Here is a 57,671-nt window from a genome sequence, read left to right on the forward strand (position 1 = left end):
CATATACTCTATAATCATCCACATCTTTTACTTTTTTTATTTCATAACTGTCATTTTCATAAAATTCTTGCATCGTCAAAAAACAATTTCTTTTAGCTTTTTGAAAAAAATGATATAAGTTATAACTTGAACGAAAATCTAAATTAATTTTATTAAAATTATCATAAAGATTTGGATTGTAATTAACTGTTAAAATTTTTGAATCTATTCCAATGGATGAAAAAATTCTCAATCTTGATATAGCAGCATGTTCAATTCCTGTTAAATTTGCTCCTACATTTTTATTTAAAAAGTAATGCATATTCATCCACCTCTTATATTTTTAATTTTATAAAAAAACCTAGTTCATCATTATGAGAATCATATTGATCACTATTAAGTATTTTTGTTAATGCTGATTTTATAGAGATAAAATCTTCTTTACTTACAATATATGGTTGCCAAAACGTTTTTAAGTTATTGGTGAAAATTGGATAAAGCTTTAAGATTTGTTTATCCATATCCAATCGGACGATACAGCCATAGGGCAACGCTCCGTGTTTATCGTATTCGCCATTACTATTGAATACACCATTACCAATACTATAGATAATCGGCTTACCATCTATATATTCAATAGGTTGAATAGTATGTGGCCCATGTCCAATCACCATATCAGCTCCACAGGAAACAAGTATTTTTGCAATTCTTTTTTGTTCATCCTGAATAGGTTTAAAATCTACCCCCCAATGACTTATTACCATAATTTTATTGTAAGGATAACATTCTCTGTAGGCTTTGATCTGTTCGATAAGAATACCATTCACACAAGCTACCCCATCCCGATGTCCTAACGCATAGAAATCAAACTTGTTGTAAGCTGCATCCCTATGCCAGTAACCATTAAAGATCGCAAGTTTCTTACCTCTCCAATCAATTTCAAAATACTCATGTGCTTGTTGTTGATTAAGCCCAGCACCGATATAAGCGATCGACTTTTTATCAAATTGTTCTAAAGTAAATTCTAGGCACTCACTTCCATAGTCTTTTAAATGGTTATTCGCTAGTACAACATGATTAATATTTCTATTTAAAAATTCATTTAAAGTTTTGTCTGCATCGGCACCTAAAATAAAAGGTTTAATTTTATCTAAAGGTGACTGTTGATTTTCATCAGCAATAAAAACCGCTTCAAAATTTGCAATATTGATATCCTCCTTACCAAAAAAAGAGGCTATTTTCTCGAAAGAATGTGTATAACCATGTTTCTGTAACGCGTCGATCACTCCTCTTCGTTTTCTAATTTTAGTATAGGATTCACCAAAATATGTATCTCCTAAAATATTAATAAATTGGCTCTTGGCATCTATCTTTTTAGGCTTTGGTAATTCATCAAAAGCTTGATAGTACGGTAAAACATGCTCAATTTTTACCTTTTCTTCATCTGTATAATGAATACTTATTTTTTTATTCGATAGTTGACTAAAACCAATATAGGTTCGTCTACGCCGATCACCTACAAATAAAAAACCATCTAAACCAGCATCAGATGCTATCGTTATTACAGGTTTTAATATAGTTCCTTTAAAATAGGTAATATCAACAAAAAATTGCTTTCTAAAATAAGGTGGTAATTCGAATATTTTTTTACTCACTTTAAAAATGTCTAAAAAAGTTTTTCCTTGTGTTATATCTCTTACATTTCGGCCTGTTATATTCAAAATCTGATTCGGATCTATACCGATCAATTCAGCTTCTTTTTTTATCTCTTTTAATGCTTGAGCAGTCGTCTGGTATAAATGCTCTGCTAAAGCCAAAATACAATCCGGTTTTTGGGTCAAAATAACGTATTGTAGAATTTGACTAAAATAGTAATTCTCACCTAAATACAATCCTAATGCATTTCGTCCTTTTGCTTCTCGATCTACATTTGCAGTGACACTATAAATAGAGTTTAACTGCACTTCTTCTAAGGCATATTTTTTTAAAGCTAAATAAATTAGGATTAATGGACCAATTCCATATTCAGTCTTCGTTTGCCATATCTGTTCAGTGAATTTCTTGTGATTCAAATGTGCAGTAATACATTCACCTAAGCTTTTTTCTGTTGAATTATTCTCTGGTAAAGTGATTAAACTAGGAATAGTCGAAATCGTCGAATTTCGTCTGGAACCTTTGACCAGTACTACATCATTTTCCTGCAAGATATTTCTGATCTGCATGGCACATTGCTTCGCATCAGTAAAGTGGCCCAAATTTCGATCTTTAGGCAAAAGTTGGTTTAGATATAGCGCATCTTTTCCAAATGTAGCAATTAATTCGAATTGATTTTCAAGTATTGGTTTAAGCAAACTCTCATGAACTTCCTTAGATTTATCCTCTAAGTTAATAATATCTCCGACTACCAATATTTTTCTATTTTTCTTATATTTACCATAGCAATATTTTAACGCATTAACCATCGAAAGATGTTCTGCATTATAGGTATCATCTATTAAATAAGCTTTTTTATCAGGTATTGTCAAAATCTCTAATGTTGATTCTTTATTGCTGATAGAATTAAATAAATGTAGAACTTTAGTTATATCAAGACCTAGTGCATATATTGCTGCCAAAGTCGCAACCATATTACTTAAAGTACCATCATCAATATAATGATCTAATAAAACATGATAACTATGGTTTTCTAAGTAAACTAAAAATCCATTATCAGTTCGTTCATACTTCACATCAGCTTTTGAATGTTCTCCATAACTTAAAATTTTATGACTATAACGATGAACATAAGTTAAGAGTTGATCATAATTCTTTATATCGCGATTTAAAATGACGATACCATCAGTACTTAAACCATTTGCAATTCGGCTTTTAAAATCTGCAGTTTGATTTTCATCATATCCTTTTTGACCAACTCCTATTTCTGTAATAATTGCAATATCTGGGCGTATTAATTGACTAATCCCTCCATCTTTCATCCAGAGTGCAGACATTGCGGTTTCTAGAATTAAATAGTTTGGCTCAACCATCGCATTGGATAGTGTCAATTTTACCCCTGTGCGAGAATTATGGTTTCCATGGGTTGCATAGGTAGATCCATAGTTCTGCAAAAGTATATTAAGATAGTTTTTTGTGCTGGTTTTTCCAACTGTGCCCGTAATTGCTATCGTTTTACTCTTGATTTTTTTCCTCATATATTCAGCACAATGGTGAATGAACTGATAAGAATCTTCTACAATATATTGAGGCAAATGTGATGGTAATTCGGGTATAGGTCGTTGTACAACAACGCCTTTTATTTGTTCATGGAACTCACACAAAAGATCATGTGTATCCTCCCATTTTGCATATACACCCGTATTCCCTGTTCCTTTTAACCAGGTTTCCTTGTCCATTGCGACAAATAGCGTTTCATCTCTTTTGCAATTCAACTTATTTTCTGAAATATGCTGAACAAACCAATCTTCTTTAGGTTCGATATACCATTTTCCAGACATTATTTCTTCAATGTTTTTCTTATTTATAATCATTCTTTCACCATTTAGAAATAATTCACATAAGCCACATATCCAGATAAATTATGTTCTTGATCGTCTATTCGTGTTCTAAAGCGATCATGACGTACATAAAAAGCATTTAATATCTTATCTGGCCTCGCCATATACATTGCAACTTCTGGATAAAAAAAGCCACTTCTTTGAAACTCACTTCTAATTTCTATCAACTCTTTTAGTTTTTCAAATTCTGCTTTAGCATATAATTCATCATGACCTTGTTCTTTTAATCGATTCACCATTTTATATGCAGACATTAACATTTCTAAAAAAGTTGCATATGCTGTCTTTCTATTTTTAATAAAGTTCATATGTTTTAAGTAATTGTTTAAACCGAACTGAAAATATTTCTCTTCAGGACAAATTTTAGTGAGTTCATTCGTACAATAACTTAACCAATGGTCATGATATTTTTCATATTTTTTCTCAATAAAATGTTCGAACATACGTTTCACTGTTGCTAGTAACCGTTCGTCATAATTGATTTGATAAAGCCTCAATAATGCTAATGCTGCTTCACCATCATAGTACACGATACGGAATTTTTCTTTTACGTCTAAACTTGGATAATGCAAGACATGCGTTGTTTCACCCTTCGCATCAACCATTTCCATGATTCCATTTGCGATCGCTTCAGCATATTTTAAATAACGATCATCTTGGGTAAGTTCCTGGTATTTTGTAAGCATGAGAATTGCAGCTGCGTTGGACCCTAACTTAATTTCTGGATCTTTTTCTCCATCTATCATGAATGCAATATTGTCTTGTTTCTCTTTATAAAAAGTATCAATAGCATACTGAATTGCGGTATAAACTTTTGGCCAATAGGCTTGATTTTCTTTGACTTCAAAACTTTCAATTAATGCATATACTGATGTGCAATGTCGAACTGTGTTATAGCTTTTTAATTCACGATCGAAAGCTGGAAAATAACCATAGATAAATCGCCCATTTTCTTGGATTTGTTGTTCTAGAAACTCCGCATTTTTTTCAATCAGATGTTTTAAATGTTCTTTCTTATCTTGTATAAGTTCTCTAACACCATTTTGACAACCACCACTTTGTAATGCAATAAATTGATTATCTTCATATATTGCACCATAAGTTTCAAAAGTCCATATTGATTGAAGCTGATCTAAAGCTATTTTTTTTTGAATATTAGGATATTTTTTCTTAATTGCATTGTTTAAATTTTGTTCATCAAAAAAATTAGGTTGATCATATTTCAAACCTCTTATAATTGCTCGTCCATAAATCTCTTGTTCAAGAAATGCAATATTAAAGTTTTCATCTAAACTAATACCTTTGCGGTAATGATTATTGTGATCTTGATTGATGACTTGGTAAACCACACTTGGCCACGCTTGTTGTTCAATTTGGTAAGCAATATCAATTTTTATAAAGTTAAGCTGAGTTTTATTTTTTTCGAAAATTTTGTCGATAAAATTAAATAATCTTTTTTTAATTGAGTGTACATTTTGATCAGCATTATTCCAAATATTACATCTCTGATCTTTTGCACCATAGGATAAAAAAATGCAAAACACATTTTCGTTTATTTTTTTATCTTCAACTGTTTTATCTATCCAACTCTCTAATTTCTTTTTAAAGTCTAATAATTCGTTGTAAGTTTGAACGCCCATATCTTCCACTTTATTGATTATAAACATTTATCCTGTCACAAAATATAGCATATAACTTTTATTTGAATATATGCGTTTACTTATTTAAATAAAAAAAAGAGAGCTCGAAAGCTCTCTTTTTTCTTAATCTAGATTAGAACAAGAGTTGGTTGTTTTGTAGTAACTCTTCTAAAGACGTATCTACATTTTTCAAAGTAAGAAGTTCTGTAGAGCTATGTACTCCAGCACCACCATCACGGTCTATGCTAATAATTGTGTCTGTACCATTGAAACTTACGTTTACATAAGCACTGAGGGAAGCTTCGCTACCATCACCAGCATAACCAATCAACAGCTCACTGATATCGATCTTATCGGCTTCGCCATCTATAGAAGTATCTCCAACATGGAAGTTCTCCCAAGTATCTTGACCATTTCCACCAGTACCATTTGCAGCATTTAACAGATCAAAGATTAAGGTATCTGAACCACCATTTGCAGTATTGATTGTATCATTACCCGCTCCTGCATAGATCAGATCATCTCCAGCACTGTCAGTAATAATGTCATTACCTGTACTGCCTTGGATTGTGTAGCCAACATTGATATTCAATGTTGCTGTTGCTGTGTCACCATTTAGATGAGTCAAGGTATAGCTGAAGCTTTCACTTCCACCAGTTGTATTTGATGTTGGTGTATAAGTGTAATCACCATTTGCACTAATCACCAAGTTACCATATAGACCTTGAATCACAGTACCATATGAAACATCTATAACATTACCATTTGCATCTGTTACTTGCAGCTGAGTGAATGTAGAACCAGTTGAATCATTTCCGAAAATATTACCTTCCGCTTCAATTGTATTTGATACTACATATTGATCCAGATAGGTGACATTTACATCTGTATTGATACCAACTAGTGCAGCTAGTCCACCGAATAATGGTTGTTGCATTGTTGTTTGGATACGGTAGGTTCCAGCAGCTAGGTCTAAAGTTGATAGATCTAGTGATACCAAAGTACCAAGCAACGAGATTATTCCAGAGTAACTGTCGTTCGCTACTGTAGTCCAAACTCCACCGACATTCATCTGTAGATTTAAATTAAGGTTTACTGTTCCAGCGGTAGCTAAAGAGTTAACCGTAATCAATCCAGATGCATCCATATTAGAGCCTAATGTGAATGTGCCTGAAGTGTAAGTCTGAGTTGTTGCTAAAATACCTAACAATGAAGCCGAGGCATTGAAGTAATTGTTATCTACTTCATTGACCATCACGAGTGATGCAGTATCAACATCATCTGTCGCAACAAATGTGAATGCTGCAGGTTCTGATGGATCCGCTGGGTTCCATGTCATATCTACAACACTGCTATCTATATGGAAGTACAGAGTTGCACTTGCTGCATTAGCTCCACCAATAGGATCTGACAGGGTATACGTGAACTGATCCACTTGACCTAAGCCTGTTACATCATTGAATGGTGTATAGGTGTAACTACCATTTGGATTAATCACCAAGGTACCATAAGTACCATCTATGGTTGTTCCACCAGCAACTACTGCTACGCCATTGACACTGCTTACAGTGGTAAATGGTGTCGTAACATCGGCATTACCATCAATACCAGCATCAGTAATCACATTACCAGACGCTGCAACGACTTCATAACCACCAATTTGCGATTGATCATAAAGATCCATAGTTGCTGACAAGGTGCCTAGCAATCCTAATCCAAGCAATCCATCGAAGGCCATGAAGGCGCGATATTGACCCTCTTCAAGTCCATCAACCGTAATAGTTGATCCACCGAACAATGCCAAGCTCAACAGATCAGCTTGACCTGGGCCATTCGCTGCAACCCATTGTCCTGTTGCTTCATCAAATTTTTGAAGAACAAGTACATAGTCAGCCAACGCATCTGCACTAATTAGTGCACTGTAGTTAAACGTCATATCACCGGTATGACCTTCATCAACAGTGAAGTTAATACCTGCAGAGCCAAGCTGTAGATCTAATCCTCCTAAAGATGCAAGTAGCAAGTAAGTATGGCTACCCGCTGGAACATTATCTCCAACAAGCAATGCTTGTGGGTTGATCTCAGCAACATTTAGATCATCACTTGCAACAATATCTACTGTTGCAGGTTGTGATGGATCCGCTGGGTTCCATGTCATATCTACTGCATTACTATCGATATGGAAGTACAGAGTTGCACTTGCTGCATTAGCTCCACCAATAGGATCTGACAGGGTATACGTGAACTGATCCACTTGGCCTAAACCTGCATCGCCACTAAATGGTGTGTAGGTATAACTACCATCTGGATTAATCACCAAGGTACCGTAAGTACCATCTATGGTTGTTCCACCAGCAGCTACTGCTACGCCATTGACACTGCTTACAGTGGTAAATGGTGTCGTAACATCGGCATTACCATCAATACCAGCATCAGTAATCACATTACCAGACGCTGCAACGACTTCATAACCACCAATTTGCGATTGATCATAAAGATCCATAGTTGCTGACAAGGTGCCTAACAAACCAACACCAAGTAATCCATCAAAGGCCATGAAGGCGCGGTATTGACCTTCTTCAAGTCCATCAACCGTAATAGTTGATCCACCGAACAATGCCAAGCTCAACAGATCAGCTTGACCTGGCCCACTCGCTGCAACCCATTGTCCTGTTGCTTCATCGAATTTTTGAAGGACAAGTACATAGTCTGCTAATGCATCTGCACTAATTAATGCACTGTAGTTAAACGTCATATCACCTGTATGACCTTCATCAACAGTGAAGTTAATGCCTGCAGAGCCAAGCTGTAGATCTAATCCTCCTAAAGATGCAAGTAGCAAGTAAGTATGGCTACCCGCTGGAACATTATCTCCAACAAGCAATGCTTGTGGGTTGATCTCAGCAACATTTAGATCATCACTTGCAACAATATCTACTGTTGCAGGTTGTGATGGATCCGCTGGGTTCCATGTCATATCTACATCATCACTATCAATATGCAGATATAGCGTTGCATTTGCACTTTGACCAGTTACAGGATCAAATAAGGTATAAACAAATGGATCCACTTGACCTAAACCTGCATCACCACTAAATGGTGTGTAGGTATAACTGCCATCTGGATTAATCACCAAGGTACCGTAAGTACCATCTATGGTTGTTCCACCTTCTACAACCGCTACACCATTTACCATACTGACAACGGTGGTATCTGTAATAACATCAACTTCACCATCAATACCAGCATCAGTAATGACGTTACCTTCAGCGGCTATCACTTCATAACCACCAATTTGCGATTGATCGTAAAGATCAGCAGTTCCTGACAAGGTGCCAAGTAATCCTACACCAAGCAATCCATCAAAGGCCATGAAGGCACGGTATTGTCCCTCTTCAAGTCCATCAACAGTTACTGTCGTACCACCGAACAATGACAAGCTCAACAAATCAGCTTGACCTGGGCCAGTCACCGCAGTCCATTGTCCTGTTGCTTCATCGAATTTTTGAAGGACAAGTACATAGTCTGCTAATGCATCTGCACTAATTAATGCACTGTAATTGAACGTCATATCACCTGTATGACCTTCATCAATCGTGAAGCCAATGCCTGCAGAACCAAGCTGTAGATCCAGTCCTGCTAGAGAAGCGAGTAACAAGTAAGTATGACTACCGACTGAAACATCATCTCCAACTTGCAACGGTAAAGCATTAACGAATGCATCATCGACATTATCGAATGCAATCAAAGGTGGTGTTATATCCACCACTGCTGTCGCTGGGTCTGAGGTGTTGCCTGCTGGGTCAGTTGCAACCGCAGTCACTTCGTCGCCATCTACCAAGTTGCCTGGGTTTGGAACGCTCCAGTTACCATCTGCGTCAACAACCGCTTCTGCTTCGCTGCCGTCTGGGAAGGTTACTGTGACTGTAGTGCCTGGCTCTGCTGTACCCGTAATCGGATCAGTGCCATTCACTGGATCAATCACTGGTGCAGCTGGTGCAACGGTGTCGATCGTGATGGTTCCTGTGGTGCTGCCTTCGTTGCCGGCTGCATCTGTCGCAGTCACGGTCACTTCGTGATCACCGTCTGCAAGTGCTGCAACAACATCGTCTGCAAGTGTCCAGGTGCCATCGCCATTGTTCACTGCATCGTAGTCAACGCCATCAATGGTCACCACTACTGTCGCTTCTGGATCGTCAATCGTACCTGTCAATTCAGGTGTATTGTCGTTCGTCACCACTTCATCCAAGGTCACCACTGGTGCTGATGTATCCACCACTGCTGTCGCTGGGTCTGAGGTGTTGCCTGCTGGGTCAGTTGCAACCGCAGTCACTTCGTCGCCATCTACCAAGTTGCCTGGGTTTGGAACGCTCCAGTTACCATCTGCGTCAACAACCGCTTCTGCTTCGCTGCCGTCTGGGAAGGTTACTGTGACTGTAGTGCCTGGCTCTGCTGTACCCGTAATCGGATCAGTGCCATTCACTGGATCAATCACTGGTGCAGCTGGTGCAACGGTGTCGATCGTGATGGTTCCTGTGGTGCTGCCTTCGTTGCCGGCTGCATCTGTCGCAGTCACGGTCACTTCGTGATCACCGTCTGCAAGTGCTGCAACAACATCGTCTGCAAGTGTCCAGGTGCCATCGCCATTGTTCACTGCATCGTAGTCAACGCCATCAATGGTCACCACAATAGTTGCTGTTGGACTATCTACAGTACCTGTTAATTCTGGTGTGCTGTCATTTGTCACAATCGTATCAAGGGTGACTTCAATATCAGAATCTGAGTCAGAGTCTGAATCGCTGTCTGAATCTGAATCACTGTCTGAGTCAGAGTCCGAATCACTGTCTGAATCTGAATCTGAATCGCTGTCTGAATCTGAGTCGCTGTCTGAGTCAGAGTCTGAATCGCTGTCTGAGTCAGAGTCGCTATCTGAGTCAGAGTCGGAATCGCTGTCTGAATCTGAATCGCTATCTGAGTCAGAGTCTGAGTCGCTGTCTGAATCTGAATCACTGTCTGAATCTGAATCACTGTCTGAGTCAGAGTCTGAATCACTGTCTGAATCTGAATCGCTGTCTGAGTCAGAGTCGCTATCTGAGTCAGAGTCTGAATCGCTGTCTGAATCTGAGTCGGAATCTGAATCGCTATCTGAGTCAGAGTCTGAGTCGCTGTCTGAGTCAGAGTCCGAATCACTGTCTGAATCTGAATCTGAGTCGCTGTCTGAGTCAGAGTCGCTATCTGAGTCGCTATCTGAGTCAGAGTCTGAATCTGAGTCGCTGTCTGAATCTGAGTCGCTGTCTGAGTCAGAGTCTGAATCTGAGTCGCTGTCTGAATCTGAGTCGCTGTCTGAATCTGAGTCGCTATCTGAGTCAGAGTCTGAATCGCTGTCTGAGTCAGAGTCGCTATCTGAGTCAGAGTCGGAATCGCTGTCTGAGTCAGAGTCGCTATCTGAGTCAGAGTCGGAATCGCTGTCTGAATCTGAATCGCTATCTGAGTCAGAGTCTGAGTCGCTGTCTGAATCTGAGTCTGAGTCGCTATCTGAGTCGCTATCTGAGTCAGAGTCTGAATCACTGTCTGAATCTGAATCACTGTCAGAGTCTGAATCGCTGTCAGAGTCAGAGTCTGAATCACTGTCTGAGTCTGAATCACTGTCTGAGTCAGAGTCCGAATCACTGTCTGAATCTGAGTCAGAATCACTGTCTGAATCACTGTCTGAATCTGAGTCTGAGTCTGAATCGCTGTCTGAATCTGAGTCAGAATCACTGTCTGAGTCAGAGTCTGAATCACTGTCTGAATCTGAATCGCTGTCTGAATCTGAATCGCTGTCTGAATCTGAGTCGCTATCCGCGTCAGAATCACTCTCGTCATTGTTACGGTTTTTACTTCCACCGCCACTTGCTGCTGCAATAATTCCACCCGCTACAAGCGGAACTCCCCAAAGCCAAGGGCTTATACCCCCATCTTGATAAAGTAATGGTGTAATTGAATCGATAGGTTGAAAAACGGCATCCGAAACAGGTGCCTGAACTGCAGGAGGGATTGCAACAGGAGTCTCTTCTAAATAAACAGCGGCCTCCATGTCTGGTTCAACATCGGCGTCGGCATCCGCATCTGAATCAGCATCCGCATCTGAATCACTTTCAGCATCTTTGAATCGCGCCCAGATCAGCTTCCCATCTTGCCCTTGAAAAACCAAGCTATTGTCAAGGTTTTGATTATTATCATTCGCAAAGAAGTTCTGAATGACAATTTGTTCTCCATTTTTTAGAAAAACAACTGCATTAGTTCCATCTCTTTTGACTTGTGCCACATCCTCAATAGACACTTTTATCAGCACGACGGCTGGTTGAGAGGGAGATAATGCTGTGGTGCTATCCGTAGTATTTAAAAGCGTTTTATGGCTTTCCTTGGAAATTATTTGTATTTCAGACATGGTCTTGTTCCTCAATTATAATTCATTAGTTTTCAACTGCTTATCGATTCAAGTGTTAAGCTTTCGCGTAATTATTTCTGTTTTGATTAGGTACAGTTATCAGCTCTACTCTAAACCAATTCAAATTAATGTTAAATAGCCCACACAAAATTCTAGTAATGTATGATAGTGCAAAATAAATAAAAACTTCCAAGCTTTTATTTTTCAATATTTTTTTATTTAAGGGTTTATTTTTGGTTACATTTATGCATCAATCTCCATTAAAAGTGTTTTAAATTTTATTTAATAAAATAAGATTCAAGTGATTTCATCAGCATTCCATTTTTCAATATATGACTGAAATAAAATGCTAAATCATTTACCTAAAACAATCGTTAAAAATTATCAGGATTTTCCAAACGTCTCACCTCTTCTCTCTTATTTGGATGATGCATTGTTGCAACACCATCTTCAGTTTTTTGATCTAATAGTACCTCTGGATTATAAATTGTTATTGTTTCTTGACCTAAATTATCCTCTCCTACGATGTATTTAAACCCTCTTCGATTCATTTTATTACATAACTGCTGATAAAGACCTTTTAAGCCAGTTTTTGCTTCATTCGGGTTGTAATAAAAGGCATTCATTACTGTTGGCAAACCTAAGCCACATATTACTCCTGATAACAAGACACTGATAAATGTATATCCAATCAGAATACTACTGTATGCACTTAGTGCAGGTATATTTGCAACAGCTAAAATCAACGCAAGAGAAATCCCCCCTCGCACACCACCCCAAGATAAAATTGTTAAACTACCGTTATAACTTTTCTTCCTAAACGATGGAAAAGCTGAGAAAGCAAGAAAATTAGCAGCAAAACGGGACAGATGAAGAATAATGAAAGCAATAATGCCACCAATAATCAGATTGGCACTCAAGTCTAAAATAAACAACTCCAAACCAATCAGTGTAAATAAGAATGAGTTAATAATTCCTTCTACCGTATGCCAAAAATGATTCACCTCACGTATTTCACGTTGCTCACGGAATTCTTGCCATTTATTTCCAACAATCAAACCGCCAATAACACAAGCGATAGGCGCTGAAGCATGTGCAAATAAAGCAACCAGATAAGAGCCACTTGCCAGTAGAGCCGTCGTCAAAATTAACGACTCCATTTCATGCTTGCCGCGCAACAGACGTAAGATCCCAAAGCCAAATGCGAAACCGATGATGACAGCAACAAAGATTTCATACAGTAAGGTTTCTAATGTAGAGATCAATGAAAAATGCTCACCTTGGATTACATTAAGCAAAGTCATAAATAGTGCAATACACATTGCATCATTAAATAAAGATTCACCTTCGAGTTTAACCATTAAATGATGAGGTGCACGTATAGAACTAAGTACTGCTTTAATACCAATAGGATCTGTTGCCCCAAGTGCAGCACCAAGTAACAGTAACACTGTGATCGGGACAGGATATCCAACTATCCATTGAAATATATATAGCAGTCCAGCATAAAAACCCGCACAAAGCACTAACGCAATCGTTGCTAAAATACCAATTGGTTTCCAGTAATTCTTTAAATCTGATATTTTGAATTTTAATGCTGATGAAGTCAGAATAAAGCAGATCACACCATTAATCAGAAAATCATAAAAATCAATGTCACGAACTGCTGCTTCGATATTTTGAATATTAATCGTAATAAATTGATTGCCATGCAGCAAGCTTGCTCCCCACTGCAATATAAAGACAAAAATTGCAGATACAATAGGCACACCAATCGCTTGCGGAAAACCTAATATTCGTTTATTGAAAATCGTGGTTGCAATGGATAATGCAAAAATGACCGTTAATGCTTGTAAAAGAAAGTAATTACCCATACAACCTCTTTATTTTTTTGAGTATCTAAAAACATAGTGCATCAGTTAAAAAATAACGTTAAAAGATATTATTATTTTCTTTAAGTCTCTCCACTTTTTTTAATAGAAAAATCCACAATTAGATTCATCTTATGCAAACGTATTGCATTGATTTACGTCACCTGACTTCAATCCCACTTGAAACCAATGCATACGCTGTTCACTCGTACCATGTGTAAAACTATCAGGTACAACTTGCCCAGTTGCTCGACGCTGCAAATAATCATCACCGATTTTTTTAGCAGCATCCATTGCTTCTTCAATATCACCTTGTTCTAGGAATTGGGTGCGTTGATGGTTTTTATTTGCCCAAATTCCCGCAAAACAATCTGCTTGTAATTCCAAGCGGACAGAAAGTTGGTTACCTTGTGTTTGGTTAACTTGAGCCCGTGCTTGTTGCACTTGACCGGAAATTCCTAATAAATTTTGAATATGATGTCCAACCTCATGTGCAATCACATAGGCTTGTGCAAAGTCACCAGCTTGATCTTGGCGAGAAAGCTCAGTTTGATTTTTCTCACCAGAAATACCCATTTGTTGGCGCATATCTCTGAAGAAGGAAGTATCAATATATACTTTTTGATCTGCTGGACAATAAAATGGCCCCATTGCAGCCTGAGCAGTTCCGCACCCCGATCTAACTACACCATTAAATAGTACAAGTCGTGGCGGCTGATAAGTCGACCCCAATTGCTGAAAAATAGGCGTCCATGTATCTTCAGTATCAGCTAGTATAGTCCCCACAAAATCACCCACCTCTTTCTGTTCAGCGGTTAAATTTTGTGGTGCTGAAGCCTGTTGAGAAGATTGAGAGTTCGTCACCGCTTGAGTCGCTTGATAAGCTTGTTGAGGATCTACCCCAAAAAACTTCCATGCAACAAAAGCAACAATTAACCCCAATATGCTAATACCACCAGCTTTTGCTCCACCACCGCGACGATCTTCAACATTGGTACTGACACGACGACCTTTCCAACGCATGACTACCTCTCTTCATTATAATGATGACGGTTTATTTTTATTTAGATGCTTTTGACCATACTTTTTGTATCAGTCCTACCACAAGCAATACAATAACCCCAGCGATAAATCCAATACCAAGGTTGATTAAGGTTGGTGTTAATGCACCAATAATAGAACCAAAACTTGGGATTAACTCCAAATGATCAACCGTTTCCTCGGTAAAATGATGTAACAAAGGGATCGTGTGAGTAATAATACCCCCACCTACTAAAAACATTGCTACAGTTCCCACTACAGATAATGTTTTCATAAGAATCGGAGCAAAAGCAAGTAAGCCACGTCCTACTTTATTTTTAAATTCTGAAGCTTGCTGAGTTAGATACAAACCTAAATCATCAATCTTGACAATCATCGCAACAAAACCATAAACACCAATTGTCATCGCAATCGCAATAACACTTAATACAGCTACTTTAGTCATAAATGCTGCAGCCGCAACAGTACCCAACGAAATCACAACAATTTCAGCAGATAAAATGAAGTCTGTGCGTATCGCACCTTTCACTTTTTCTTTTTCAAATTTTACTAAATCAACCTCTACTGCTTCTAGATCGGCACTTGCTTCTTCGGCAGTTTTTGCTTTTTTGTGATGTAGCATGTGCACCACTTTTTCTACACCTTCATAACAAAGGAACAAGCCACCAATCATCAATAAGGGATTGATTAGCCAAGGCGCAACTACACTAATTAACAATGCTAATGGAACAAGGATAAGTTTATTAACAAATGATCCTTTAGCAACACTCCAAACTACAGGTAACTCTCGCTCTGATCGTACACCGCTCACCTGCTGTGCATTCAAAGCCAAATCATCACCTAAGACACCTGCCGTTTTTTTTGCAGCCATTTTACTCATTACCGCAACATCATCTAATACGGTTGCGATGTCATCGAGCAACATTAATAAACCACTTGCCATATTCTTGTCCTAATCTTAATTTGTATTTATCTATCCTATTGTAGAATTGCTTTAATGATTCACAAGAATATTTTTGAGAAAAAAAGTTAAAGCAATCGCTGACGAAAATTTTTTATTTCCCGTACAATAATGCCAATCTTATATTGATGAAATCACTAAATCTTGGAACATAACATGAGTAATGCTGATCATCGCCCAATTATTTTGACAGGCGACCGCCCTACTGGCCAACTTCACCTCGGACATTTTGTCGGTTCATTACGCTCTCGTGTAGGTTTACAAGACAGTCATCACCAACACCTGCTTTTGGCTGATGCTCAAGCACTTACAGATAATGCTGATAACCCAGATAAAGTTCGCAATAATATTTTACAAGTTGCATTAGATTACTTAGCAGTTGGAATCGACCCAACCAAGACAACCATTTGTGTACAATCATGCTTACCGGCGCTCAATGAGCTGACCATGATCTACCTTAACTATGTTACCGTGGCGCGTTTAGAACGAAATCCGACAGTAAAAGCGGAAATTCAATTACGTAATTTTGAGCGTGATATCCCAGCAGGTTTCTTATGTTATCCAATCGCACAAGCAGCAGACATTACTGCATTTAAAGCAACTGTTGTTCCTGTGGGTGAAGATCAACTGCCAATGATTGAACAGACAAACGAAGTTGTACGTCGTGTGAATCGTCAAATTGGGCACGATTTATTACCCGAATGTAAGGCACTCTTATCAAATATGGCGCGTTTACCAGGTTTTGATGGTAAAGCAAAAATGTCGAAATCATTGGGCAATACCATTGTATTAAATGCTTCTGATAAAGATATTAAGAAAGCTGTAAATGCAATGTATACGGATCCAAATCATTTACGTATCGAAGATCCAGGTCAAGTGGAAGGCAATATTGTATTTACCTACCTTGATGCTTTTGATCCAAATAAACAAGAGGTTGAAGAATTAAAAGCACATTATCGTCGTGGTGGTTTAGGTGATGGTGCTGTGAAAAAGCGTTTAGAAGGCATTTTAAAAGAATTAATCGAACCAATCCGTGATCGTCGTGCTGAACTTGAGAAAGACCCAGATTACATCATGGATATTCTCAAGCAAGGTACGGAAAAATGTCGCGATATTACACAACAAACTTTAGATGAAGTTAAATCAGGACTAGGTTTATTTAAATTCTGATTTAGCTTGGTATAAATCAATAAAGCCCATTTTTGGGCTTTTTTTATTGTAAATATTTGATTTCAGTCTCATTTTAGAACTATCACAAAAAATCAAAAACTAACACTTTTTGTCACTTATTAACATGTATTAACAGTAATTAACACGAATATGCATGAACTAGTTCAAGGTTTTAAATAATATAGCGCTGTAGATTAGCAAACACTAATCTTATGACATTTCTCCTTTTCAACCGAAACTGTTTTATGCAGATTCGTTGTTCAACGCAATGATCACCCCAATCATTGCGTTTTTTTTCGCTTATAATATTGTGATTAATATCAGTTGAAATTATTCTGGCTTAGATTTATCTTATAACTGTTTTATTTATATAAAAATCTATTAAATATTTCAAAAAGAAATAAGAGTAATTTCAATGATTCTTGATCTCCTTACGCATCCTTCAAATTCTATTTTTAGTATTGCGCTGCTGTTATGTCTATGTATTGGTGTACTTGAAATTATCCTACTGTTACTCGGGGGCAGTTCGAGTTTTTTTGAGCAATTTTTGCCAGATAGTTTATCTGATGTAAATCATGCAGATGTCTCTATTGAACATTCAAACAATGTTTTTATTCAATTTCTTGAATGGCTCTATCTAGGCAAAGTCCCATTACTCATTTGGTTAATTATCTTCTTAGCAGCTTATGGATTAACTGGCTTAATTATTCAGGATATTCTATATCACCTGACTGGGCTTTATTTTTCAGCATGGTTGATCGCTCCTGCAAGCTTTTTCCTATGTATGCCGATCGTTCGTTTTAGCGCTAAATTGGTCGCAAAGATAATTCCTAAAGATGAAACTACAGCAATTTATAGTGATGATTTAATCGGTCTCACCGCACACATTATTTTAGGGGATGCAAAACCTAATTCCCCTGCTCAAGCCAAGGTGAAAGATCAACATGGTCAGACACATTATGTCTTGGTTGAACCAGAACTTGATACTATCTTTTATCAAGGCCAAGACGTTATTTTAACGCAAAAAACCAAAATTGGCTTTCAAGCCATTGCGACATAATCTTTTTAAAAGTGTTTACATAGAGGGTTTTTAAATGCTTAATTCAGCATTGACTGAAATTTTAATTATTACTGGTATTATTTTCGCTGTACTGATCTTTATTGGGGTTGTGATTGCTCGATTATATACACGTTCTAGTAAAGAAGTTTCTTTCGTTCGTACAGGTTGGGGTGGAGAAAAAGTTATTTTAAATGGTGGTGCAATTGTACTTCCTGTTTTACATGAAATTATTCCAGTAAATATGAATACCTTACGCCTAGAGGTGAAACGCGCTGCGGATCAAGCACTCATTACACGTGACCGTATGCGCGTTGATGTGATGGCTGAGTTTTATGTTCGTGTTAAACCAATTGCTGAATCGATTGCGACAGCAGCGCAAACGCTAGGTCGCAAAACTATGTCCCCACCTGAGCTAAAAGATTTAGTTGAGGGTAAATTTGTCGATTCACTTCGTGCTGTTGCTGCCGAAATGGCAATGGAAGAATTACACGAGAAACGTGTCGATTTTGTGCAAAAAGTCCAACAAGTGGTTTCTGAAGATCTATCAAAAAATGGTTTAGAGCTTGAAACTGTATCCTTAACAGGTCTAGATCAAACCAGCTTTAAATTCTTCAATCCACAAAATGCTTTCGATGCTGAGGGTTTAACCAAACTTACAGAAACCATTGAAGATCGTCGTAAGAAGCGTAATGACATCGAGCAAGATACCGATCTTGCCATTCGTGCGAAAGATTTAGAAGCTGAACGTAGAAGATTAGAAATTTCTCGCGAAGAAGAATACGCAAAACTGCAACAAGAACGTGAAATTTCTATTCGTAGAGCTGAACAACTTGCTGAGATCGCATCACAAGAAGCTGGTAAAAAACGTGAAGCTGAAGAGGCTCGCATTGCCGCAGAGCGTGAAGTTGAGTTGAAAAGAATTGCTGCTGCCCGTGATGTCGAGAATGAAAATATTCAAAAATCACAATTGATTGAAAAAGCACAAGTTGAACAAAAGAAAACCATTGAGCTTGCGGAACAAGATCGTGCTATTGCGATTGCTGAAAAGTCACGTGCTGAATCTGAAGCAAAAGCGCAAGCAGATAAAGCACGTGCTGAAGCAGTAAAAGCTGAAGAAGAAGTAGTGACTGTACGTGAAACCCAGCGCGCGGAACGTCAAAAAGCAGTCGAGTTGGTTGCAGCAAAACAAACAGCAGAAAAAGATGCAATTGCGATTACGGTAGCAGCCGATGCGGGTAAAAAGGCTGCGGCAGATGAAGCTGAAGCTGTACGTATTGCTGCTGAAGCAGATGCTGAAAAGATCCGCTTAAAAGCGAAAGGTGAAGCAGATGCTAAAATATTGCTTGCTCAAGCTTTAGAGAAACAGTATCAAGTTGATGCCGAAGGTGCTCGTGCGGTGAATGAAGCAGCCAATACCCTTTCTGCTGAGCAAGTGGAAATGCAAGTGCGCTTAGCATTACTCAAACATTTACCAGATATTATTCGTGAAAGTGTTAAACCAATGGAAAACATTGATGACATCAAGATTTTACAGGTTAATGGTTTAAATGGTTTTGCTGGTGGTTCTGCTGTGTCAGGTGATAATGCAGAACACGGCACAACAGCTTCATTATCCGATCAGGTGGTGAATAGTGCCCTACGCTATCGCTCACAAGCTCCACTTATTGATAGCTTAATGAATGAATTAGGTCTTCAAGGTGGCGATATCAATGGTTTAACTCAGGGGTTGAAACCAAAAATGGATTAATATCTAACACCATACAAAGTACAAGCAATAAAAAACCCCAATGTCTCCATTGGGGTTTTTTAAAGATCAAAACCTAACGTATTACGCTAAACCTTTCTCTTTTAAAACTTGCATCATCGTTGAACCAAGCTCTGCTGGGCTACGTGTGTAAGCCATTCCCGCACGTTCAAATGCAGCGAATTTCTCTTCAGCAGTACCTTGACCACCAGAAATGATCGCACCAGCATGACCCATACGCTTACCCTTAGGCGCTGTTACACCAGCGATGTAACCCACTACAGGCTTAGTCACGTTAGATTTGATGAATTCAGCAGCTTCTTCTTCCGCTGTACCACCGATCTCACCGATCATGATGATTGCATCAGTATCTGGATCGTCTTGGAACAATTGAAGCGCTTCGATCTGGTTCATACCTGGGATTGGATCACCACCGATACCGATACAAGTAGACTGACCTAAACCAAGCTTAGTTGTTTGAGCAACAGCTTCATAAGTCAATGTACCTGAACGTGAAATGATACCAATACGACCTGGTTGGTGGATGTGACCCGGCATAATACCGATCTTACATTCACCTGGAGTGATCACGCCTGGGCAGTTAGGACCAACTAAACGAGTACCGTTACCGTTAGTTTCTAAGTAGCGTTTAGCTTTAAGCATGTCGATTGTTGGAACACCTTCAGTGATCACAACGATCAGACCAACACCTGAATCAACCGCTTCAACGATTGAATCTAAAACGAATGGAGCTGGTACATAGATAACAGAAGCATCAGCTTGAGTTTCACGAACAGCTTCTTTCATTGTGTTAAATACTGGCAAATCAAGGTGTGTTGTACCACCTTTACCTGGAGTAACACCACCAACAACTTTTGTACCGTAGTCTAAAGCTTGTGCAGAGTGGAAAGTACCGTTTTTACCAGTAAAACCTTGTACCAATACTTTAGTGTCTTTATTAATTAATACGCTCATGATTGATACTCCTTACGCTTTAACTGCAGCTACAACTTTTTCTGCGGCATCAGACAAACCGTTCGCAGAAATTAATTTCAAACCAGATTCATCAAGTAATTTCGCACCTAACTCAGCGTTGTTACCTTCTAAACGAACAACAACTGGAACAGTTACGTTTACTTCTTGAACCGCTGCAATAATTGCTTCAGCAATCATGTCACAACGTACGATACCACCAAAGATGTTGATTAAAACACCTTGTACAGAAGTATCAGCAAGGATGATTTTGAACGCTTCGATTACGCGCTCTTTAGTTGCACCGCCACCAACGTCAAGGAAGTTTGCAGGCTGACCACCATAAAGTTTAATGATGTCCATAGTTGCCATTGCAAGACCAGCACCGTTCACCATACAACCGATGTTACCTTCTAAAGCAACATAGTTAAGATCAAATTCAGATGCTTTTAATTCGCGCTCATTCTCTTGAGACTTGTCACGTAAAGCAGCAACTTTAGGTAAACGGTAAAGCGCGTTAGAGTCGATACCTACTTTCGCATCAACACATAAAATATCGCCATTTTCACGAACTGAAAGTGGGTTAATTTCAAATAATGCAAAGTCATTTTCTACAAATGCTTGGTAAGCAGCGCCCATAATTTTTACAAATTGGCTCACTTGCTTGTCTTTCAAACCTAAAGCAAACGCAACTTCACGCGCTTGGAATGGTTGTAAGCCAACTAATGGATCAACTTCAACTTTGATGATTTTTTCAGGAGTTTCTTCTGCAACTTTCTCGATTTCTACACCACCTTCGGTAGAAGCCATGAAAGTAATACGACGGCTAGAACGGTCTACAACCGCACCTAAGTAAAGCTCACGCTCAACTGGGTATACGTCTTCAGCAACGATAATGCTGTTAACAGGTTGACCATTTGCATCAGTTTGATACGTTACAAGACGAGTACCAATGATGTTGTTAGCGAATTCGATAACATCTTCTTTAGATTTTGCAACTTTAACGCCGCCAGCCTTACCACGACCGCCCGCATGAACTTGCGCTTTCATTACAGCGAATTTACCACCAAGCTGTTCAAATGCAGCAACTGCTTCGTCTGCATTGGTTGCCAAGATACCTTCTTGTACTGGCATTCCGTATTCTTTCAATAACGCTTTAGCTTGATACTCATGTAAGTTCATTTAGTTACCTACTATGTTGTTTGGTGTGATACAGCCCAGTTGTTTTTAGAGCTGGGCTGCTACATATTGAGTAAATGAAAGTCTAAATAAGACCATCATCATCATTTAAAAAAGTGTGGCAAGCCACACTTTTTGTTTATTTACGCTTACGTTGAATCGCGTGGATTGCACGACCATCAACAGAAAGCGCCGCTTCATGTACAACTTCAGAGAATGTTGGGTGACCAAAAGTCATCAATTGCAAATCTTCAACTGAAGATACAAATTCGAGTGCGATCATACCTTGGTGTACGATGTCAGACGCATTTGGACCAACAACGTGCATACCTAATAGACGATCAGTTTTTGCATCAGCAACAAACTTAACAAAACCTGCAGTATCACCCGCAGCCAATGCACGTCCATTTACAGCGAATGGGAATTGGCCTGCTTTAACTTCGTGACCTTTTTCTTTTGCTTGTTCTTCGGTTAAACCAACCCAAGCTGCTTCTGGATGCGTATAAATAACGCTGATGATTGTGTCATAGTTCACTTGAGCAGCATGACCGTGAATACGCTCAACAGCCATTACGCCCTCTTCCATTGCTTTATGTGCAAGCATTGGACCACGTACTAAGTCACCAATTGCATAAACACCTTCAACAGATGTTTGGCACTGATCATTAACGTCAACTAAACCGCGTTCAGTGAGTTTAATACCAGAATCTTCTGCCAATAAACCTTCTGCATATGCTTTACGGCCTACACAAACGATTAACTTGTCAAAAACTTGTTCTTTGTCTTCGTCAGCTTGGTTATATTTAACCGTTACTTCGCGACCGTTGGTTTCAGCACCAGAAACTTTTGCACCGATACGAATATCCAAACCTTGTTTTTTCAAGATTTTTTGATATTCCTTCGCCAATGCTTTGTCTGCCATTGGTAAGAATGCATCTAATGCTTCAAACACAACAACTTCTGAACCAAGACGACGCCATACTGAGCCAAGCTCTAAACCGATCACACCTGCACCGATCACACCAAGACGCTTAGGAACTTCTGGGAATTTTAATGCGCCAGTAGAATCAACAATTAAATCTTCATCTACAGGAGCAACAGGAATATTTACAGGCACTGAACCCGTCGCAAGAATGACGTATTTCGGTTCTAAAACTTGTACATCACCTTCAAATGGTGTGAATTCTACTTTTTTACCTGCAAGTAATTTACCTGTACCTTGTAACCACTCGATACCATTACCTTTAAGTAACTGAGCAACACCACCAGTTAATTGTTCAACGACTTTGTCTTTACGTGCTAACAAAGTATCTAAATCAAATTTAACTTCGCCAGTCGTAATACCGTGTTCAGCAAGTTCGTGAACAGTAGCTTCGTAACGATGAGAAGAGTCAAGTAGTGCTTTAGAAGGGATACAACCCACGTTTAAGCAGGTACCACCTAAAGATGGTTTACCGTTGTGAATACGTTTTTCAATACAAGCGACTTTGAAACCAAGTTGAGCTGCACGAATCGCCGCTTCATAACCACCAGGTCCACCGCCAATAACAACAAGATCAAACTGTTGAGACATTTTTATCTCCAGAATCCCATATAAAGGATCACTTTATATGGGAGGCAATATTTGTAGTATTAAAGATCAAGAATGAGTTTAGCTGGCTCTTCTAACAATTCTTTGATTGTTACCAAGAAACCTACAGCTTCTTTACCATCGATTAAACGGTGGTCATAAGAAAGCGCTAAGTACATCATTGGCAAGATTTCAACTTGACCATTCACTGCCATTGGACGTTCTTGGATTTTATGCATACCCAAAATCGCAGTTTGTGGCTGGTTTAAGATAGGTGTTGAAAGCAATGAACCGAACGTACCACCATTAGTGATCGTGAACGTACCACCAGTCATTTCTTCAATCGATAATTTCCCTTCACGTGCTTTGCCAGCATAAGCAGCGATACCGCTTTCAACTTCAGCATAGTTCATGCGATCAGTATCACGAAGGATAGGCACAACTAGACCACGGTCACTTGATACAGCAACACCGATGTCATAGAAACCGTGATAAACAATATCGTCGCCATCAATTGATGCGTTTACAGCTGGATAGCGTTTTAATGCTTCAGTTGCTGCTTTAACAAAGAAAGACATAAAGCCTAAACGAGCACCATGACGCTTTTCGAAAGCATCTTTATATTGCTTACGCATTTCCATGATCGGCTTCATGTTAACTTCGTTGAAAGTCGTTAACATTGCAGTTTGCTGTGTCGCAGCCAATAAACGTTCAGCAACACGCTTACGTAAACGCGTCATCGGAACACGTTTTTCGATACGCTCACCAACAGCAACGCTTAATGGTTGAACTGATGCAGATGCAGCTGGTTTATGGTTTGCAACATCTTCTTTGGTGATGCGACCACCGCGACCTGTACCTTGTACGTCAGCTGCATTGATACCTGTTTCAGACAATGCCTTACGAACTGCAGGCGCTTGGTTTTGATCAACAGGTTGAGTTGATGTAGCAGCAGGTGCAGATACAGCAGCAGGTGCCGCTTCTGCTGGTGCAGCAGCATCAGGAGCAGCCGCAGAAACAGCACCAGCTTCAAATTGAGCGATTACTTCGTCAGAAAGAACGGTATCACCTTCATCTTTAACGATTGCAACTAAGCTACCATCAGCTGGAGCAACCACTTCTAAAACAACTTTATCGGTTTCAATGTCACAGATCACTTCATCACGTGATACAGGTTCACCTACTTTCTTGTGCCAAGTTGCGATCGTACCGTCAGCAACTGACTCTGGAAATACCGGTGCTTTAATTTCGGTTGCCATTATTTAGAATCTCCTGATTGTTCAGCTTCAATTGCAAGTGCGTCGTTGATAAGCTGAGCTTGTTGTTTTGCATGCAAGTATGGCGAGCCACACGCAGGTGCGGCAGATGCTTCACGACCAGCATAGCTAATACGAATTTGTTTACCAGATTTAAGAACGTCTTCATACAAACGAGGAACGATGAACAACCAAGCACCTTGGTTCTTCGGTTCTTCTTGTGCCCAAACAAGTTCTTCAATGTTTGGATACTGAGCCATAACTTCTGCTAAGCGTTGCTCTGGGTAAGGATATAATTGCTCGATACGTACAATTGCTACATTGTTTAAACCAAGCTCACGACGTTTTTCTAGTAAATCGTAATAAACCTTACCACCACAAAGCACCAAGCGAGTGACGTCAGCTTTGTTAATTTGATCCACTTCATCGATCACTGTTTGGAATGAGCCATTTGCCAATTCATCCAAAGAAGAAACTGCAAGCTTATGACGTAACAATGATTTTGGTGACATTACGATTAATGGTTTACGAATCGGACGAACCGCTTGACGACGTAATGCATGGAAGATTTGCGCTGGCGTCGTTGGTGTAATCACCTGCATATTGTCTTCCGCACAAAGCTGTAAGAAACGCTCTAAACGTGCAGATGAGTGCTCTGGACCTTGACCTTCATAACCATGTGGTAACAGCATAGTTAAACCACACACACGCTCCCACTTGGTTTCACCTGAAGCGATAAATTGGTCAATTACAACTTGCGCACAGTTTGCAAAGTCGCCGAATTGAGCTTCCCATACGATCAAGCTTTTTGGCAATGTCGTTGAATAGCCATATTCAAACGCAAGTACAGCTTCTTCTGATAATAAAGAATCATAAACTGCAACACGTGGTTGATTTTCTTTAATATGGCATAGCGGGATATATACAGAACCATCAGCTTGGTTATGCAATTTCGCATGACGGTGAGAGAACGTACCACGACCAACATCTTCACCAGTGATACGAACTAGGAAACCATCATCAAGCAAAGTTGCATAAGCTAAAGTTTCAGCTGCACCCCAGTTGAGTGGCATTTCACCAGTTTGCATTTTAACGCGATCATCAATCACTTTCTGAACTTGACGCTGTAACACAAAGCCTTCAGGCAATGTATTCATCGTTTTACCGAGTTCTTTCAAACGATCAATATTGAATCTTGTGTCCCAAACATCGGTATAGTCGTGACCTAAATAAGGCGACCAGTCAACGAACATATGCTTGTTCGGTTGGCGTACCAATGCATTTGCAACATGATTACCCGCTTCTAGGTCAGAACGATAATCTTCAATCATTTGATCCGCACTTGCACGATCAAGGATTTTTTCTTGCACCAATTTATCTGCATAAAGCGTACGTGTCGTTGCTTTTTTATTGATGACTTGATACATCAATGGCTGTGTAGCAGATGGTTCATCGGCTTCATTGTGACCACGACGACGATAGCAGAACAAGTCTAAAATCACATCTTTGCGGAATTCATGACGGAAATCATGTGCAAGTTGCGTAGCAAAAATAACAGCTTCAGGATCATCACCATTCACATGGAAAATTGGTGCCTGAATCATTTTAGCAACGTCAGTACAATACTCAGTCGAACGTGTATCACGAGGATCAGAAGTCGTGAAACCAACTTGGTTGTTGATCACGATATGAACCGTACCACCCACTGTATAGCCACGTGTCTGTGACATTTGGAAGGTTTCTTGGTTAACACCTTGACCTGCGAATGCTGCATCACCGTGAACAATCACAGGAAGTACATCATCACCACCAATGTCTTTACGGCGGACTTGACGCGCACGTACAGAACCCTCAACCACAGGACCAACAATTTCCAAGTGTGACGGGTTAAATGCAAGTGCTAAGTGAACTTCACCACCTGGTGTCATCACGTTTGAAGAGAAACCTTGGTGATACTTCACATCACCAGAACCTTTCTTATGCAGGCTCTTTCCTTCAAACTCACCAAATAAATCAGCAGGGTTTTTACCCATAATGTTGACAAGAAGGTTAAGACGGCCACGGTGTGGCATACCGATAACAACTTCTTTACAGCCAACACTACCAGCACGTTGGATGATTTCATTCATCATTGGAATAAAAGACTCACCACCCTCTACACCAAATCGCTTCGCACCAACGAATTTGTTACCAAGATACTTTTCTAGGCCTTCAGCAGCAGTTAAACGCTCTAAGAAACCTTTTTTCTGATCATTGGTATAGTTGAATTTACCGCGCACGCTTTCTAAACGTTGCTGAATCCAACGTTTTTCTTTCGTATCAACGATATGCATATATTCTGCACCAATTGAACTGCAGTATATCGCTTCCATTGCCTCAATCATTTCAGACAATGTTGCTTCTGCTTTGCCAATTGCGAGATTACCAGTATTGAATACTGTATCTAAGTCTGACTTGGTTAAACCGTGAGCTGATAAATCGAGGTCAGGAACATTTTCACGTTTCGCAAGACCTAATGGATCGAGTTTAGCTTTTTGATGACCACGGTTACGATACGCAGCGATGAGTTGTAAAACACCAATTTGACGACGCTCATGCTCAGTACTTACGGTACTTTGTACCATTGGTTGTACCCGATTCGCATTGCGTCCTAACAAAAGGAACTGTTCGCGTACATTACCGTGTGGTTGATCACCTTTAGGGTATTTGTCGAAGTATTCACGCCAGTCCTCAGAAACCAAGGTTGGCGATGATAGATACAACTCATATAACTCTTCAATATAAGCTGCACTATCAGCAGAAAGTTCAGTGTCAAGACGCAGCGCGTCAGCAACTTCTTGCATTTTTGGACCCATTTCCTATTGCAAAAAATAATTCGGGCTGCCTTTTAAGCATACCCATGATTCATAATGTCAAATTGGTAACAAGACACTACCGCCCAAGATCTTTCGACCTCAGGTCATCATTACTACACATCAGGAGTAATCCTTTGATGTAATAAATGAGCCATGCACCTCTGAACGCAAGGCACATAACTCATTCTTATACTCGATAGAATCGAGCAATTTTTTGCAAATCATTTTAGAAAAATTAAATAATTTTTTAACTTTTCTAAAATAACTTTTCAGCTAAACATTTTACAATCTAAATGATGCAAACTCCCCCACCAGCAAGGATACGCTCATTTTGGGCTTTTAGCTGTGGCAGAAATGCTAACATGTAATCAAGCTCGGATTGATTTTTTTGACACATACCATCTATAAAGCAGCGAAATACATATAACAAATTATGCTCTAATATACCGCCCTTTTTATGAAAGATGCGCTTTTATCGACCAAAGTTTAACAATCGCTACAATTCTTGCACAAACTTCATGCATAGTGATCAAAAACCCAACAGCGACACTCTTATCTAATTAACAAATTTGATTTATCAGCAAACCAAATAATGAATATTTTCACTTTCAGCGGGTGACCAAATTTAATAAAGATCATTTTTAAATATAAAAAGGAGGCTCATAAGGAGCCTCCTTTTTTTTGTTAAAAAGCGAATTAACCCGCTTGATCTAACAACATATTACGAATGTGACCAATTGCCTTTGTCGGGTTCAAACCTTTAGGACATACAGATACACAGTTCATGATTCCTTTACAACGGAACAAAGAGAATGGATCGTCTAAACGAGCCAAACGCTCTTGTGTTGCTGTATCACGAGAATCAATGATAAAGCGATATGCATTTAACAATGCAGATGGACCAAGGAATTTATCAGGGTTCCACCAGAATGATGGGCATGCAGTTGAACAACATGCACACAGAATACATTCATACAAACCATCCAAATGTTCACGTTCAGCTTGAGACTGTAAACGCTCTTTTGGAGGAGCTGGTTGATTGTTAATCAAGAATGGCTGAATTTTGTTATATTGATCGTAGAACTGATTCATATCTACAACCAAGTCTTTTACAACTGGCAAACCAGGCAAAGGACGAATCACAATTTTCTCTGGCAGGTCGTTTAAATTCCATAAACAAGCCAAACCATTTTTACCATTAATGTTTACACCATCCGAACCACAAATACCTTCACGGCATGAACGACGGAACGTTAATGTTTCATCTTGAACTTTCAACGCAAGTAACGCATCAAGCACCATACGATGCTTATCCGTTAACTCAAGTTTGAAAGTTTGCATGTACGGCGCTTTGTCCTTATCAGGATCGTAGCGGTAGATTTCGAATGTACGAGTACCTCTACTCATCTTTGTTCTCCCGATTAGAATGTACGTGGTTTAGGTTCAATAGCTTCAACCGTTAATGGGCTGAAACGTACTGGCTTATATTCAAGACGGTTGTCTGATGAATACCATAATGTATGTTTCATCCACTCATCATCACGGCGACCGTATGAATAAGTTGGGTGATCAGGTGCTAACTCATAGTCAACAACTGTATGTGCACCACGACATTCTTTACGAGCTGCAGCTGAAATTAAGGTTGCCTTCGCAACTTCATATAAGTTTTCAACTTCTAATGCTTCAACACGTGCAGTGTTAAATACTTTAGATTTGTCTTTTAAATGAATATTGCGTACACGTGGTTCAATCGCAAGGATTTCTTTTACACCCTTATCAAGCAATGCTTGAGTACGGAATACACCTGCATGATCTTGTACGATGTCACGAATTGCATCAGCAACTTCTTGTGCATTTTCACCAGATGTAGATTCATCTAGTTTACGTACACGCGCCAATGTATTGTCTAATACATCGTTTGGTAATGGTGCATAGTCATCACCATGATGCTTGGTCACATAATCAATGATATGTTCACCAGCAGCTTTACCAAATACCACAAGGTCAAGTAGTGAGTTCGTACCTAAACGGTTTGCACCATGCACAGATACGCAAGAACACTCACCAATTGCATAGAAACCTTTTACAGGCTTCACATAGTCACGCGTACCTTTATAAGTATACTCTTTAGTATCTTTATCATAATGCGCAGAGAATTCACCCTCTTCCACACCATGTGGTACAACCACTTGACCATGAATATTCGTTGGAATACCACCCATTTGGTAATGGATTGTTGGTACAACTGGGATAGGCTCTTTAGTACAATCAACGTTTGCGAATTTCTTACCAATCTCAAATACAGATGGAAGACGTTTCATAATCGTCTCAGCACCCAAATGCGTCATATCTAATAAGATATAATCTGCTTTTGGACCACAACCACGGCCTTCTTTAATTTCTTGGTCCATTGAACGTGATACGAAATCACGAGGTGCCAAGTCTTTTAAAGTTGGTGCATAACGTTCCATGAATGGTTCGCCGTCTTTGTTACGAAGGATACCACCTTCACCACGACAACCTTCAGTCAACAATACACCCGCGCCAGCAACACCTGTTGGGTGGAACTGCCAGAATTCCATATCTTGCAATGGAATACCTGCACGCGCAGCCATACCAAGACCGTCACCAGTATTGATATAAGCATTTGTTGATGCACGATACACACGACCTGCACCACCTGTAGCAAATAATGTTGCTTTCGCTTGGAATACTGCAATATTACCTGTTTCTTGGTCGTAAGCAGTTACACCAAGTACATCACCTTCTTCATTACGGATTAAATCTAATGCAATCCATTCAACGAAGAACTGAGTACCCATTTTCACGTTGCTTTGATAAAGCGTATGAAGCAATGCGTGTCCAGTACGGTCTGCAGCAGCACATGCACGTGGTACAGCTTTTTCGCCATAGTTTGCAGAGTGACCACCAAATGGACGTTGATAAATCGTACCATCTTCGTTACGGTCAAACGGCATACCCAAGTGTTCAAGCTCATATACAACTTTTGGCGCTTCACGCGTCATGAACTCGATAGCGTCCTGATCACCTAACCAGTCAGAACCTTTTACCGTGTCATAGAAGTGATAGTGCCAGTTATCTTCTTGCATGTTACCTAACGACGCACCGATACCACCTTGAGCAGCAACTGTATGCGAACGTGTTGGGAATACTTTGGTTAATACTGCAACTTTTAAACCTGCTTGAGCAAGTTGGTAAGCTGCACGCATACCCGAACCACCACCACCAACGATGACTGCATCGAATGATAGGGTCTGGATATTTGAATAATTTTCATTAGGGGTAGTTGCCATGATCTCTTCCTATCAATTTGCCCAGAAAATCTGGATACCCCAGATTGCGTACACGAACACTGAAATAATGACAGCAGAAGTCAACACAAGGCGTAAGCCTGAAGCCGAAGGCCCCATTTGACGAGTCGTTACATAGTCAGTAAAGACTTGCCACATTCCAATCCATGCGTGAGCAACAAGTGATAGAACTGCTAATAAAGAAAAAATCTTCATTGGCAAAGTCAGCATAAAGCCAGCCCATTGTTCATAACCGAATCCACTGTTACAAAGGATCCAGCCTAAAATGACAACTGTATATGCAGCTAAAACCACAGCACTTACACGTTGGATATACCAATCGCGAGAACCTGAACCTGTTAAACCTGTAGCACTTTTCATTAGAACATAATCCATACAAAAGCTGCGACAATACTGATCACAGATAAGATCAACGAAACTGTAGCCGCAATACGACCACTTTGTAGTTCCTCAGCAAAACCAAGGTCTGCAAGAAGATGTTTAATCCCTGCAATAAAGTGGAAAAGTAAACCTGCTACAAATACCCATACGATGAAACGTACAAAGATATTTCCGAATACGACATTTTTAACGTAGTCAAATCCTTCTGGTGAAGATAAAGATTTATCCAAAATCCACAAAAGAACAGCGACTAATAAGAAAACGATTACACCTGATAGACGGTGTAGAATTGATGCAATAGCCACGGGTGAGCGTAAATTTACCGCTAACACCTGACCCATGGACAAATTGACAGGTCTGTTGCTTTTCACAGCGGGCATCCTGTAGGTAGAAACTCCAACTGGAGTTTGTTTGAATTAATTCAAAGGAAAGCTGGCATTGTCAGGCAAGCACAGCACATGCCTAACCTATATAACGACACCGAATTATAAGACGTGAAATATCAAAATACAAACAATCAACTTTCGCTTTAGTCTAAAAAAGCTATAAATAAGAATCATTCACAGAAATAATTATATCAACCATATAAAATTAACATCCAAAAACATCTCATCTAATTGTTTTATATACAAATGTAAAAAGACATGCAATTTTTTCGTTTACCCCCTGTTTACTACAGTTTTTCTATTTTATTTCATCAAATATTCATAGTTCTAAGCTTAAAATTGGGTTCAAAACATCAATTCTAAATATTGTCAAAAATAATACCCCTCATTTTGATATTAAATATAAATAAGCAATAAACTATTTTTCAAATTGATTTAAAAAAAGAATAAGTCATTTTTTATACAAATGAATGCACCATAATGAATCGATTCTGTATTTTAAAATACATTTTTAAGATAATTTTTTAACCATTATTTCAGGCTAATGCTTGAGTTATATAAGCATTATGATTCACATAAGTATTTATTTTATAAGCACCAAAATATTGCCAAAATAAAAATTTACTTACAATTGTACTGATGCTTCATTTTTTTTATGCACCTAAAACTTGATTTGACATATTATACTCGACCGGTGCTGTGATTTTACTCAGTTTTTTCTTCGATAAAGCATGACTCATTGGCTGTAGCAACGTCATTTTTATCCCTAAGTATAATTGACAAAATTTTAGTAGCCACTACTCTTATAGCAAATTTTGACACCGTCTGATTCGCACATGACAAGATTAGGATTTCGAGTCAGATAATCATTCACCAGGACAGGAGATCTATTGAATGTCTGCAGCAACTGGCAAAAAAGCCGTATTAAAGCTTGATGGCAAAGAAATTGAATTACCAATTTACAGCGGCACATTGGGCCCAGATGTAATTGACGTTAAAGATGTATTAGCATCAGGTCACTTTACTTTCGATCCTGGTTTTATGGCGACAGCGGCTTGCGAATCTAAGATCACATTCATTGATGGTGACAAAGGTGTTTTATTACACCGTGGCTATCCAATTGATCAATTAGCAACTCAAGCGGACTACTTAGAAACTTGTTATTTACTTTTAAATGGCGAGCTTCCAAATACTGAGCAAAAAGCAGAATTTGACGCAAAAGTACGTAACCACACGATGGTTCACGATCAAGTTAGCCGTTTCTTCAATGGTTTCCGTCGTGATGCTCATCCTATGGCGATCATGGTTGGTGTCGTTGGTGCTTTATCTGCGTTCTATCACAATGCATTTGACATCGAAGATGTTAACCACCGTGAAATTACTGCGATTCGTTTGATCGCTAAGATTCCTACGCTTGCTGCGTGGAGTTACAAATACACTGTAGGTCAACCATTCATTTATCCACGTAATGATTTAAATTACGCTGAAAACTTCCTACACATGATGTTTGCTACGCCTGCAGACCGTGACTATAAAGTAAATCCTGTTCTTGCTCGCGCAATGGATCGTATTTTCACGCTTCATGCTGACCACGAACAAAATGCATCGACTTCTACAGTTCGTCTTGCTGGCTCTACTGGTGCAAACCCATATGCATGTATCTCTTCAGGTATTTCTGCGCTTTGGGGACCTGCTCACGGCGGTGCAAACGAAGCTGTACTTAAAATGCTAGATGAAATTGGTAGCGTAGAAAACGTTGCTGAATTCATGGAAAAAGTGAAGCGTAAAGAAGTTAAACTCATGGGCTTCGGTCACCGTGTGTATAAAAACTTCGATCCACGTGCGAAAGTCATGAAGCAAACTTGTGACGAAGTACTTGAAGCATTAGGTATTAACGATCCACAACTTGCTCTTGCAATGGAACTTGAACGCATTGCACTTAGCGATCCGTACTTCGTTGAACGTAAGCTTTATCCAAACGTAGATTTCTACTCAGGTATCATCTTAAAAGCGATCGGTATCCCAACAGAAATGTTTACTGTAATCTTTGCTCTTGCACGTACTGTTGGTTGGATCAGCCACTGGTTAGAAATGCACAGCGCACCTTACAAAATCGGTCGTCCTCGTCAGCTTTATACTGGCGAAACTCAACGCGACATCAAACGTTAATTTTCCAAAATTAATGTGAGAAAAGCTGCCTAATGGCAGCTTTTCCGTTTTAGCTTTCAGTCAAATCATTCATCATCTTCGATCAAGCGCATTAAATTGTGGCTAATGCCATCTGCACGCAGCCATGCCAACTCATAGCTTGCTTTTGCCAAAGCTAGTACCCGTCGTTCAAACTCATCCCAAATCGGTTTGACCTGTGTATCTACAATCCCTAACCCACTCTCTTGGGCCAAATACTTATTTTTCTCACAAATTTTCAAGGCATGATAAAGCTTACGTCCCCGACTCGCAGTTTCTAGAACGCGAATTCTTTTATGCTGAATAAACCCCTCAACCTGTTGAAGGTCTGCATTTGGCAATAAAGGCACCAAGATTTGATCCAACTGCGTATCTAAACGATTCCAAACTGCTAAACGCTGTTCTGGCGTATAGGTATTCCACTGAATGACTTCATGATTAAAACGGCGACATCCACGACAGACCAGATCACCAAATACCGTTGAGCAACGCCCTGCACATGGCGTCAATGATGGAATTCGACGATCATTACTCAAAATTAACTCCTATAAAACCATATTTATTTTATGGTTTTCTCGCTTATTTTAAAATTTCGCGCTAAAATATGCGCCTTTATTTTCCTATCTTAATACATTTGGAGTTATCCATGAACGCTACTGTAGAACAGCTTGCACCTGTAGAACAGCAAGCGACCAATAATTGGGTTGTTGCAGCACTATATCAATTTAAAGAAGTTTCGGATGCAGCCGATCTGCAAAAACGTCTTTTAGACTTAGTGAATAGCATCAATTTATGTGGAACTCTGATTGTTGCCCCAGAAGGAATTAATGGTACGGTTGCAGGTGATCGCGCTGCGATTGATGCAGTCCACCAATTTTTGCTGAACGAAGGTTTCAACGAAATGGAATATAAAGAGTCTTTTAGCTCTGATAAACCATTCCGTAAAATGAAGATTAAATTAAAAAAAGAAATCGTAACTTTAGGTGTGGAAGTAAAGCCACGAGATCTGGTTGGTCATTATCTTGATCCAAAAGAATGGAATGAGCTGATCAGCCGTGATGATGTTATCTTGATTGATACACGTAACGATTATGAATATAAAGCAGGCACATTTAAGGGCGCGATTGACCCTAAAACAGAGTCTTTTCGAGAGTTTCCAGAATACGTAAAACAAAACCTTGAGCAACATAAAGATAAAAAAATTGCAATGTTCTGTACAGGTGGTATTCGTTGCGAAAAATCGACCTCTCTGCTCTTACAAGAAGGATTCAATGAGGTTTATCACCTTAAAGGCGGTATTCTTAAATATCTCGAAGAAACACCTGCTGAAGAAAGCATGTGGGAAGGCGAATGCTTCGTCTTTGATGGTCGTACTGCCGTGACTCATGGTGTTGAAGAAGGCGAGAATATCAAATGCCATGCGTGTGGTTGGCCTTTAACCCAAGAAGAAGCATCACTACCAAGTTATGAACATGGGGTTTCTTGTGTTTTTTGTATTGATAAAACGACTGAAAAGCAAAAAGAAGGCTTCCGTATGCGTCAGTCACAAATTGCAGCGGCAAAAAGAAAGCGTTTATAAATTTTTCTCGCAATTAAAAAGCCTTAGTTAATACTAAGGCTTTTTAATTTGGTTAAGATTGTTAACCAATCATTTATTGAGCACTAATTAAATAGCAACTATTCTTAATTACACAAAATACATTTAGTAGATTTAAAGACATATGGGATTAGAAAATTGGGTCTTATCCATCATGGAGAAACTTGGTTATCTTGGTATCGCATTTTTAATGTTTCTCGATAATGTTTTCCCTCCTATTCCATCAGAAGTGATCATGCCCTCAGCAGGCTATACCGCTTCTAAGGGAGATTTAAGTTTAATCGGTGTAATCATCGCAGGGAGTGCAGGCTCTTTATTGGCTGCCATGCTGCTATATTGGATTGGTCGAAAAATTCCACAACATCGTTTATTAGGTTTTATAGCGCGTTATGGAAAATATTTAAGAATAAGTACAACGGATTGGCATAAGTCTTTAAGCTGGTTCGAAAAACATGGGCATCGTGTGGTTTTTTTTGGTCGGATGATTCCAGCTGTACGCTCATTGATTAGCATTCCAGCAGGAATGAGTAGAATGCCCTTTCATAAATTCATAAGTTACAGTGCTGCAGGAACAGTGATTTGGACGAGCTTGCTTGCGTATATAGGTTATCATTTTAGTGAAAACCAAGCTTTAATGACTGCTGTCATTCAGCGGTTCGGCTATATCGTTTTAAGCGCTGTAATCCTCTATGTGCTGTGGCGGTGGGCAAAGAAATTTTATTCAGCAAGAAATAAATTTAAATAAAAGTGAGGTGTAAAAAATGCAACACGATTTCTGGCATAACAAGTGGCAAACCAATAATATCGGTTTTCATCTCGATCAGCCTCACACCTTACTGACACAATATCTGAGTTCGCTCAACCTGAATAAAAATGCTCGAATTTTTGTTCCTCTTTGCGGTAAAAGTTTAGATTTAGCTTGGTTGATCGATCAGGGTTATCATGTGATTGGTATCGATCTAAGTCCAGTTGCAATTCAAGATTTGATTGTAGAATTAGACCTCAATTTTAAAGAAATTCAGATGGGTAGGCTAACTTATTATCAGCACGCACAGATCGAGCTATTTACGGGTGATTTCTTTGAATTAACAGCTGAACAACTTGGTAAAATAGATGCAATCTATGATCGAGCAGCACTTATTGCCCTACCCGAGCACATGCGATCAGCATATACACAACATTTGCTTCAAATTACCAATCATGCACCACAACTTCTCATCAGCTTAGAATACGATCAATCCCTATTAGCAGGGCCACCCTTTTCAGTTCCTGAATATGAGTTAACAGTGTATTATGCAAATCATTACGACATTAAATTACTCGCTTCCAATACAGAAAATTTGAAAGGTAAATTGATTGCTTATGAACATGCTTGGCATTTAAGTAAGCATTCAACAGTCAATAACGCTTAATTTAAAAATAAGTCATGCGCTTCTTGCTGAATGGATCAATATGTCTGGTTCATTCACAACAAGTCTATTGTTTAGCTCGAACCAAACTCTAACTGACTGGCTTGCATTTGCCCCCTTAGCCAATCGCAAAATAATAATTTACGCACATCTCCCTCAAAAGGCTCCGCAGACAATAGAAAATATGCAGATTCATCTTGATATATAGAACTGATTGGTTGTAGCAATTGATGTTTGATCTCGCGTTCAACCATGTAGGTCGAAACTAAAGTCGCGCCCAAACCAGCCAAGCAAGCTTCGATACACAAATAAAAGTGCTCTAGTTCTGTTTTAGAATAGCCTCGGAATTGTTCTAAATGCTTAAACTGAAATTGTTGCCACAATTTACTCCGTGATGTTGAAATAAATAACTGATTGGTTTGCTGAGTTATCTTACTCGCTGTAACACATAGCATTTGCTCATCAGCAATTTTCTCACTATAGATTGACTTACCCCAATCAAAATCATTTCGTCTCAAAGCTAAATCGATATTTTGCAGTTTGAAATCAACCTTTCCTCCTCCTGTTAAGAGAGTAACCTCAAAGTCAGGATAAAGCTGCTTAAAATTAATTAGACGTGGTATCAGCCATTTCATTGCTAAAGTAGGTTCACATGAAAGGACCAGATTTTTTTGTACTACTGCTTGTTTATTTAATCGCATTAAACACTGGTCAATTTGCTGAAAAGCTTGCTGGCAGCAATCAAACAAAACTTCCCCTTCCGCAGTTAAACTGAGCTTTCTAGATGCCCGAATAAATAAAGTAAAGCCTAAAGCATCTTCTAAATTTTTAATTTGTTTACTCACAGCACCCTGCGTCACAAATAAGCGTTCAGCCGCAACCGTCACACTTTCATAGTGGGCTGCAAAATAAAAAAACTTTAATGAATTCAATGATAGACGCGCAAGCATTCCAAAAACTCATATATATGTACGAATTATTTTCGATTTTAAATATAACAAGATTATGAAAAATATAAAAATTATGTATAAATTCTTATTAGGAATAGATGAGTGAATGAAATATTAACAGTTAGTTTGATTACCTTACTTGCTGTCATCAGCCCTGGCGCAGACTTCGCACTTGTTACTCGAAATAGTTACTTGTATGGGCGAAATTTAGGAATTTGTACCGCCTATGGAATAGCATGTGGCGTTTGGTTCCATATTAGCTATAGTTTAATCGGCTTAAACTTTTTGAAAAACCTTCTTCCAGATTTTATTCAACTTATCCAATATATTGGCGCAGCATATCTCATATATATTGGTTATAAGACTTATACCCAAACTACCGTTAAATTAAATGACGACCAGACAAACATCACTAGCTGGCAAGCATTCAAACATGGATTTTTAACCAATAGCTTAAATCCAAAAACAACCTTATTTGTGATGAGTATTTATTCTCAGATCATGACGATAGAGAACCAACTATTTACGCTCCTTGCTTATGGTATCTTTATTTCTAGTAGCCATCTGATCTGGTTCAGCTTAATTACGATTTTCTGCTCAACACCAGCGATTCGACACAAAATTTTAGCTAAGCAGCTCCTACTCAACCGATTGATTGGCATGATACTTAGTGGATTAGGTCTGAGCTTGTTATTCGCAAACCTCTAAATTAAGATGGTTAAGTATAAAAACGATACAGCAAAAATCATAAAAACGTCCATTACGGACGTTTTTAATTAATCTTTTTGTAATACGCAGGCTTCAACCTTACGCAGCACAAGAGCTACACCTTTAGCTAGGCGTATGATACATGAGATAAATCTCATTTAAATTATCTGGAATTTCTTCTGCCAATTCATCCATGAGTTGACCATTGCGACGGAAAGACTCCATTTGTGGATCTTCTTCATCAATACCACTAAACACCATAATTGGTAGAGTCAAATCAACTAATTGCTCTTCATATTCAGGTGCAAACCAAGCATCTTCATTTAAGAACATCGCATCCACAAAGCCGACGCTCCAATCACCTAAACTTGAATCAACTTCGGCTTCTTCGATTTCAAATGGAAATTCAATTCCATCTTCATTCGCCAAGTTCTGACGAATAGATTCCAACCAAAGTTTGATTTGCTCAATCACCTCAGTTGGGACTTTCTTTTGATTGCTCTCAAAAAGTTCATCCAACCAGCGGTCAAAAGTTGGACCGACAGCAATTGCGCATAAAAAGCCATGAGTTGCAGCGAAATCTAGACCGTATTCGTTTTGATCACCGTCAAGATAATTACTCAATAAGTCTAAATCTAACGTGCTCATTCTCTATCCAATTCTAAAAATACATCGTCAACAGCATAACATTGTAGACTCTAAAATCTTAGTAATTTTGCTTAATCTTCGTCATCAAAATCGTCATCGTCGAAATCATAGTCAAAATCTTTTAATTCTCGCTCTAAACGGCGTTGCGCTAACAAATCATCGATTAAACGGCGCTTTTCTAATGATTCTTTAGCGCTAAGCTTGCCTGATGACTCATCAAAACCAGCGTCGTCTTCACCGTAGTTATCATCATCTAGTTCAAAATCTGTAGAAGACACTAAGTACCTCAAATGAAAAAATGTTAATGGGCCTAGCCGCTATTTATCTGTCTTAGATTTTCTTGTCAAGTTTTATTTGCTTTTTTTACTATAAAACGTAGTTTTGTACTTTTTTTCGGCAGTTTTTTTGTGTATTTATAATCTAAGAACCTCATGTATAAAAACACCTTTAGGAATTTTAGGCTTGAAAAAATACGACACACCCCCATATTCAAAAAATCATTGGAAAATAAAACCTATTTTTTATTTAGTGCAAACGGATCAAATCCAAAACATTCCTCGTGAATTGTGCTATCATGCACGGTTTTTCACCGCCACAGATTCAACAAAAGAGTAAGCAAAGATGAGCGATATGCATTCCCCTACTTCGCAAGTAGCGGCTCTGATTAGCCGAGGCAAAGAACAAGGTTACTTAACTTACGCTGAGGTTAACGATCATCTACCAGACTCGATTACAGAAAGTGAGCAGATTGAAGATATTATTCAAATGCTCCAAGACGTCGGTATTCCTGTGCATGAGCGCGCACCAGAAACTGATGACACTATGTTTGGTGAATCGACTGAAGCAGCAGATGAAGTTGCTGAAGAAGAAGCTGCTGCCGTATTAGCATCGGTTGAAAGTGAGCCTGGTCGTACTACAGATCCAGTACGTATGTACATGCGTGAAATGGGTACGGTTGAACTTTTGACTCGTGAAGGCGAGATCAGTATTGCAAAACGTATCGAAGAAGGTATTCGTGATGTTTTGCATTCGATTGCCTACTGGCCAAATGCCGTCGAAGTGGTTTTACAAGAATATAATGACTTTTTAACTGGTGAGCGCCGTCTTGCTGATATTCTCTCTGGTTATTTAGACCCAGAAACTGACGAAGAAATTCCCGAAGTTCTTGAAGACGAAGCTGAAATCGAGGAAGAAGAAAGCTCAACTTCAACAACCAAAGAAGTCAAACTTGACGATGATGACGAAGAAGAATCTGAAAGTGATGATGACTCAGAAGGTGATTCGGGCCCTGATCCTGAAGTTGCCAAAGTACGTTTCACTGAATTAGAAACCGCTTGGAACGAAACTAAAGCAGTTATCGAAAAGCATGGTCGTAACAGTAAAGAAGCTGAGGCTGCGCTTGAAGCGTTAGCGGCTGTATTTATGATGTTCAAATTTACCCCGCGTTTATTTGATATCATTTCTGAAATGATTCGTGGTACACATGACCAAATCCGTGCCAATGAGCGTGAAATCATGCGCTATGCGGTTCGCCGTGGTCGTATGGATCGTACAACTTTCCGTACCACCTTCCCTGAACAAGAATCAAATCCAGCTTGGTTAGATGAGCAAATCGCAAAAGCCCCAGCGGAAATCAAAGCGCATTTAGAAAAAGTTCGTCCTGATGTGTTGGCATTCCAACAAAAGATTGCTGATATCGAGAAAGAACTTGGCTTGAACGTGAAAGATATTAAAGATATCTCTAAACGTATGGCTGTAGGTGAAGCGAAAGCACGTCGTGCTAAAAAAGAAATGGTTGAAGCAAACTTACGTTTGGTAATTTCGATTGCGAAGAAATATACCAACCGTGGCTTACAGTTCCTTGATCTTATTCAGGAAGGTAACATCGGTTTGATGAAAGCCGTGGACAAGTTTGAATATCGTCGCGGTTATAAATTCTCCACCTATGCAACTTGGTGGATTCGTCAGGCGATTACGCGTTCAATCGCGGATCAGGCACGTACTATTCGTATTCCAGTCCACATGATTGAAACCATTAACAAAATCAACCGTGTGTCTCGCCAACTTCTTCAAGAAATGGGTCGTGAACCGACTCCTGAAGAATTAGGTGAACGTCTGGAAATGGACGAAGTTAAAGTTCGTAAAGTGCTTAAAATCGCGAAAGAACCGATTTCGATGGAAACACCGATTGGTGATGATGAAGATTCGCATCTTGGTGACTTCATTGAGGATTCGAACATCACTTCTCCAGTGGATGCTGCGACCTCAGAAGGCTTAAAAGAAGCGACACGTGAAGTCCTAGAGAACTTAACTGAACGTGAAGCGAAAGTATTGAAAATGCGTTTTGGTATCGATATGCCAACCGATCATACTTTAGAGGAAGTCGGTAAACAGTTTGATGTAACACGTGAGCGTATTCGTCAGATCGAAGCCAAAGCGTTACGTAAGCTGCGCCACCCTTCTCGCTCAGAACACTTACGTTCATTCTTGGAAAACGACTAATCTTAGGGAAGTCCTGAGTGATGGTTCCAGCCATTACTCAGGACTTGAAGTTCAATACTTTATCCCCATTTATGTATTAGATCATAAGCGCCTGCACTGATGCAGGCGTTTCAAATTAAGAGGTTGCTCATGTTAGACCGCACTCCTTCTCGTGAATTGCAAGAACATCTTTGGGTTTTCCCAATGGACTATCCAATCAAATTGATTGGTAATGCAGGGGATGAACTTCGAGTAGCTGTTGTTGATATTTTGCAGAAGCACTTCCCTGAATTTGATGGTGACTCAATTAAAGTCCAACCTTCACGTACAGGTAAATATCATTCTTTGACAGCGCAATTGCGTTTTGAAGAATTAGAACAAGTTCATGCTTTATACGCTGACCTTGCAGCATGTCCTTTAATTAAGACAGCGCTTTAATAGAAAAATCCAAAATGCGAAAGTGTTTTGGATTTTTTCTTTTAGCTTAGAATAATCATAATAATCGAATGTTTTCGGCCAATTTTATAAAAGATGACTATTTATCTTTCTCAAATGATTAGATAATCAATGCCAAGATAAAAACTGCACCAATCGAAGGAAAAATGTTGTAATGAACTTTGAGAAGCCCTCATTAATCATTCGCTGTTTCAAAGACCTCCAAGACTACACTGACCGATTTGAAGCGATGAAAAATTTCACCGAAAATCGAGATGCGGATAGTCCTGATGAAATTTGGTTATTACAACATCATGACGTACTCACTCAGGGACAAGCAGGCAAAGCAGAGCACATTTTAATTCCCAGCCATATACCAATTGTACAAACAGATCGTGGTGGTCAAGTCACGTGGCATGGTCAAGGACAATTAGTGGCTTACTTCTTGTTTGATTTAAATCGTTTGAAATGGAATGTTCGTACCCTCGTTAGTTTTGCCGAACAAGCAATGATTGATGTGCTTAAACAATACAATATTACTGCTTATGCCAAAGCTGACGCACCTGGTGTATATGTAGAGGAGCGTAAGATCGGTTCACTTGGCTTTAAAATTCGTCGAGGTCGGAGTTATCATGGTTTGTCTCTTAATATTGATTGTAGTTTAACAGGCTTTCAAACCATTAATCCTTGTGGATATGCGGGTTTAGAGATGGTACGCTTGCAAGACTTACTACAGGATTATCCAAACTTTGAGCAACTTTGTGAGGATTTTGCGCACTATTTACAAAATACAAATTTGTTTCATGACCTTGTAGTCAAATCTGAATAATTTGCTTTTCAATTCAAACAAAATAAATTAGAGTAAATACTCTAAATTAGCTTTTTGCATAATTTTAACAAGGGATACGCAAGTGATTTCAAGCAAAGCAGTGAAGCCCACCTTGCAATTTGCCTACGTCAAACTCATGATGGATGTTGTTGGTCGTGGTTTAGTCATGGCAAGTCAAGTGGATGATGAAGTACATGAGGAAGTATCAAAATTTCCTATCGGTTTTGTACTTTCGATGAATGTTTTCCCCAATGGACCTGCATTTATTGCAAAAGTAACCGAAGAAAAAACGCTGGAACTTGTATCCAATTACAAAGGTAAGCCAGATTTAACCATCACCTTTAAGCATCTGACCCATGCATTTTTAGTGTTCTCATTTCAAGAGAGTACGGCACAAGCATTTGCCAATGACCGCATGATTGCCGATGGTGATCTATCTAATGCAATCCGTCTCGTTCGTTGTTTAAATAAAATGGAAGCATTAATCCTACCAAAATTAGTTGCTTCACTCGCGGTAAAACGCTACCCAGCTGAATTGACATTAAAAGAAAAATTCACGGGTGCAAAGAATATCTATCTTAAAGTCGCTAAATCATATCTCAAACGGAGCGCATAACATGGCTAAGCCTTATTACGAGTTTTTCTGTCCTGTAAAAGTCATTGCTGGTAACGCTGCGTTAGAGCATATTCCTTTTGAACTTGCAGCTTTAGGTGCAAAACGCCCAATGATCATTACGGATAAAGGCGTTCGTGCAAATGGTTTACTTAACCCGATTGAAGCAGCATTCAGTACTACAGATGCTGTAATCGGTGCAATTTTTGATGATGTTCCACCTGACTCAAGTCTAGAAGTAGTTCGCTCAGCTGCTGAAACTTATCGCACACAAAATTGTGATGCCATTATTGCCATTGGTGGCGGTTCAGTGATTGATACGTCTAAAGCGACCAATATTTTGGTATCTGAAGGCGGTAATGATTTACTACAGTACTCAGGTGCACACAATCTACCGAAGCCACTTAAACCATTTTTCGTCATTCCAACCACTTCAGGTACAGGTTCTGAAGTCACGATGGTTGCTGTAGTGTCCGATACTCAGCGCAATGTGAAGCTGGCTTTTGCTTCTTATTATTTGATGCCTCATGCTGCGATCTTAGATCCACGTATGACCATGACTTTGCCACCGCATTTAACAGCAATGACAGGTATGGATGCACTCACTCACTGTGTAGAGGCTTATACGTGTTTAGCAGCAAACCCTCTCAGTGATGCATATGCAAGTGCGGGTATTAAGAAAATCAGTGAAAATCTATTCAAAGTCCTCGACAATCCAAGTGATGCTCAAGGTCGTTTAGAACTTGCACAAGCATCGACAATGGCTGGTATCGCATTTTCAAACTCAATGGTCGGTCTCGTTCACTCGCTTGGTCATGCTTTAGGTGCAGTTGCTCACCTCCCTCACGGACTTTGCATGAACCTATTCTTGCCATATGTACTCGAATATAACAAAGAGGTAAATGGTCAAAAGATTGGTGAATTATTGCTTCCACTCGCTGGCGCAGACATCTATTCTCAAACTTCTGCAAGCCAACGTGCAGACAAAGCCATTGCTACTATTTTGACTATGCGTGATCGTTTACACAGCCTGACGAAATTACCGCGTACTTTGCGAGAAACAGGTAAGGTGACTGAAGCTCAACTGGATGAGGTTGCAGAAAAAGCCCTGAATGATGGTTCTATCATTTACAATCCTAAAGAAGCAAATTTCCAAGATCTTCGTGCTATTTTGCAAAAAGCATGGTAATGCCTTTCTTAGCTAGATAAATCTTGAGTAAAAAAGCCTCGACTCACTTAGCTTTACATAATGATCCATGTAAATTTAAGGTTCGGGGCTTTTTTATGGCAAATGAACCCATAATTCATCGATTTTTCACCCAATTTGGCAAAAAAATTGCTAAAAATACAGAAAAGTGCTGACAATTTACGCCAAATTAGGATAGATTGGCGCACTTCGCTTTTTTTTCTGTAGGGGGGATCATTTTTGTCTCAAATGATCCTTAAACCATAGCTGATCCTTGATCAACGATATGAGGATAACGCCGTTGACAAACATCTCTGGGACTCAATCAGCAGCTAAACTGCAAAAAACATTAGGTCTATGGCATGTCATAATTATTGGCTTAGCTTATGTTCAGCCAATGACATTATTTGATACTTTCGGTCTCGTATCCGAAGCAAGTAATCACCATGTTCCCACCTCTTATATCTTCGCACTTGTTGCCATTTTGCTAACTTCAATTAGCTATGGGCATATGATCCGACGTTATCCTTCGTCTGGCTCTGCCTATACTTATGCACAAAAATCGATTCATCCGAACGTCGGTTTTATGGTGGGCTGGTCATCGTGGTTGGATTACCTACTCTCTCCTATGGTGAATATCATTCTTGCTGTCATTTATTTGACCGCATTATTTCCTGATATCAACCATTGGGTATGGGTATTGGTACTTACTGCTTTCATGACGGGTGTTAATTTAAGGGGTGCACGATTTGTTGCGAACTTTAACAGCTGGATCGTGTTAGTACAGTTACTGGTAATTGGAACGTTTACCTATTTGGTGTATAGCAAATTACAAATGGGAATGAATGCGGATGGTCCTATCACCGCAGAAACTCGTTATCAACTTTGGACTTTAGAGCCATTTTGGAACGAACTCACATCAGTGGGTGCACTGATCACAGGTGCAACTTTACTATGTTTCTCATTTACGGGATTTGACTCGCTGAGTTCACTTGCTGAAGAAACCAAAGACACTGAAAAGACATTGCCTAAAGCAATTTTCTTAACTGCATTATTTGCAGGCGTAATCTTCATTATCAGTACGTATTTCATTCAGCTTTATTTCCCTGGTAATCCAAGCAGTTACTTTAAAGATATTGCTGAAACACAACCAGAAATCCTATTACTCGTGGGTGGATCGCTGTTCCAATCTTATGTACTTGCGTTTGCAATTATTACGGTAATGGCTTCAGGCATTTCAGCTCATGCAGGTGTTTCACGTCTTATGTATGTTATGGGTCGTGACGGCATTATTAACAAAAAGATTTTTGGTCATATCAGTCCAAAAACATTTACTCCATCTTATAACATCTTGATTGTCGGTCTCGTAGCATTATCTGCGGGCTTTATGGATCTAGATATTGTAATTTCGATGATTAGTTTTGGTGCTTTAACCGCATTTACCTTTGTAAATCTATCGGTTATTTCTCGTTATGCACTTCGAGATGGCCGTACCAAAACATTGAAAGAAATCATCAATTATGTCGTTATTCCGTTATGTGGTTTTATCAGTATCTTTGCCTTATGGCTAGAAATTGAAGAAACTGCATTGAAATACGGTTTATGGTGGGCAATGTTTGGGGTGCTATATTTAGGCTATAAAACAAAAGGCTTTAAATATACCGCTCCACAATACAATGAGTTTGATGACAAGCATTAATTTGCTTCTCATTTAGTTCATTTAAAAAGGTGCAGTTTTACAACTGCACCTTTTTTGTATTATGCAGAAGCTAAACGCTCCACGACATCCTTGACACGTTGTGCATAATGTTTAGCCGTTTCCAAATCTCCAGAGGGAATCTCATCAATACTCGCATCCGAAGGCGATTGCACCAACAACCCTACTGATCCACCTAGATTATTCACATCTTCTCGTTTTGCTGCTTTGGTATTGGCTGGAAGTAAACCTAAGCTGACCCATATTCCACCATGCTGTGAAGCCAAAGTCTGTAATTGTATGAGGGTCACTTGCTTATCACCATTTAAGCTTGCACTGTTGGTGAAACCTGCAAAAACTTTGTCTTGCCAACCACGCGTAAACCAGATCTTTGATGATGCATCAGCAAATTTCTTAAATTGCCACGGTGCAGCGGCCATGTAGGTGGGTGTCCCGAACACGATCCCTTGTGCATCACTTAAAGTCTGCCAATCTTGTTCCGTAATTTCACCATTTTGATCAATCTCGATTAACGTTGCATCAATTGCGTGAGCAAAAGTTTCAGCAACGACCTTGGTATGACCATAGCCAGAGTAATAAACCACTGCAATTTTTGTCATGAGTTCACCTAGTGTTTTTAAAAATTTCAATTTAATGATATATTTTAGAAACTAGGTGTCAATTAGTTACCAATAGGTAACTAGGAAACTTAAATAGAAAATTTGTGGGTGTTAAAGATGATTAACGACTTGAAATATAATGTTTATCAGCAACATTGCCCTGCTCGATTATTTTTTGAAAAAATTGCAGATAAATGGGTTTTATTGATCATCAATGTATTGGCAAAAGAGAGTCAGCACTTTAATTTGCTTAAAAAGAACATCGAAGGAATTTCACCAAAGGTGCTTTCACAAAAATTAAAAATGCTTGAGCGAGATGGTTTTATTGAAAGACAAGTCCAAAATACTTCCCCAATTCGTGTGGAGTACTCATTGACCGCTTTAGGTTTAGAAGTTGCAGAAATGGCATTTCAGTTAAAAGATTGGGCTGAAAGTAATATCGAACAGATTATTTATGCACAACAACGCTTTGATGCTATTCAGGCGAAAATAGAATAATTCAGTAAACTTCGTCTGTATCTGCAACCTCTGATTACTATTACAGAGGTTGAAAACATCAAGCAGTGAACAAACTGCCCTTAATTTGCAAAGCAAACACGGCAGCAGAGAATAAGAGCAGTAAAAAATACCCCAATATCTACTCCCATCAGAGCTGTTTAAAGCCCTGCTGTCTCCACGCTTCGTAAACAATGACTGCGGTTGCGTTCGACAGGTTTAAGCTTCGGGAGTTTTCAGCCATTGGCAGACGAATCCACTGTTCTTGTGGGAACATCAAGCGAACTTGCTCAGGCAAACCACGGGTTTCAGGTCCCATCAACAATGCAACAGGACGGTTAAGATCAACTGTATGTGGTGTTGCAGACCCTTTTGTAGTGAGCGGAAAAACATGTTCCACGCCTTTGGCTTTTAAATCAGCAAGACATAATTCGATATTGTCCCAGATTTGCATTCTCGCCCATTCGTGATAATCCAAACCTGCACGTTTCAACTTTTTATCATCTAATTCAAAACCTAACGGTCTCACTAGATGGAGTTGCGCACCTGTATTGGCACATAGACGAATGATATTACCTGTATTCGCTGGAATTTCAGGCTCGTATAGGACGACATGAATCACAAATTTTCTCTACTTTTCACAATCCCTCCTAGCCTCCCTTTTTCAAAGGGAGGAACTTCTCTTTTTAAAGAGGTGAGGAGCGGTTATAGCTCCGCAAGGAGAGATTTTATTGCCATTTTAACTGTTCACGTAGACTCACCACCTCACCAATAATGGTTAAAGTCGGTGCTACGATCTGATGTTCGGATACTTTGGTCGAGATATCCGCCAATGTACCGACCACCACTTTTTGTTCAGGAGTAGTCCCTTTTGAAATAAGAGCCACTGGCATCGTTGGACGCTGACCATGTGCAATCAATTGCTCACAAATCCGCTCTAATCCGACTAAGCCCATATATAGCACCAAGGTTTGGTTTTCATAGATCAGTTCATTCCAAGGTAGCTCAGGCGAGCCTTCTTTTAAATGACCCGTCAAGAAACGTACACTTTGTGCATAATCACGATGTGTCAGCGGAATACCAGCATAGGCAGAACAACCCGAAGCAGCAGTAATTCCCGGTACCACTTGGAAAGTCACATTAGCCTCGACAAGTTCCTGAATCTCTTCCCCACCGCGTCCAAAAATAAAAGGATCGCCGCCTTTTAAACGGCAAACGCGTTTACCTTTTTGCGCATATTCCACCAGTAAAGCATTAATGCCATCTTGCGGAACCGAATGATTGGAACGTGCTTTGCCTACATAGATTTTTTCCGCATCACGACGGCATAACTCCAGAATAGGTGCAGACACCAAGCGATCATAAATTACGACATCAGCTTGTTGCATCAAACGTAAGGCTTTTAACGTCAGCAGTTCCGGATCGCCTGGCCCTGCGCCCACCAAATAAACTTCACCTTTCGGCGCAGTCCATTTGCTAAGTGCTTGTTGAATCAGATCATTAGCCACATCAATATTGTCATTAAAGACTTGCTCTTTGAGTGGACTGGCGTACAGGTTTTCCCAGAAGATACGGCGCTCATCAGGATTGATGATTTTTTCCTTTACCTGCTTGCGCCATTTTCCAGAAAAATCAGCAAGTTTACCCATTCCATGCGGCACAATCGTTTCAATTTGAGTACGAAGTTGTCTGGATAAAACAGGTGATGCTCCATTAGATGCAACTGAAATCACCAAAGGCGAACGATCAATAATTGCAGGAACCATAAAACGGCAATGTGGAATATCATCCACACTGTTGACCAGCAAATTACGCTGTTCACATTGTTCAAATACCGTTTTATTGACCTCAGGTTGGTCGGTCGCAGCGATGACTAAGCGATAAGAGGTTGCAAGCGTATCTTCTGAAAAAGGTTTGTAAATACACTGCCCTGCTGACTTTTCAACAAGAGCCGCTAATTCAGGCTCGATCTCAGGTGCAATCACATCAACAATTGCACCTGCTTTGACCAATAAATTTGCTTTGCGGTAAGCAATATGCCCGCCACCAACAATCAGACATCGTTGCTGCTGCAACTTTAAAGAGATTGGGAAAATTTCCACATCATGCCTCTATATTTTTCAATCTGATTGAGATAAAGCAAAAACTATGCACAAATTCAATGCCTGGCTTAATCGATATAAGTTACACCGCCCATATATGGACGTAAAACTTCAGGAATCTCGATTGAACCATCTGCACGTTGGTAGTTTTCCATGACTGCCAGTAAGGTACGCCCCACTGCGAGACCTGAACCATTTAAGGTGTGCACCAATTCGATCTTCTTCTGATCCACTCGGTAGCGTGCTTTCATACGACGCGCTTGGAAATCGCCCATATTTGAGCAACTTGAAATCTCACGATACGTATTTTGGCTTGGTACCCAAACTTCGAGGTCATACGTTTTAACTGCACCAAAGCCCATGTCACCACCACAGAGCAAAATCTTACGATACGGCAAACCAAGTGCCTGCAAAATGCCCTCTGCATGTGCAGTTAACTCTTCAAGTGCCTGCATAGAGTGCTCTGGCTTGACGATTTGCACCATTTCAACCTTGTCGAATTGGTGTTGACGGATTAAACCACGCGTATCACGCCCGTAAGAACCCGCCTCACTACGGAAACATGGTGTATGTGCTGAATATTTAAGTGGCAAACGTTCTGCATCAATAATCTCATCACGTACAAAGTTCGTGATCGGCACTTCTGCTGTTGGAATCAAATAATATTCTTTTTCGCCTTGCAGCTTGAATAGATCTTCTTCAAATTTTGGCAATTGACCAGTACCACGTAAGGTATCAGCATTTACCAAATATGGAACATAAGCTTCGGTATAACCATTTTTAAGCGTATGAGTATCCAACATAAATTGGGTTAAAGCACGTTGTAAACGCGCTAAAGGACCTTTCAACACACTGAAACGTGAACCTGTGAGCTTAGTTGCTGTCTCAAACTCAAGACCACCCATCCATTCGCCAAGATCAGTATGATCTTTGATTTCAAAATCAAACTGACGTGGTGTACCCCATTTTAAGATTTCTAAGTTATCGCTTTCATCTTTACCAAATGGCACTGACTCATCTGGCAAGTTTGGAATCGCAAGAGACTTCTGCTCAAGCTCAGTTTGCAATTCAGCCAGTGCGACTTCAGCAGCTTTGATTTCATCGCCAATCGCAGCCATACGTGCCATGATTTCTGATGCATCCCCACCCGACTTTTTGATTTGACCAACTTGTTTTGCACCAGCGTTACGTTCAGCTTGTAAATTTTCTGCTTTAGACTGCAAATCTTTACGGCGAGCTTCTAAATCAGCCCATTCTTGCACATCGAGCTGAATACCACGTTTTGCCAAAGCAGCATTTACCACTTCGATATTATTTCTAAGTAATTTTGGGTCGATCATAATCAATCATGAATAGAGAAAAAACTGGCTATAGTGTAAGGCTTTAACCTGAAAAAATACAGCATCTACCTCGTAATTGCAGATGCCGTATCTAGATTAATTTGGGACTTTCGGTAGGCTTGGCAAGTATTCTGCCTTGATAAATTCTTTTGCTGCGTAATAAGGCAAGGTTAATTCACTCATTCCTTCGGCATAGGATGCGAGTTCATAAAGTGGATAAACAAATACAATTCCATTCACACCATAATAATAGTTATCGCTGACTTGTAGTTGGTCCTTCTTAATATTGTGCTCATCTAACCAATTTTGATTTGCAGCATATAACTCGTCACGAAGCTCCTGATCCATTCCTTCCTTGATCAAATCCTGTACACGAATATGTTTTTTATTCTTTAAATCAAAATTAACAAATTCTTGATGATACATCCCATGTGCAGCTCCCGCAGGATAGGTATAACTCTGAACCGCAAAAGTTGCCAAATTATAATTTTGTCCAACAAAGCGTACATAAGTACTACTTTCACTTAATGCGGCTTCCCCCTCAGGCACTTTAACTTGTTGATCTTTCAAATTTGCAAACGCATTTGGTTCCGCTTTTTTCATGCGTGCCACAAAATAATCATCTATCCATTGTAGATTGGTTTTTACCGTTTGCAGATCATAGTTGGTACAACCATCCTCTAAACATACTTTCTGTTTAGGTAACTCAACTGCTACGACTTGAGCTTGAACCAGAGGGATATCAGCTTTCTCAACCTTGGTTGTTGAATCTGATTTTGGCTGGCAACCTACTAAGGCGAAAACTGTCAATATCGGAATCAGTGGAACCAATGTTAATGATTTTGAACTGTTCATTGTCATGCAAGTCTCTAATGTTTTTCTTCACTATACGAAGCCTTGATCACAGATGAAATTAAAATATGTATCTGACAAAAAGCCGCAATATCTGCGGCTCTTTGGATCACACCTACGGAGATATTATTGATCAATAATATCGGTACCTTTTGGTGGTTCAAAATTAAATACTGAAGCAGGAATTGCTTGATTTACCTTAAGATTACTAAAACGGACGTAAGTGGTTTGTCCTAATGAATCTTGTAAAATCATTAAATTCGGCGCTTTGTTTGCCCCAAAGCTGATCGTTAAACTTTGGAACGTGCTGTCTTCTTGTTTCGGATACAAGGTATAGTACAGTTTGGTACGATCAGGCTGTGTCACACGGTAAGACTGCATAATTTGATTGGTGTTACCCGACAACAGCAATGCTGGGGTGTTTGCTACTTGATCGTCTAGGTTTTGACGGATAGCTTGCTGTAAATCAGGATCGTAAATCCACACTGTTTTTCCAGATGTCACAATCGTTTGCTTTGCTGGGCTGGTAATTTCCCAATAAAATTTACCTGGACGTTCAACTTTCATCACACCTTTAAAAGTCTGATTCATGTGTTGAGCTGTTAAGCCACGTTTTTGGGCTGCTTTTTTGTTGTTGCTGACTTTGGTTGTTTGTTCAAAATCTGCAGTGAATCGTTGCAAACCTGATAATTGCTGAACCAAGCTCGTCGTTGCCTGTTGAGCCGATGCCGCCACAGGTGCAGCAGACGCCTGAATACTGACAACAGGTGCTAGTGTGATTGCACTTAAAGTTGTCGCATAAGCTATTTTTTTCATAAAATTCATAAAATGAACCTTCTATCAGAGTCCTACTGTTATGACGACATCTTACTGTTTTTAATCATTAAAAAAATGAAGAAAAGCAGCGGTTTTGTGTAGTTCGTGTCGCAAAGTTCAGCATTATGTATGAAGTTGCAGGCTTTATGTAGAAATTGTAATAAATAAAATTTCGAATTCTCTACGGCATTTTAGGAAGCTTGTTCTGACCCCACAGAAGAAATAATTTATAAAGAATGCACTAGACCACAGCTTACAATTTGATAATCTAACTCTAATGACACAAAAAGCCAAAACCATGAAAAGTCTTGCGTTTATTCATCGGAACGATACCCGTTTTGCTATTGGTGACTTTTATCCAGCGCTATCAGTATTTTCATATCATGAACTTGGAAATACCACCTCTCCTTTTTTATTGCTCGATCATCTTGGTCCTGGACGACTAGAACCTCAAAGTAACAAAAAAGGTGTCAATGAGCATCCTCATCGTGGTTTTGAAACCGTGACTTTTGTTTTTGCAGGAGAATTAGCACACAAGGACTCTACTGGTCAGGGAGGTCTTATTCAACAAGGTGATGTGCAATGGATGACTGCCGCTTCAGGTATCCAACATATCGAACAATTTAGCCCTGAGTTTCGTAAACGAGGGGGAAACTTTGAAATGGTACAACTATGGGTGAATTTGCCAGCTAAAGACAAAATGTCAGCTCCACGTTATCAAAGCCTATCCAATAGTGAGATTCCTAAATTCACTCTCGAGCATCAAGCAGGTTATATTCGCGTGGTCGCTGGTGAATATCAAAATAAAAAAGGGATAGCCAAAACCTTTACCCCAATGAATATTTTTGACATTCATTTAAAAAAGAACCAGCAAATTACCCTCCCCGCAGAAGAAGGAACCACAACATTAATCTACTTGCGTAAAGGCAAAGCCATGTTTGCAGCGGATGAAGATCATCTTGAAGAACAAGCTCTAGCCGTGATGTCGAGTTTAGGTAGCGATGTTGAAATAACAGCGATTGAGGATTGTGATTTGTTATTTTTATCCGCCCAACCTTTAAATGAACCGATCAATGGACATGGCCCCTTTGTAATGAATACTTATGATGAAATTCTTGAAGCCTATGATGATATTAAAACTGGAAAATTCGGCCACTATTCAAACTAAAAATCTTTTAAAATATATCCATAAAAAAACCCGCTTAACGCGGGCTTTTTTTGAACCATAAAAGCTTAAGCTTCAACAGTTACGTAGCGACGGCCAAATTGACCTTTCACTTCAAATTTTACTACGCCGTCAGCAGTAGCAAATAAAGTATGGTCACGGCCCATACCAACATTTGCACCAGCGTGGAACTCAGTACCACGTTGACGAACGATGATGTTACCAGCAGTTACAGTTTGACCACCGTAAACTTTAACACCTAACATCTTAGGATTCGAATCACGACCGTTTTTAGTCGATCCACCGGCTTTTTTAGTTGCCATGTCTATTTACTCCTCGTGTTAGCCTGCGATACCAGTAATTTTCAACTCGGTAAACCATTGACGGTGACCTTGTTGTTTACGGTAATGTTTACGACGACGCATTTTGATGATGCGGATTTTGTCGTGACGACCATGGCCAACTACTTCTGCAGTTACTTTTGCGCCAGCTACAACTGGAGCACCGATTTGAATGCTATCACCGTTTACAAGCATTAATACGTCATCAAACGTAATAGTTGCACCAGTTTCAGCTTTCAACAATTCAACTTTAAGGGTTTCACCCTCAACAACACGGTGCTGTTTACCACCGCTTTGGATTACTGCGTACATAATGTACTCCAACATGCCCGTGTCGTCGTGTCGATAAAGGGATATACCGAACTTAAAACGAACGCCACTGGGGTTATACAAGGGGACAAATTTTAAGTGAAAATTGATCAAACAACAAGTGATTTTGCATAAATGCATAGATCCGTATGCATTATTTTATTTTCCCAATAAAATCAAATAGATTAACCATACATTGTTTTGATTGATTCTTTTTGTGATTTGCAATACATTTTTAACCAACCCATTTGGCAATAACAAACTGTGTTTTAACAAAATCTAGAAACCGTCTTTGTCTCGGTCAGGAAGTCAATTTTTCTGCCTAAAATAAGACCAAAAAAACACCTTACCCTGTTCTAAACGGCAAATAACCATATGTGTATCAATGTTTAGCAACAGATTAGTTGATACACTTAACGCACTCACTCATCTATACGAGGTTCTTCTTCATATGGTCATCGATTTCAAGCAAGACATTCTCTCCCCTGTTGCGACAGATTTTGCTGCGATGGATCACCTCATCAATGAAGGAATCAGTTCTAAAGTCGGCTTAGTAATGTCCGTGAGCAAGCATGTAGTTGAAGCTGGCGGCAAACGTATGCGCCCGATTATGTGTCTACTTGCTGCACGTGCATGTGGGTTAACCAATATGCAGCAAGCTCAACACTTAGCCGCTGTCATTGAAATGTTGCATACCGCGACACTGGTGCATGATGATGTCGTCGATGAATCCAATTTACGACGAGGCCGCCCGACAGCCAATGCAACGTGGAATAATCAAACTGCGGTTTTGGTCGGTGATTTTTTGATTGCACGTGCATTTGACCTACTGGTCGATTTAAACAACATGACACTATTAAAAGATTTCTCAACGGGGACATGTGAGATTGCTGAAGGTGAAGTTTTACAACTCCAATCTCAACATCAACCAGACACCACAGAAGAAATCTATTTAAATATTATCCATGGTAAAACTTCACGTTTGTTTGAGCTTGCGACCGAAGGTGCAGCAATATTGGCAGGTACTGAAGAATATCGTGAACCGTTACGTCGCTTCGCTGGGCATTTTGGCAATGCATTCCAAATCATTGATGATATTTTGGATTACACCTCGGATGCAGAAACATTAGGTAAAAATATTGGTGATGATTTGATGGAAGGTAAACCAACTTTACCTTTAATTTCTGCACTAGCGCACTCAACAGGTGAAGATCATGCGATTATTCGTCGCAGTATCGCAACTGGTGGTATCGAACATTTGGATAAAGTGATTGAAATCGTTCATCACTCAGGTGGTTTAGATTATTGCCAAAAGCGTGCTCAACAAGAAACTGACGCGGCTTTAGAGGCACTGAAAGCACTGCCTGACAATGAATATCGTCAAGCACTGATGAATTTAACCTTGATGGCTTTACATCGACTACAATAATGTCTGACTGCTTATGCATTTAAATTTATCTGATTTATTTTTAAAAATGCAGGAACAGCTTGAGCACCCTCAAACTGTTCTTGATGAAAATCTCCTCATTGAATTGGTTAATCGCTTACGACCAAAAAACCCAAATGATGCAGATGAAGTAAAACAAAGAATTCATCATCTCATCAAAACATTGTTACTGACACCTACATCTGCCAATTTACTTCAGCATTTTTTGTTGAAGCTGATGAGCCAATATAAGCAGATTAGCTTATATGCAGATAGTGGAATCCTCTCTCTTGATGGTTTTTGGAATCAGCTTGGACAACGTTTAGGTGCGCACTTTCTTCCATTAGTTGAAGATGGGCAACAACTCACAACGCTTGTAGGCAAAGTCTTTCACCAAGAAACAGACAGTGAATGGCTAGATCTCATCGACAAACAAGATTGGTCTACATTGTTTAATTTGATTTGTGAAAGCTCAAATAGTAGTGCTGAAAAACAAGTTTCAAGCAATGAGTTGATCAAAGCCATTACGGTTTTATCCTATCGAATTAGTGGTATTGGGTTATATCCTGAGTTTATTAATGCTCAACCCGATATTACCGAATACGAATCACCATTCTTGGTACAAAACCGAGAAATAGTTGATTTTATAGAAAAATATAAAAAACAAGTTGATCAGCAAGATGCTGTTGCAGTTCTCCCACCGCTGGATGCATCACAAGCTTTCGTGATGCTTGATCAGTGTCGTGATGTGGTGATGAAAATTCGTCGTGCAACGAAGCGGATTGGTGTCAGTATTAGTTTGACATATTTATTGTCATTATTAGAACAAGCCTTAGATCGTATTGAATTATTACTCAGCCTATTAGCAAGTAAAGATGAAGTAAAATATCTTGCTCTGGGTGAATTAATAACAGATCTAACTAAAGCGCATTACGATAGTCGAAGCGTTCGTCATCTCCTATCCTCTACCAGTGAATTAATCGCCTTACAGGTAACAGAAAACGCGAGTAAAACCGGCGAACATTACGTAAGTACCGACAAAGCTGGCTTCTTTGGCATGTACAAAGCAGCAGCTGGTGCAGGTGCAATTATTGCCACCATGGCAACCTTAAAAATTCTGACTGCACGTTTGGTGTTAGCACCGTTTACCCATGCTTTTTTATATAGCATGAACTATTCACTCGGTTTCATGTTGATCCATGTGTTGCATTTTACTGTTGCAACCAAACAACCCGCCATGACTGCGGCTGCGCTAGCGTCTACTGTACAACAGCAAAAAGGTAGCCGAACCGCTCAAATTGCAGAGTTAGCTGCGCTAATTATTAATATCATTCGAACACAGTTTATTGCCATTTTAGGTAATATTTCGATTGCGATTCCTGTCGCTGCGCTGATCACATTTTCATGGCAGTTTTATTTAGATGAGCCACTATTAAATCATGCTAAATCAGCAGCGCTATTACATAGTCTCAATCCATTCACCTCGCTTGCTGTACCGCATGCTGCAATCGCAGGTGTATGCTTGTTCCTTTCAGGTTTAATTGCTGGTTACTTTGATAATTTAGCTGTGTATCGAAAAGTTGGTCCTCGACTCAAACAACATCGTCGCTTGAAACGCTGGATGGGACAAGAACGTTTAGACAAATTTGCCAACTATATTGAAACCAATTTAGGTGCTTTAGGTGGTAACTTTCTCTTCGGTATTATGCTTGGGAGCATGGGAACCATTGGTTTTATCCTAGGATTACCTTTAGATATTCGTCATATTGCCTTCGCATCAGCAAACTTTATTCAAGGTTTGATGACCATTGGTTCTCCTGACATTGCATTGATTATTGTGTCATTCCTAGGCGTGTTATTGATCGGTTTAACCAACTTATTCGTCAGTTTTACTTTAACGATTATTGTGGCTTTACGTGCACGTCGAGTCCGTTTTTCACAATGGAAACCACTGGCACATTTGGTGATGACTCATTTCCTTACAAGACCAAGTGACTTCTTTTGGCCACCTAAACAACCCGTTGAAGTACAGGAAAAAACGACCACCGAGAAAAAATGAGATATCAATCAAATTTTGTTATGTTT

Annotated in this window: 46 protein-coding genes; 18 read left to right on the top strand and 28 right to left on the bottom strand. The window is 39.4% G+C overall.

The genetic code is table 11. The features are described from left to right. The 7 genes from DK207_RS11865 to DK207_RS11895 all read right to left on the bottom strand — a co-directional run. On the bottom strand, nucleotides 1–301 hold a 301-nt coding region (locus DK207_RS11865), incomplete at its 3' end, for a hypothetical protein (RefSeq protein ID WP_213066241.1). Between the two features lie 13 nt (nucleotides 302–314). Then, a complete protein-coding gene (locus tag DK207_RS11870) occupies nucleotides 315–3,506 on the bottom strand; it encodes a CapA family protein (protein ID WP_109441368.1) in 3,192 nt (1,063 codons plus the stop codon). A gap of 11 nt (nucleotides 3,507–3,517) precedes the next feature. After that, on the bottom strand, nucleotides 3,518–5,173 hold the full coding sequence (locus DK207_RS11875) for a poly alpha-glucosyltransferase (RefSeq protein WP_228247948.1): 1,656 nt from the start codon (nucleotides 5,171–5,173) through the stop codon (nucleotides 3,518–3,520). Nucleotides 5,174–5,306: 133 nt separating this feature from the next. Beyond that, nucleotides 5,307–11,603 (bottom strand): BapA/Bap/LapF family large adhesin, encoded by a 6,297-nt coding sequence (locus DK207_RS11880; protein ID WP_162540230.1) that lies wholly within the window; start codon nucleotides 11,601–11,603, stop codon nucleotides 5,307–5,309. Between the two features lie 374 nt (nucleotides 11,604–11,977). Then, the gene (locus DK207_RS11885) at nucleotides 11,978–13,477 is read right to left on the bottom strand and encodes a cation:proton antiporter (RefSeq protein WP_109441370.1); all 1,500 of its coding nucleotides are present in this window, start codon (nucleotides 13,475–13,477) and stop codon (nucleotides 11,978–11,980) included. Nucleotides 13,478–13,606: 129 nt separating this feature from the next. After that, entirely contained in the window at nucleotides 13,607–14,497 is an 891-nt protein-coding gene (locus DK207_RS11890) for a neutral zinc metallopeptidase (RefSeq protein ID WP_109441371.1), read from the bottom strand. Between the two features lie 37 nt (nucleotides 14,498–14,534). Beyond that, nucleotides 14,535–15,458: a DUF808 domain-containing protein gene (locus DK207_RS11895; RefSeq protein ID WP_109441372.1), complete on the bottom strand. Its 924-nt coding sequence runs from the start codon at nucleotides 15,456–15,458 to the stop codon at nucleotides 14,535–14,537. 174 nt (nucleotides 15,459–15,632) lie between these two features. Between DK207_RS11895 and trpS the strand changes: the two genes are divergently transcribed. The 3 genes from trpS to DK207_RS11910 all read left to right on the top strand — a co-directional run bounded on the left by trpS (nucleotide 15,633) and on the right by DK207_RS11910 (nucleotide 19,453). Beyond that, nucleotides 15,633–16,646, top strand: a complete 1,014-nt coding sequence (gene trpS, locus DK207_RS11900; RefSeq protein WP_109441373.1) for a tryptophan--tRNA ligase — start codon at nucleotides 15,633–15,635, stop codon at nucleotides 16,644–16,646. A 415-nt stretch (nucleotides 16,647–17,061) separates the two neighbouring features. Continuing rightward, nucleotides 17,062–17,706: a YqiJ family protein gene (locus DK207_RS11905; protein WP_109441374.1), complete on the top strand. Its 645-nt coding sequence runs from the start codon at nucleotides 17,062–17,064 to the stop codon at nucleotides 17,704–17,706. Between the two features lie 34 nt (nucleotides 17,707–17,740). Further along, on the top strand, nucleotides 17,741–19,453 hold the full coding sequence (locus DK207_RS11910) for a flotillin family protein (protein ID WP_109441375.1): 1,713 nt from the start codon (nucleotides 17,741–17,743) through the stop codon (nucleotides 19,451–19,453). Between the two features lie 81 nt (nucleotides 19,454–19,534). Here DK207_RS11910 and sucD read toward each other — a convergent pair whose 3' ends face one another. The 9 genes from sucD to sdhC form a co-directional block, all read right to left on the bottom strand. Next, entirely contained in the window at nucleotides 19,535–20,425 is an 891-nt protein-coding gene (gene sucD / locus DK207_RS11915; RefSeq protein WP_004640347.1) for a succinate--CoA ligase subunit alpha, read from the bottom strand. 12 nt (nucleotides 20,426–20,437) lie between these two features. Beyond that, nucleotides 20,438–21,604 carry an ADP-forming succinate--CoA ligase subunit beta gene (sucC, locus tag DK207_RS11920; protein WP_004640348.1) on the bottom strand — a complete coding sequence of 389 codons (1,167 nt, stop codon included), beginning with the start codon at nucleotides 21,602–21,604 and terminating at the stop codon, nucleotides 20,438–20,440. A 136-nt stretch (nucleotides 21,605–21,740) separates the two neighbouring features. After that, the gene (gene lpdA / locus DK207_RS11925; protein ID WP_109441376.1) at nucleotides 21,741–23,174 is read right to left on the bottom strand and encodes a dihydrolipoyl dehydrogenase; all 1,434 of its coding nucleotides are present in this window, start codon (nucleotides 23,172–23,174) and stop codon (nucleotides 21,741–21,743) included. Nucleotides 23,175–23,233: 59 nt separating this feature from the next. Further along, on the bottom strand, nucleotides 23,234–24,430 hold the full coding sequence (gene odhB, locus DK207_RS11930; RefSeq protein ID WP_109441377.1) for a 2-oxoglutarate dehydrogenase complex dihydrolipoyllysine-residue succinyltransferase: 1,197 nt from the start codon (nucleotides 24,428–24,430) through the stop codon (nucleotides 23,234–23,236). After that, on the bottom strand, nucleotides 24,430–27,270 hold the full coding sequence (locus tag DK207_RS11935) for a 2-oxoglutarate dehydrogenase E1 component (RefSeq protein WP_109441378.1): 2,841 nt from the start codon (nucleotides 27,268–27,270) through the stop codon (nucleotides 24,430–24,432). Before DK207_RS11935 ends, odhB begins: the two co-directional genes overlap by 1 nt. Before the next feature lie 708 nt (nucleotides 27,271–27,978). Further along, on the bottom strand, nucleotides 27,979–28,689 hold the full coding sequence (locus DK207_RS11945; RefSeq protein WP_109441379.1) for a succinate dehydrogenase iron-sulfur subunit: 711 nt from the start codon (nucleotides 28,687–28,689) through the stop codon (nucleotides 27,979–27,981). A 14-nt stretch (nucleotides 28,690–28,703) separates the two neighbouring features. Further along, nucleotides 28,704–30,599, bottom strand: coding sequence for a succinate dehydrogenase flavoprotein subunit (sdhA, locus tag DK207_RS11950; protein WP_171293682.1), 1,896 nt, complete (start codon nucleotides 30,597–30,599; stop codon nucleotides 28,704–28,706). 9 nt (nucleotides 30,600–30,608) lie between these two features. Further along, nucleotides 30,609–30,974, bottom strand: coding sequence for a succinate dehydrogenase, hydrophobic membrane anchor protein (sdhD, locus tag DK207_RS11955; RefSeq protein WP_005083003.1), 366 nt, complete (start codon nucleotides 30,972–30,974; stop codon nucleotides 30,609–30,611). Beyond that, nucleotides 30,974–31,375 (bottom strand): succinate dehydrogenase, cytochrome b556 subunit, encoded by a 402-nt coding sequence (sdhC, locus tag DK207_RS11960; RefSeq protein ID WP_004640364.1) that lies wholly within the window; start codon nucleotides 31,373–31,375, stop codon nucleotides 30,974–30,976. Before sdhC ends, sdhD begins: the two co-directional genes overlap by 1 nt. Before the next feature lie 900 nt (nucleotides 31,376–32,275). Here sdhC and gltA point away from each other — a divergent pair. Next, nucleotides 32,276–33,550, top strand: coding sequence for a citrate synthase (gene gltA, locus DK207_RS11965; protein ID WP_109441381.1), 1,275 nt, complete (start codon nucleotides 32,276–32,278; stop codon nucleotides 33,548–33,550). Nucleotides 33,551–33,615: 65 nt separating this feature from the next. Here the strand turns inward: gltA and DK207_RS11970 are convergent, their stop codons facing one another. Beyond that, nucleotides 33,616–34,104, bottom strand: a complete 489-nt coding sequence (locus tag DK207_RS11970; RefSeq protein WP_109441382.1) for a DUF1289 domain-containing protein — start codon at nucleotides 34,102–34,104, stop codon at nucleotides 33,616–33,618. 110 nt (nucleotides 34,105–34,214) lie between these two features. Between DK207_RS11970 and DK207_RS11975 the strand changes: the two genes are divergently transcribed. The 3 genes from DK207_RS11975 (at nucleotide 34,215) to tmpT (ending at nucleotide 36,577) form a co-directional block, all read left to right on the top strand. Then, on the top strand, nucleotides 34,215–35,147 hold the full coding sequence (locus tag DK207_RS11975) for a rhodanese-related sulfurtransferase (RefSeq protein ID WP_109441383.1): 933 nt from the start codon (nucleotides 34,215–34,217) through the stop codon (nucleotides 35,145–35,147). Between the two features lie 142 nt (nucleotides 35,148–35,289). Then, nucleotides 35,290–35,910 (top strand): DedA family protein, encoded by a 621-nt coding sequence (locus tag DK207_RS11980; protein ID WP_109441384.1) that lies wholly within the window; start codon nucleotides 35,290–35,292, stop codon nucleotides 35,908–35,910. 16 nt (nucleotides 35,911–35,926) lie between these two features. Continuing rightward, a complete protein-coding gene (tmpT, locus tag DK207_RS11985) occupies nucleotides 35,927–36,577 on the top strand; it encodes a thiopurine S-methyltransferase (protein WP_109441385.1) in 651 nt (216 codons plus the stop codon). 71 nt (nucleotides 36,578–36,648) lie between these two features. Here tmpT and DK207_RS11990 read toward each other — a convergent pair whose 3' ends face one another. Then, nucleotides 36,649–37,524 carry a LysR family transcriptional regulator gene (locus DK207_RS11990; protein ID WP_109441386.1) on the bottom strand — a complete coding sequence of 292 codons (876 nt, stop codon included), beginning with the start codon at nucleotides 37,522–37,524 and terminating at the stop codon, nucleotides 36,649–36,651. Between the two features lie 102 nt (nucleotides 37,525–37,626). Here DK207_RS11990 and DK207_RS11995 point away from each other — a divergent pair, with 102 nt between their 5' ends. Then, the gene (locus DK207_RS11995; protein ID WP_109441387.1) at nucleotides 37,627–38,232 is read left to right on the top strand and encodes a LysE family translocator; all 606 of its coding nucleotides are present in this window, start codon (nucleotides 37,627–37,629) and stop codon (nucleotides 38,230–38,232) included. Between the two features lie 123 nt (nucleotides 38,233–38,355). Here the strand turns inward: DK207_RS11995 and DK207_RS12000 are convergent, their stop codons facing one another. Next, a complete protein-coding gene (locus DK207_RS12000) occupies nucleotides 38,356–38,880 on the bottom strand; it encodes a YecA family protein (RefSeq protein WP_109441388.1) in 525 nt (174 codons plus the stop codon). 71 nt (nucleotides 38,881–38,951) lie between these two features. Continuing rightward, on the bottom strand, nucleotides 38,952–39,158 hold the full coding sequence (locus DK207_RS12005) for a PA3496 family putative envelope integrity protein (protein ID WP_109441389.1): 207 nt from the start codon (nucleotides 39,156–39,158) through the stop codon (nucleotides 38,952–38,954). A 343-nt stretch (nucleotides 39,159–39,501) separates the two neighbouring features. Between DK207_RS12005 and rpoD the strand changes: the two genes are divergently transcribed. The 6 genes from rpoD (at nucleotide 39,502) to DK207_RS12040 (ending at nucleotide 46,123) form a co-directional block, all read left to right on the top strand. After that, nucleotides 39,502–41,382: an RNA polymerase sigma factor RpoD gene (gene rpoD, locus DK207_RS12015; protein WP_109441391.1), complete on the top strand. Its 1,881-nt coding sequence runs from the start codon at nucleotides 39,502–39,504 to the stop codon at nucleotides 41,380–41,382. Nucleotides 41,383–41,511: 129 nt separating this feature from the next. Then, entirely contained in the window at nucleotides 41,512–41,799 is a 288-nt protein-coding gene (locus DK207_RS12020; RefSeq protein WP_109441392.1) for a YbeD family protein, read from the top strand. A gap of 172 nt (nucleotides 41,800–41,971) precedes the next feature. Beyond that, entirely contained in the window at nucleotides 41,972–42,625 is a 654-nt protein-coding gene (gene lipB / locus DK207_RS12025) for a lipoyl(octanoyl) transferase LipB (RefSeq protein WP_109441393.1), read from the top strand. An 82-nt stretch (nucleotides 42,626–42,707) separates the two neighbouring features. Beyond that, complete coding sequence (locus DK207_RS12030; protein ID WP_109441394.1) at nucleotides 42,708–43,241, top strand: hypothetical protein; 534 nt, start codon at nucleotides 42,708–42,710, stop codon at nucleotides 43,239–43,241. Nucleotide 43,242: 1 nt separating this feature from the next. After that, nucleotides 43,243–44,427 (top strand): iron-containing alcohol dehydrogenase, encoded by a 1,185-nt coding sequence (locus tag DK207_RS12035; RefSeq protein WP_109441395.1) that lies wholly within the window; start codon nucleotides 43,243–43,245, stop codon nucleotides 44,425–44,427. A gap of 298 nt (nucleotides 44,428–44,725) precedes the next feature. Beyond that, entirely contained in the window at nucleotides 44,726–46,123 is a 1,398-nt protein-coding gene (locus tag DK207_RS12040; protein WP_109441396.1) for an APC family permease, read from the top strand. 59 nt (nucleotides 46,124–46,182) lie between these two features. Here the strand turns inward: DK207_RS12040 and DK207_RS12045 are convergent, their stop codons facing one another. Next, entirely contained in the window at nucleotides 46,183–46,740 is a 558-nt protein-coding gene (locus tag DK207_RS12045) for a flavodoxin family protein (RefSeq protein WP_109441397.1), read from the bottom strand. A 117-nt stretch (nucleotides 46,741–46,857) separates the two neighbouring features. On the opposite strand from DK207_RS12045, the gene DK207_RS12050 reads away from it, so the two are divergent. Continuing rightward, on the top strand, nucleotides 46,858–47,238 hold the full coding sequence (locus DK207_RS12050; RefSeq protein WP_109441398.1) for a winged helix-turn-helix transcriptional regulator: 381 nt from the start codon (nucleotides 46,858–46,860) through the stop codon (nucleotides 47,236–47,238). A gap of 148 nt (nucleotides 47,239–47,386) precedes the next feature. Here the strand turns inward: DK207_RS12050 and DK207_RS12055 are convergent, their stop codons facing one another. The 5 genes from DK207_RS12055 to lolA form a co-directional block, all read right to left on the bottom strand. Beyond that, nucleotides 47,387–47,857, bottom strand: a complete 471-nt coding sequence (locus DK207_RS12055; protein ID WP_109441399.1) for a tRNA (cytidine(34)-2'-O)-methyltransferase — start codon at nucleotides 47,855–47,857, stop codon at nucleotides 47,387–47,389. A gap of 106 nt (nucleotides 47,858–47,963) precedes the next feature. Further along, nucleotides 47,964–49,337, bottom strand: coding sequence for a siroheme synthase CysG (gene cysG, locus DK207_RS12060; protein ID WP_109441400.1), 1,374 nt, complete (start codon nucleotides 49,335–49,337; stop codon nucleotides 47,964–47,966). Nucleotides 49,338–49,405: 68 nt separating this feature from the next. Then, on the bottom strand, nucleotides 49,406–50,677 hold the full coding sequence (serS, locus tag DK207_RS12065) for a serine--tRNA ligase (protein WP_109441401.1): 1,272 nt from the start codon (nucleotides 50,675–50,677) through the stop codon (nucleotides 49,406–49,408). A 96-nt stretch (nucleotides 50,678–50,773) separates the two neighbouring features. Beyond that, nucleotides 50,774–51,538 (bottom strand): RsiV family protein, encoded by a 765-nt coding sequence (locus DK207_RS12070; protein WP_109441402.1) that lies wholly within the window; start codon nucleotides 51,536–51,538, stop codon nucleotides 50,774–50,776. A 117-nt stretch (nucleotides 51,539–51,655) separates the two neighbouring features. Next, complete coding sequence (gene lolA, locus DK207_RS12075) at nucleotides 51,656–52,354, bottom strand: outer membrane lipoprotein chaperone LolA (RefSeq protein WP_109441403.1); 699 nt, start codon at nucleotides 52,352–52,354, stop codon at nucleotides 51,656–51,658. A 289-nt stretch (nucleotides 52,355–52,643) separates the two neighbouring features. On the opposite strand from lolA, the gene DK207_RS12080 reads away from it, so the two are divergent. Continuing rightward, nucleotides 52,644–53,513: a pirin family protein gene (locus DK207_RS12080; protein ID WP_109441427.1), complete on the top strand. Its 870-nt coding sequence runs from the start codon at nucleotides 52,644–52,646 to the stop codon at nucleotides 53,511–53,513. Nucleotides 53,514–53,578: 65 nt separating this feature from the next. Here the strand turns inward: DK207_RS12080 and rpmA are convergent, their stop codons facing one another. Continuing rightward, a complete protein-coding gene (gene rpmA, locus DK207_RS12085) occupies nucleotides 53,579–53,833 on the bottom strand; it encodes a 50S ribosomal protein L27 (RefSeq protein ID WP_004640422.1) in 255 nt (84 codons plus the stop codon). Between the two features lie 18 nt (nucleotides 53,834–53,851). Then, nucleotides 53,852–54,163 (bottom strand): 50S ribosomal protein L21, encoded by a 312-nt coding sequence (gene rplU, locus DK207_RS12090; protein WP_005083041.1) that lies wholly within the window; start codon nucleotides 54,161–54,163, stop codon nucleotides 53,852–53,854. A 448-nt stretch (nucleotides 54,164–54,611) separates the two neighbouring features. On the opposite strand from rplU, the gene sdsA reads away from it, so the two are divergent. Both sdsA and DK207_RS12100 read left to right on the top strand, forming a co-directional pair. Next, nucleotides 54,612–55,589, top strand: a complete 978-nt coding sequence (gene sdsA, locus DK207_RS12095) for an All-trans-nonaprenyl-diphosphate synthase (protein WP_005083044.1) — start codon at nucleotides 54,612–54,614, stop codon at nucleotides 55,587–55,589. Nucleotides 55,590–55,602: 13 nt separating this feature from the next. Further along, nucleotides 55,603–57,645 (top strand): site-specific recombinase, encoded by a 2,043-nt coding sequence (locus tag DK207_RS12100; RefSeq protein WP_004640429.1) that lies wholly within the window; start codon nucleotides 55,603–55,605, stop codon nucleotides 57,643–57,645. Nucleotides 57,646–57,671 lie beyond the last annotated feature (26 nt).

Origin of the sequence: Acinetobacter haemolyticus (assembly GCF_900406815.1) — a bacterium.
GTDB classification, from domain to species: domain Bacteria; phylum Pseudomonadota; class Gammaproteobacteria; order Pseudomonadales; family Moraxellaceae; genus Acinetobacter; species Acinetobacter haemolyticus_A.

What these genes read in the sequence shown, in the direction of transcription:
- DK207_RS11875 (WP_228247948.1), bottom strand. Translation starts at nt 5,173, where the DNA reads ATGGGCGTTCAAACTTACAACGAATTATTAGACTTTAAAAAGAAATTA.
- lipB (WP_109441393.1), top strand. Translation starts at nt 41,972, where the DNA reads ATGAACTTTGAGAAGCCCTCATTAATCATTCGCTGTTTCAAAGACCTC.
- tmpT (WP_109441385.1), top strand. Translation starts at nt 35,927, where the DNA reads ATGCAACACGATTTCTGGCATAACAAGTGGCAAACCAATAATATCGGT.
- serS (WP_109441401.1), bottom strand. Translation starts at nt 50,677, where the DNA reads ATGATCGACCCAAAATTACTTAGAAATAATATCGAAGTGGTAAATGCT.
- sucD (WP_004640347.1), bottom strand. Translation starts at nt 20,425, where the DNA reads ATGAGCGTATTAATTAATAAAGACACTAAAGTATTGGTACAAGGTTTT.
- DK207_RS11935 (WP_109441378.1), bottom strand. Translation starts at nt 27,270, where the DNA reads ATGCAAGAAGTTGCTGACGCGCTGCGTCTTGACACTGAACTTTCTGCT.
- DK207_RS11905 (WP_109441374.1), top strand. Translation starts at nt 17,062, where the DNA reads ATGATTCTTGATCTCCTTACGCATCCTTCAAATTCTATTTTTAGTATT.
- DK207_RS12035 (WP_109441395.1), top strand. Translation starts at nt 43,243, where the DNA reads ATGGCTAAGCCTTATTACGAGTTTTTCTGTCCTGTAAAAGTCATTGCT.
- DK207_RS11980 (WP_109441384.1), top strand. Translation starts at nt 35,290, where the DNA reads ATGGGATTAGAAAATTGGGTCTTATCCATCATGGAGAAACTTGGTTAT.
- DK207_RS11880 (WP_162540230.1), bottom strand. Translation starts at nt 11,603, where the DNA reads ATGTCTGAAATACAAATAATTTCCAAGGAAAGCCATAAAACGCTTTTA.
- DK207_RS11945 (WP_109441379.1), bottom strand. Translation starts at nt 28,689, where the DNA reads ATGAGTAGAGGTACTCGTACATTCGAAATCTACCGCTACGATCCTGAT.
- DK207_RS12050 (WP_109441398.1), top strand. Translation starts at nt 46,858, where the DNA reads ATGATTAACGACTTGAAATATAATGTTTATCAGCAACATTGCCCTGCT.
- DK207_RS12045 (WP_109441397.1), bottom strand. Translation starts at nt 46,740, where the DNA reads ATGACAAAAATTGCAGTGGTTTATTACTCTGGCTATGGTCATACCAAG.
- gltA (WP_109441381.1), top strand. Translation starts at nt 32,276, where the DNA reads ATGTCTGCAGCAACTGGCAAAAAAGCCGTATTAAAGCTTGATGGCAAA.
- DK207_RS11975 (WP_109441383.1), top strand. Translation starts at nt 34,215, where the DNA reads ATGAACGCTACTGTAGAACAGCTTGCACCTGTAGAACAGCAAGCGACC.
- DK207_RS12070 (WP_109441402.1), bottom strand. Translation starts at nt 51,538, where the DNA reads ATGACAATGAACAGTTCAAAATCATTAACATTGGTTCCACTGATTCCG.
- trpS (WP_109441373.1), top strand. Translation starts at nt 15,633, where the DNA reads ATGAGTAATGCTGATCATCGCCCAATTATTTTGACAGGCGACCGCCCT.
- lpdA (WP_109441376.1), bottom strand. Translation starts at nt 23,174, where the DNA reads ATGTCTCAACAGTTTGATCTTGTTGTTATTGGCGGTGGACCTGGTGGT.
- DK207_RS12000 (WP_109441388.1), bottom strand. Translation starts at nt 38,880, where the DNA reads ATGAGCACGTTAGATTTAGACTTATTGAGTAATTATCTTGACGGTGAT.
- rpoD (WP_109441391.1), top strand. Translation starts at nt 39,502, where the DNA reads ATGAGCGATATGCATTCCCCTACTTCGCAAGTAGCGGCTCTGATTAGC.
- lolA (WP_109441403.1), bottom strand. Translation starts at nt 52,354, where the DNA reads ATGAATTTTATGAAAAAAATAGCTTATGCGACAACTTTAAGTGCAATC.
- sdhC (WP_004640364.1), bottom strand. Translation starts at nt 31,375, where the DNA reads ATGCCCGCTGTGAAAAGCAACAGACCTGTCAATTTGTCCATGGGTCAG.
- DK207_RS12100 (WP_004640429.1), top strand. Translation starts at nt 55,603, where the DNA reads ATGCATTTAAATTTATCTGATTTATTTTTAAAAATGCAGGAACAGCTT.
- DK207_RS11890 (WP_109441371.1), bottom strand. Translation starts at nt 14,497, where the DNA reads ATGCGTTGGAAAGGTCGTCGTGTCAGTACCAATGTTGAAGATCGTCGC.
- odhB (WP_109441377.1), bottom strand. Translation starts at nt 24,430, where the DNA reads ATGGCAACCGAAATTAAAGCACCGGTATTTCCAGAGTCAGTTGCTGAC.
- DK207_RS12080 (WP_109441427.1), top strand. Translation starts at nt 52,644, where the DNA reads ATGAAAAGTCTTGCGTTTATTCATCGGAACGATACCCGTTTTGCTATT.
- rplU (WP_005083041.1), bottom strand. Translation starts at nt 54,163, where the DNA reads ATGTACGCAGTAATCCAAAGCGGTGGTAAACAGCACCGTGTTGTTGAG.
- DK207_RS11895 (WP_109441372.1), bottom strand. Translation starts at nt 15,458, where the DNA reads ATGGCAAGTGGTTTATTAATGTTGCTCGATGACATCGCAACCGTATTA.
- DK207_RS11990 (WP_109441386.1), bottom strand. Translation starts at nt 37,524, where the DNA reads ATGCTTGCGCGTCTATCATTGAATTCATTAAAGTTTTTTTATTTTGCA.
- sucC (WP_004640348.1), bottom strand. Translation starts at nt 21,604, where the DNA reads ATGAACTTACATGAGTATCAAGCTAAAGCGTTATTGAAAGAATACGGA.
- DK207_RS12020 (WP_109441392.1), top strand. Translation starts at nt 41,512, where the DNA reads ATGTTAGACCGCACTCCTTCTCGTGAATTGCAAGAACATCTTTGGGTT.
- DK207_RS11870 (WP_109441368.1), bottom strand. Translation starts at nt 3,506, where the DNA reads ATGATTATAAATAAGAAAAACATTGAAGAAATAATGTCTGGAAAATGG.
- rpmA (WP_004640422.1), bottom strand. Translation starts at nt 53,833, where the DNA reads ATGGCAACTAAAAAAGCCGGTGGATCGACTAAAAACGGTCGTGATTCG.
- sdhD (WP_005083003.1), bottom strand. Translation starts at nt 30,974, where the DNA reads ATGAAAAGTGCTACAGGTTTAACAGGTTCAGGTTCTCGCGATTGGTAT.
- DK207_RS11885 (WP_109441370.1), bottom strand. Translation starts at nt 13,477, where the DNA reads ATGGGTAATTACTTTCTTTTACAAGCATTAACGGTCATTTTTGCATTA.
- DK207_RS11910 (WP_109441375.1), top strand. Translation starts at nt 17,741, where the DNA reads ATGCTTAATTCAGCATTGACTGAAATTTTAATTATTACTGGTATTATT.
- sdsA (WP_005083044.1), top strand. Translation starts at nt 54,612, where the DNA reads ATGGTCATCGATTTCAAGCAAGACATTCTCTCCCCTGTTGCGACAGAT.